We start from the raw sequence: 56,590 nt of genomic DNA on the forward strand, positions 1-56,590 counted from the left end.
CCACGCCTGGCCCAAGCTCTGGAAGCACCACGCCGCCCAGGACCAGGCCGACCGGATCAACGCCCTGGCGCACCGACGCGGTGAACCCTGGATCCGGCGGTACGGCGGCCGGATCTCCGCCGAGTGGCAGTACGCGAAGGCGCTCCAGGTCCTCGAAGAGGATCCGCTGGTGTACGCCGCCTGTGCCCGCTGGATCGAGGCGGCCGACTGGATCGTCTGGCAGCTGACCGGCGCCGAGTCGCGCAACACGTGCACCGCGGGCTACAAGGGCATCCACCAGGACGGCGCCTACCCCTCGCCCGACTACCTCGCCGGACTCCACCCGGACTTCGCGGACTTCCCCGCCACCCGGCTCGACCACCCGCTGCTCCCCCTCGGCTCCCGCGCCGGGACCGTGACCGCCGAAGCCGCCGCCCTGACCGGGCTCCGGCCGGGGACACCGGTCGCGGTGGGGAACGTCGACGCCCATGTCACGGCTCCGGCGGCCGGGGCGGTGGAGAACGGGCGTCTGCTCGCCATCATGGGCACCTCCACCTGCCACGTCGTCAACAGCGACGAACTGGCCGACGTCCCCGGTGTCTGCGGGGTGGTCGACGGAGGCATCGTGGCGGGCGCGTACGGCTACGAGGCCGGGCAGAGCGGGGTGGGCGACATCTTCGCCTGGTGGCTGCGCCAGGGCGTGCCCGACGACTACCGCGCCGCCGCGGAGGCCGCCGGTGAGGACCTGCACGAACATCTGTCCCGGCTCAGCGGCCGGCAACCGGTCGGAGCGCACGGACTGGTCGCGCTCGACTGGATGAACGGCAACCGCTCCACGCTCGTCGACCACCGTCTCTCCGGAGTGCTGGTCGGCCTCACGCTCGACACGCGCCCCGAGGACGTCTACCGCGCCCTGCTGGAGGCGACCGCCTTCGGCACCCGCGTCATCATCGAGGCCCTGGAGGAACACGGGGTGCCCGTCACGGAGTTCATCGCCGCGGGCGGGCTCAAGAAGAACCCGCTGCTCATGCGGATCTACGCCGACGTCCTGCGCCGGCCCGTGTCGCTCGCCACCTCCGACCAGGGCCCCGCGCTCGGTTCGGCGATCCACGCGGCGGTCGCGGCCGGGGCGTACCCGGACGTACGCGCGGCCGCCGCCCGCATGGGCGGCGTCGAGCGGAACGCCTGTCTCCCCGACCCGGACAACGCCGACGTCTACGACGAGCTGTACGCCGAATACCGCGCGCTGCACGACCACTTCGGCACCGGCGGCGATCTCCTGCTGCACCGGCTGCGCAGGCTCCGCAACCGCGCGAGGGCGCACGGGACCGCGCGCTGACCCCCCGCGCACCTCGCGCCACCCCACACACCGCCCCGCACCCCGACCAGGGAGTATCTTCATGCCCCTCGCCCCCACCGACAGCGAAGTCTGGTTCCTGACCGGCAGCCAGTCGCTCTACGGCGAGGACACACTCGCCCAAGTGGCCGCTCAGTCGCGGCAGATATGCGAGACGATCGCCGCCGACGCCCCTGCCGGGCCGACCGTGCGCATCGTGTGGAAGCCCGTTCTGACCGAGGCGGACGCGATCCGCCGGATGTGCCTGGACGCCGAGGCGGACGACCGCTGCATCGGTCTCATCGCCTGGATGCACACCTTCTCCCCCGCCAAGATGTGGATCACCGGGCTCGCCTCACTGCGGAAGCCCCTCCTTCACCTGCACACCCAGGCGAACCGCCGACTTCCCTGGTCCACGATCGACATGGACTTCATGAATCTCAACCAAGCAGCCCACGGGGACCGCGAGTTCGGCCACATCCAGTCGCGTATCGGCGTCGCCCGCAAGACCGTGACCGGGCACGTCGCATCGCCCGACGTGTCCCACCGCATCGGGGCCTGGACGCGGGCCGCCGTCGGACGCGCCGAGTTCGCCCGTCTGCGCCTCGCCCGCTTCGGGGACAACATGCGGGATGTCGCGGTCACCGAAGGCGACAAGGTCGAGGCCCAGTTCAGGTTCGGCACGTCCGTCAACACCTACGGCGTGAACGAGTTGGTGGCGGCCGTGGACGCCGTGGACGACAGCGCCGTCGCGGCGCTCACCGAGGAGTACGCCGACCGTTACACGCTGGCTGCCGAGCTGCTCCCCGGCAAGGAGCGCCACGCGTCCCTGCGGTACGCGGCCAGGATCGAGGCCGGACTGCGCGGCTTCCTCACCGACGGCGGCTTCAGCGCGTTCACCACCAACTTCGAGGACCTGGGCGGCCTGCGGCAGTTGCCCGGTCTCGCGGTCCAGCGGCTGATGGCCGACGGTTACGGCTTCGGGGGCGAGGGCGACTGGAAGACCTCGGCGCTGCTGCGGGCCACGAAGGCCATGGCGCACGGGCTGCCGGGCGGCACCTCCTTCATGGAGGACTACACCTACGACCTCGCTCCGGAGAGCGGTCTCGTCCTGGGGGCCCACATGCTGGAGGTGTGCCCGTCCCTCGCCGCCGCCACGCCCTCCTGCGAGATCCACCCGCTGAGCATCGGCGGGCGTGAGGACCCGGTCCGCCTGGTGTTCGACGCGGCGCCCGCCCCCGGAGTCGTGGTGGGACTGGCCGACATGGGCTCCCGGTTCCGGCTGGTGGCCAACCGGATCGACGTCGTGGGGCCGCCCGAACCACTGCCCCTGCTGCCCGTGGCCCGCGCGGTCTGGCGCCCGGAACCCGACCTGCGCACCTCCACGGAGGCGTGGCTGACCGCCGGGGCCCCGCACCACACCGTGCTCACCACGGCGCTGGGCCGCGAGGAGTTCGAGGACCTGGCCGACATGCTGGCCGTGGAACTCGCGTTCATCGACGCGGACACCACCGTACGCCGGTTCGCCCAGGAGCTCCGCTGGAACCAGGCCTACCACCGACTGGCCGACGCCCTGTGAGCGGCACCGCCCGAGCGACCGCTCCCCCACCCCAGCCAGGAGGCCCTGCCATGTCCCGCTCCGCTTTCGCGTCGCTGCGCGGCGAGGTCCTGGCCGCCAATCTGCGCATCCCAAGAGCAGGTCTGGCCACCCTGACCTGGGGCAATGTGAGCGGGGTCGACCGGGAGGCCGGCGTGTTCGCCATCAAGCCCTCGGGGGTGCCGTACGACCGGCTGAGCGAGGAGCATCTGGTCGTCGTCGCCCTGGACGACGGCCGGGTGGTCGAGGGGGAGCTGCGTCCCTCGACGGACACCGAGACGCACCGGAGCCTCTACCGGGCCTTCCCGTCGATCGGCGGGATCACGCACACCCACTCCCCGCACGCCGTGGCCTTCGCCCAGGCCCGCCGCCCGATCCCGGTGCTCGGCACGACGCACGCGGACACCTTCGACGGCCCGGTGCCGGTCACCGAGCCGCTCACCGCCGAACAGTGCGCCGCCGACTACGAGTTCAACACCGGGCAGGTCATCGTGGAACTGCTCCGAGGGGACGACGAACGGGCCCGGACGGTGCCCGCCGCCCTCGTCGCGCACCACGGCCCCTTCACCTGGGGTGTGGACGCCGACGCCTCGCTGGAGCACGCGGTGATCTGCGAGGCGGTCGCGGAGATGGCGCTGCACACGCTCTCCCTGGGGGCCGCACAGCCCCCTCAGCATCTGCTGGACCGCCACTTCACCCGTAAACACGGCGCGGGAGCCTATTACGGCAACCCCGGGGCCGTATGACCCGATGTGCAGGGAAATCGGGCGTACGTGGTCGGTGGAGGCTGAGGTGAACGGCGCGTCGCGGGGGGCGTGAGGGTGTCGGAGCAGTGCCCCGTTCGCCATCCCTCGCGCCCTGCCGGGGGTCGGGTGGCGCGGCGAGGATGAGCCGGACCTGATCGGCAGGGCACCCCCTGGGGGTGTCCGCGGTGGAAGGAATCCACGTTGCTGCTGCTCATCTCCCCGGACGGCGTCGAGGAAGCCCTCGCGTGCGCGAAGGCGGCGGACCACCTCGACATCGTCGATGTGAAGAAGCCCGACGAGGGCTCGCTCGGTGCGAACTTCCCCTGGGTCATCCGGGAGATCCGCGGGGCGGTCCCGGCGGACAAGCCGGTGTCGGCGACGGTCGGAGACGTCCCGTACAAGCCCGGCACGGTGGCGCAGGCCGCGCTCGGCGCGGCGGTCTCCGGAGCCACCTACATCAAGGTCGGCCTCTACGGGTGCACGACGCCCGACCAGGCCATCGAGGTGATGCGCGGAGTGGTACGGGCCGTCAAGGACTTCCGGCCGGACGCGTTCGTCGTCGCCTCGGGCTATGCCGACGCCCACCGGATCGGTTGTGTGAGCCCGCTCGCGCTGCCCGACATCGCCCGCCGCTCCGGCTCCGACGCGGCGATGCTCGACACCGCGATCAAGGACGGGACCCGGCTGTTCGACCATGTGCCGCCGGAAGCCTGCGGGGAGTTCGTCCGGCTGGCCCACGACGCCGGGCTGCTCGCCGCGCTCGCGGGCAGCGTGAAGCGGGAGGACCTCGCCCTGCTGACCCGGATCGGGACGGACATCGTGGGCGTACGCGGGGCTGTCTGCGAGGGCGGCGACCGCAACGCGGGGCGGATCCAGCCGCGGTTGGTGGCCGAGTTCCGGGCGGAGATGGACCGGCACGCCCGGGAACACGCGGCGACCCCGGCCGCGAGCTGACCGCCGGCGTGGCGCCGTATCAGCCCGGCCCCGCCCCCGCGGCCGCCGGTGAGCGCTTCAGCGTGCTCGACCCGGCGACGGGCGAGGTCTTCGACGAGGCTCCCGACCAGCGGGCGGAGGAGCTGGACGCGGCGGTCGGCCGGGCGCACGAGGCCTGGCGGAGCTGGCGGTCCGACCCCGCCGCCCGTGCCGCCGCCCTGCTCGCGTCCGCCGACGCCGTGGAGGCGGCCGGGCCGGAGCTCGCGCCCCTGCTCACCCGCGAGCAGGGCAAACCCCTGACCGAGTCGTACGCGGAGATCGCCCGCACGGCGGCCCGGCTGCGGTGGTTCGCCGGGTCGGCCCCCGAGCCCCGGACGATCACGGACGGCCGGGCCGTGCACAGCGAGATCCGCTGGCGGCCGCTCGGGCCCGTCGCCGCCATCGTCCCGTGGAACTTCCCGCTCCAGCTCGCCTCGGCGAAGTTCGCGCCCGCGCTCGCCGCGGGCAACACGGTGGTGCTCAAGCCCTCCCCCTTCACACCGCTGGCCACCCGGCTGCTGGGGTCCGTCCTGTCCGCCGCCCTGCCCGACGGCGTGCTGACGGTGATCACCGGCCGTGAACCCCTCGGCGCGCTCCTCGCCTCCCACCCGGGGATCCGCCATGTGACGTTCACGGGTTCGGTCCCCACCGGGCGGGCCGTCGCGGCGGGCGCGGCGTCCGGCCTCGCCCGGGTCACCCTGGAGCTGGGCGGCAACGACGCCGCGATCCTGCTGGACGACGTGGACGTGGAGCGGATCGCGGACCGGCTCTTCTGGGCGGCGTTCCGCAACTGCGGGCAGGTCTGCATGGCGGTCAAACGCGTCTACGTCCCGGCCCGGCTCCACGACCGGGTGGTGGAGGCCCTGGCGGCACGGGCGAAGGCGGTGGTCGTCGGGGCGGGCCTCGACCCGGGCACGGAGCTGGGGCCGCTCAACAACGCCGCCCAGCTGGCCCGGGTGGAGCGGTACACGGCGAGGGCCCTCGCGGACGGGGCCAGAGCCGTGGCCGGGGGCCACCGGCTGGACCGGCCGGGCTACTTCCACGCCCCGACGGTCCTGACGGACGTCCCATCCGACAGCCCGGTGGTGACGGAGGAGCAGTTCGGCCCGGTCCTGCCGGTGCTGGCGTACGGGAGCGTCGACGAGGCCGTCGACGCGGCCAACGCCACCCGCTTCGGGCTGGGCGGCTCGGTGTGGGGCGCCGACCTGGACCGGGCCGAGGCGGTGGCGGGGCGGCTGGAGTGCGGGACGGCGTGGATCAACCACCACGCCGAACTCTCCCTCGCCCAGCCCTTCGCCGGGGTCAAGGAGAGCGGCGTCGGCGTCGCGGGCGGGCCGTGGGGGCTGTACGGCAACCTCAGCCCCTTTGTCGTACACCGGCCCCAGGAGGACCGGCCGTGAGGTTCGACGCCGCGGTACTGCGTTCGTACGGGGATCCTTTCGCCGTCGAGGAGGTGATCCTGAACGCGGGTCCGGGCGACGGCGAGGTGCTGGTCCGTATCGCGGGGTGCGGGATGTGCCGGACCGATCTCGCCGTCCGGCGATCGGCGGGCCGCTCCCCGCTGCCCGCGGTGCTCGGCCACGAGGGGGCCGGAGTGGTGGTGGAAGCGGGCGGCCCGGCCACCGGGCTGAGCCCCGGCGACCATGTCGTGCTGAGCTTCGACTCCTGTGGACACTGCGGGAGTTGTCTCGGTGCGGCCCCCGCCTACTGCGACGGTTTCGCCGCGCTCAATCTCTTCGGGGGTAGGGCCGAGAACGCGGCGCGGTTCACCGACGCGGCCGGGCGCGCGCTGGCGCCCCGCTGGTTCGGCCAGTCCTCCTTCGCCGCGTACGCGATGGTCCCGGCCCGCAACGCCGTACGGGTCGACCCCTCGCTCCCGCTCGAACTGCTCGGGCCGCTCGGCTGCGGCTTCCTCACCGGCGCCGGGGCGGTCCTCAACTCCTTCGGTGCGGGCCCCGGAGACACGGTCGCGGTCTTCGGCGCCGGAGCGGTGGGCCTGGCGGCGGTCATGGCGGCCACCGCCGCCGGGGCCGTCGTCGTGGCGGTCGACCGGCACCCCGAACGGCTGGCCCTCGCCGAGAAGCTCAACGCGATCCCACTGCACGCCGCATCGGGCGATCTGCCCGGCCGCATCCGCCGGCTGACCGACGGCGGCGCGCGGTACGCCCTCGACACCACGGGCTCCGCTCCGCTGATCAACGACGCGCTCCGATCGCTGCGGCCAAGGGGCCACCTGGGCCTGGTGGCCCGCCTGCACGCCGACCTCCCGCTGGAATCCGGGACCTTGGACCGGGGCCGGAGGGTCTCCCACATCTGCGAGGGGGACGCGGTCCCGGCCCTGATGATCCCCCGGCTGACCGGGCTGTGGCAGGCCGGCCGGTTCCCCTTCGACCAGCTGATCCGTACATACCCGCTCGCCGACATCAACGAGGCCGAGGCCGACTGCGGGGCGGGCCGCGTGGTGAAGCCGGTGCTGCTTCCGTGAATCCCGCGAACTCCGCGTACCACGAGTCCCGCGCATCCCACCCGTATCACCTGCACGCGTCAAAGGAGTACACATGGTCGACACAGCACATCGGAACACCGATGGCACCGGTGTGGAGGGCGTGGCAGGAGGGGTCGGTGTGACCGCTCTCCTGGTCGCGGCGGCACGGGCGCTCGAAACCCACCGCCCCGGCAGCCTGGCCCAGGACGTCTACGCGGAGCACTTCGTGCGCGCGGCCCCGGCGTCCACCGACTGGCCGGTCCATCCTCGGGAGGTCCCGGGCGGGGAAGCGAACCCCCTGTGGGGCCGGTTCGCCCGGTACTTCGGGCTGCGGACACGCGTCCTCGACGACTTCCTCCTCCGGTCGGTACGCGCCGGGGGCGCCCGCCAAGTGGTCCTGGTCGGGGCGGGGTTGGACGCGCGGGCGTTCCGGCTCGACTGGCCTCCCGGCTGCGTGGTCTTCGAGATCGACCGGGAGGAGGTACTGGCCTTCAAACACCGGGTGCTCGGCGGTCTTTCGGCCACCCCGAAGGCGGCGCGCGTCCCGGTCCCGATGGATCTCCGCGCCGACTGGGCCGACGCGCTGCCCCGCGTCGGCTTCGACCCGACCGCGCCCAGCGTCTGGCTGGTCGAGGGGCTGCTGTTCTACCTGCCGCCGGCCGCCGAGACCTACCTCATCGACACGGTGGCGGGGCTGAGCGCCGGGGGAAGCGCGCTGGCCTTCGAGGTCAAGTTGGAGAAGGACCTGCTGGAGTACCGCGACAGCCCGCTGTACACGGCCACCAGGGACCAGATCGGCATCGACCTGCTGGACCTGTTCGACCTGGCGCCCCGCCCCGACTCGGCGGGCCGTCTTGCGGACCGGGGCTGGTCGGTCTCGGTCCACACCCCCTTCGACTTCACCCGCCTGCACGGGCGCGGCCCGCTGCCCGAGCCGAACGACGCACTGGCGGGAAATCGGTGGGTGTTCGCGGACAAACCGCGCCCGGCCGATGCCGGACACGAGGCGTGAGTTCCTGCATTCGGACGACTTCGCACCGCTCGAATCGATGTTTTCCAGCCGCAGGGATACGGTGATTATTGGCCATTTCAGTGCAGATCAGACGTCCCGGCGACCGGGTTTCCGGACAGCGGAAAACCATCGTCCCCGTGGTGTGATCCCAGGAGGAATGATGACCGAGCACGACGCGAGCGGAGCCGAGGGACCTGCGGACGGTGGAGCGGCCGGTACGCCCGGCGTCCACGACGGCGGAGCGGACGGCGCAGCCGAAGGACCCGCGGACGGCGGAGCGGCCGGCACCCCGGGTGTCCACGACGGCGGCGCTGATGGCGGCGCGGACGGCGGAGCCGACAGCGGAGCCGAGGGACCCGCGGACGGCGGAGCGGCCGGTAGGCCCGGCGTCCACGACGGCGGGGCCGACGGCGGAGCCGAAGGGCCCGCGGACGGCGGAGCGGCCGGAACGCCCGGCGTCCACGACGGCGGAGCCGACGGTGGCGCTGACGGCGGGGCCGGCAGCCGCTCTTGAGCCTGTCCCGCACCGAGGTCCGGGATTCCGGCGCGCGTGAAGGCGCCGGGATCCTGGAATCCCGTCTGACCGGGCTCAGCCGGGAGGAATTCGCCCGTGCCGTCTGGGGGCGGACAGCGTCGCTGACGCGTGGGGCGAGCGACTTCTCCGACGTCTTCTCCCCGTCCGCCGTGGACGAGCTGGTCTCCCGCCGCGGGCTGCGTACTCCGTTCCTCCGGGTCGCCAAGGACGGCGCCACGCTTCCGCCGTCATCCTTCACCGCACCCGCCGGAGTCGGGGCGACCGTCGCCGACCAACTCGACGACACGGCCCTGTGGCGTGCGTTCGCCGACGGCGCCACCCTCGTCCTGCAGGCGCTGCACCGCACCTGGGAGCCGGTGGCGGACCTGGTCTCCCGACTGAGTACGGAGCTGGGGCACCCCGTACAGGCGAACGCCTACGTCACCCCGCCGCAGAACCGGGGGTTCGACGCGCACTACGACGTCCACGATGTGTTCGTCCTCCAGATCGAGGGGGCTAAGCGGTGGGTGGTCCACGAGCCCGTACTGCCGGATCCGTTGCCCGATCAGCCGTGGACCGGTCACCGTGCGGCCGTCGCCGACCGGGCCGCGCACGGCACGCCCCATCTGGACACGATGCTCCGCCCCGGCGATGTGCTGTATCTGCCGCGCGGCTGGCTGCACTCGGCGCAGGCCCAGGGGGAGGTCTCGATCCATCTGACGCTGGGGATCCACGCCTGGACCCGCTACGCACTGGCCGAGCACCTGACCCGGGCCGCCCTCGCGGCGCTGGGCGACGACCCGTCCATGCGCCGGTCCCTCCCCCTGGCGGAACAGGCGACGAACGGGGCGCACGAACCAGGTGGCCCAGACGGCACGGACGGTGTCCTGGACCTGGTCCGCGAGCGCCTGATGGCCGCCGTCGCCGAGGCCGACCCCGCCCCGCTCTTCCACCGCACCCGACGGTCCCGGGCCCGCCCGGCGCCGCTGGGGCCGGTGGCGCAGCTCTCCGCGTTGAGCGGCCTTGCGACGACCTCACCGGTACGGCTGCGGAAGGCGCTGGAGCCCCGCCTGGAGGGAACGCGCCTGTTCACCCGCGTGGGGTACCTCGACTTCCCGGCACGTGACCTCGTACCCGTGGCCCGGCTGCTCGACGGCCGGGTGCACACCGCCGGCGACCTCGGCCTCGCACTCGCCGGACGGCTACTGCGGGCGGGCGTCCTGGTGCCCGCGGACCGGTGACCCCGCCGGACCGGTTCTTCTGCGCCGCCGCGGCCAGGGCCCGCCATGACCCGTTCGTCGGCACGGCCCCCTTCGGCTCCGTCTGGGTCCTCATCGAGTACCGGCGCGCCTGGCCCGCCGACGGTTTCGACGGCATCGACCTCGATCCGGAGACCAAGACCCTCGTGTTCGCCGCGGCCCGGGCCAACCGGGCCCGGATCCTCCTCGTCAGGCGGCACGGACGCCGCCGCTTCAAGGGGAGCGACCGGTGGGCGGTACTGCACCACCAGAGCTCCGGCGTGCTGCGCCAGCGGTGGGGCAGCTGGCACCGTGACCAGGACCTCGCGCAGATCGTGACCGCCCTCGACTCCCCCGGGGAGCCGGGCCTCGCCCCCGTCGTCCTCGTCTGCGCGCACGGCCTGCACGACGCCTGTTGCGCGGTGCGGGGCCGTCCCGTGGGCCAGGCCCTCAGTGCGCGCTGGCCCGACCTGGTGTGGGAGTGCACGCACGTGGGCGGTGACCGGTTCGCCGCCAACGTCGTCGTCGTGCCCGACGGCGTCTACTACGGCAATCTGGACCCCCGCTCGGCGCTCACCGTGGTCGAGGACCACCTCGCCGACCGGATCCGCGCCGACCACCTGCGGGGCTACACCACCCTCCGCCCGCCGCAGCAGGCAGCGGTGGCCGCGGTGCTCCGGCACTTCGGCCCGGCGGGCAGGCACGACTACGCGGTCACCGCGACGGTCGCCGCCGACGACGGCTGGCGCGTCAGCGTCAACGGCCGGGCGCCGCACCCGAGACTGCTCGACGTCGAGGTACGGGCCCGGCGCACGCCGGCCCGCCAACTGACCTGCCGCGGACCCGCGAACAGCTCGGCGCTCGTCTATGACGTGACGTCGGTCCGCGACCGCTGACCCCCTCCCCGAGGCCGGCCCCCGCTCTCAGGCGCAGCCCGGGCACAGCCCGCGGTAGGTGATCTCCACCGAGCCGACCGCGAAGCCGAACCGCTCCGTCTCGGGCAGATCACCGATGGCGTTGCCGACCGGGTGGACGTCACGGACCGTGCCGCAGCCGGAGCAGACCAGGTGCTGGTGGGGGTTGTGCGCGTTCGGGTCGTAGCGCTTGGCGCGGCCCACGGTGGAGACCTCCAGCACCTCGCCGAGCGCGACCAGCTCGCCCAGCGTGTTGTAGACGGTCGCGCGGGAGATCTCCGGCAGACGCGCGGCGGCACGCAGATGGACCTCGTCGGCCGTCAGGTGTACGTGGTCGCCGTCGAGGACCTCCGCGACGACGCGCCGCTGGGAGGTCATACGCCAGCCACGGCCCCGCAGCCGCCCCAGGAGGTCGCTCATCTCGTTTCACCTGCTCCGCTCGCCGGAGGGGGCGGGCGGCTCGCGCACGGAATGCGCCGACACCACGCCCCCTCATTATGGTTTTAGCTTGCTTCTTGACTTGGACGAAGTCCATCGTAGGATCGATCCCGGCGACATCCAAGAGACAGGAAGACTCCGGTACGGCAGCAGAGACACGCGACGGGACACCACCGGTCGACCGCGCAATGCCGCCCGTCGGCCCAGCGCCGTCGTCGTCGCACCGCCCGGGATCGCCGGGTGCGGTGGTCCGCGAGGCGCTCGGACGACCCGCGGCGGGACCCGACATCAGCGTGCCCCTTCTGTACGGCCCGAATCCTCCTCCCCCCGTTCAGCGCCCCCACGACCCTCCGGGGCCGGAAGGATCACCCATGACCGAGAACAACGAGTCGCACGTCTTCGACCCCGTCGTCCCGGATTCGCCCGAGACGGCCATCCCGGAGGTGCCCGAGGCGCAGGCGGGCGGCTGCCCCGTGGCGCACGGCCGCGCGCCGCACCCCACGCAGGGCGGCGGGAACCGCCAGTGGTGGCCGGACCGCCTCAACCTGAAGATCCTGGCCAAGAACCCCGCCGTGGCGAACCCGCTGGGTGAGGAGTTCGACTACGCGGCCGCGTTCGAGGCGCTGGACCTGCCCGCGGTGAAGCGGGACATCGCCGAGGTGCTCACCACCTCGCAGGACTGGTGGCCGGCCGACTTCGGCAACTACGGACCGCTGATGATCCGGATGGCCTGGCACAGCGCCGGCACGTACCGCATCAGCGACGGCCGCGGTGGCGCGGGCGCCGGCCAGCAGCGGTTCGCCCCGCTGAACAGCTGGCCGGACAACGGCAACCTGGACAAGGCCCGCCGACTGCTGTGGCCGGTCAAGAAGAAGTACGGCCAGGCGCTGTCCTGGGCCGACCTGCTGATCCTCACCGGCAACGTCGCCCTGGAGACCATGGGCCTGAAGACCTTCGGCTTCGCCGGCGGCCGCGAGGACGTCTGGGAGTCGGAGGAGGACGTCTACTGGGGCCCCGAGACCACCTGGCTCGACGACGAGCGCTACACCGGCGACCGCGAGCTGGAGAACCCGCTCGGCGCGGTCCAGATGGGTCTGATCTACGTCAACCCCGAGGGCCCCAACGGCAACCCGGACCCGGTCGCCGCCGCCCGCGACATCCGCGAGACCTTCCGCCGGATGGCGATGAACGACGAGGAGACCGTCGCTCTCATCGCCGGTGGCCACACCTTCGGCAAGACGCACGGCGCCGGCCCGGCCGAAAACGTCGGCGCGGACCCCGAGGGCGCCCCGCTGGAGGAGCAGGGTCTCGGCTGGCGCAGCTCGTACAAGTCGGGCAAGGGCGGGGACGCCATCACCAGCGGTCTGGAGGTGACCTGGACCAGCACGCCGACCCAGTGGGGCAATGAGTTCTTCCACAACCTCTTCGCCTACGAGTACGAGCTGACCAAGTCGCCGGCGGGCGCGCACCAGTGGATCGCCAAGGACGCGGAGGCGACCATCCCGCACGCGCACGACGCGTCGAAGAAGCAGAAGCCGCAGATGCTCACCACCGACCTGTCGCTGCGCTTCGACCCGGCGTACGAACAGATCTCGCGCCGCTTCTACGAGAACCCGGAGGAGTTCGCGGACGCCTTCGCCCGTGCCTGGTACAAGCTCACGCACCGCGACATGGGTCCGATCCAGCGTTACCTGGGTCCCGAGGTGCCCTCCGAGGTGCTGCTGTGGCAGGACCCGCTGCCCGCGCGCACGGGTGAGCTGCTGGACGCCGCGGAGATCGCCGCGCTCAAGGAGCAGGTGCTGGCCACGGACCTCACCGTGGCGCAGCTGGTCTCAGCCGCCTGGGCCTCGGCCGCGTCCTTCCGCGGCAGCGACAAGCGGGGCGGCGCCAACGGCGCCCGGGTCCGTCTGGAGCCGCAGCGCGGCTGGGAGGCGAACGACCCGGACGAGCTGGCCCAGGTCCTGCGGGCGCTGGAGGGGATCCAGGAGTCCTTCAACGCCAGGGGCGGCAAGCAGGTCTCGCTGGCCGACCTGATCGTGCTGGCGGGCAACGCGGCGGTCGAGCAGGCGGCCAAGGACGCCGGTGTCGAGGTGGAGGTGCCGTTCACCCCGGGCCGGGTGGACGCCACGCAGGAGCAGACGGACGTCGAGTCCTTCGCCGCTCTGGAGCCCGCGTACGACGGCTTCCGCAACTACGTCGGCAAGGCGGCCCGGCTGCCCGCCGAGTACCTGCTCCTGGACCGGGCGAATCTGCTGACACTGAGCGCCCCGGAGACGACCGTCCTGGTCGGCGGTCTGCGGGTGCTGGGCGCCAACACCGGCGGCTCGAAGCACGGCGTCCTCACCGACCGCCCGGGCACGCTGACCAATGACTTCTTCGTGAACCTGCTCGACCTGGGCATCACCTGGAAGTCGACGTCGTCGGCACAGGACGAGTTCGAGGCCCGCGACGCAGCGGGCGAGGTCAAGTGGACCGGCACCCGCGCCGATCTGGTCTTCGGCTCCAACTCCGAGCTCCGTGCCCTCGCCGAGGTCTACGCGAGCGACGACGCGCGGCAGAAGTTCGTGACGGACTTCGTCGCCGCCTGGGCCAAGGTCATGGAGCTCGACCGCTACGACCTGGCCTGACAGCCTCCGGCCACGTCTGCTCCGGGCGGCGTGGCCGGCATGCTCCAGAGGTGGGGCCGGTGCGTGCGCGCGCCGGCCCCACCGCGCGTCACCGGGCCGTCCGGCGCCGATCGGGACGTCGGCGGCTGTGTCAGTCCGCTGACGTATTCTTCCGGCCATCACTCACCGAGGCGGAGGATCACGAGCGTTGACCGGCCTGTCTGCTTTCCCGTTGCCCTTTCAGACCTCCCGCTCCATAGGGCTCGCGACACCCCGGACGCTGCGGGAACTCGAGATGATCCGGTGCAGCGCACACATCAGGGCGAAGCCCGGGTGGTTCGACAAGATGAACGATGCCGAGATCGTCGCCAGGTGGACGCGCGAAGCGGCCGCCCGGGGGCTCACCGAGGCGCAGGTCCGGTACGTGCTCGCCGAACTCGCGCACTACGCCGCGCTGCGGGACGCCGGGACGGGGATCGAGGTGTCCGCGGTCGACGGCGTGTGGCAGTCGGACACCCTGGTCGACGACGCGCTCAGGTCCCGGCTGCGCGAGGCGGTCCGGGTTCTGGAGGAGGTCCCCGCAGCGGAGCGGGACTGGCATCCCGGATCCGACGGGCAGGTGCTGGATCTGGTGCATCCCTCGCTGTTCTGTCTGGTGCGCGGGGTGAGCGACGCCCCCGAGCGGGCCTGGCAGAACGAGACCGACCGCTACGCGGCCTACGAATTCTCGGAGAAGTTCCAGTGGCTGCCCACGGATGTCGAGGTCACCGCCGACGGCGACACGGTCTTCCGTTCGTACGTCAACAACGTCCACCCCGAGACCCATCGCGAACTGGCCGCTGTCCTGCCTGACGTCTTCACCCGCCTGCGTCCTCTGCTGGAGAACGTGCTCACGGATCTGCGCCATCCACGGCCTCTGCGGATCGAAGCCGATCCCTTCGGGTGGTACGACTCGGAGCCGGAGTACCCGGACAAGGCGTCGTACGCCGACGACGAGTCCTACCAGGAGGCCCTGCGCGACTGGGAGGTGGACCAGGACGCGTGGTGGGAGAACCGCCGCCCGGTCATCCCGGACGCCCCGGACTTCACCCCGCCCCCGGCGCCCGACGCCTCGGCCCGGGTGGACCTGCGCGGCCACCGCCTCCAGGTCATCGTCAAGCTGGCCACGATTCACCTCACCCCGGACAAGCCGGAGTATGCCGGCGGCTCCTGGCATGTCGAGGGCATGCTGAACGAGCGGATCGTCTCGACCGGTATCTATTACTGGGACAGCGAGAACATCACGGAGAGCCGGCTGAGCTTCCGTACGGCCCTCGACTACCCCCGCTACGAACAGAACGACGACAACGGCCTGCGGGAGGTCTACGGCCTGGAGGACGAGGAGGCGCTGAACCAGACGCTGGGTTCGGCGGCCACCCCGGCGGGCCGGTGCCTGGCGTTCCCCAACATCCTGCAGCACCGCGTCGGCTCGTTCCGTCTCACGGACCCCGCCCGTCCGGGCCATCGCAAGATTCTCGCGTTCTTCCTGGTCGACCCGTCGAAGAAGATCGTCTCGACATCCGAGGTACCCCCTCAGCAGCCGGGGTTCACCACCTCGACCATGACGCGGGAGCAGGCCGAGAGCTATCGCGAAGAGCTCATGCGGGAACGCAAGTTCTTCGTCGACGAGCACAACGAGCAGCTCTACGAACGCGAGTTCTCCCTCTGCGAGCACTGAACCCCATGGGCCGATGAACCGGTGCCGCCGGGCGGCTCGATACTCTCGGCCACGGACATGGACGCCGGGGGCCGGGAGGCGTTGGTGGGAGTGCGGGACCGGATCGCGGCGGAGCTCACCGCTGCCCCGCACGGCGGGGATCTCAAGCTGGAGCGGTACGCGGCTCCGCCCGGCGATCCGGGGCTGTTCGGGATCACCCCGGCAGACCCGGTGTGGCGGGTGCACGGACAGGCCACCGGGATGCTCACCGGCGGGTTCGCCGCCCTCATGCTCCAGTCGCTGCATCCGCTGGCCATGGCCGGGGTCGGCCAGTACTCGGACTTCCGCGCCGATCCGGTCGGGCGGCTGAACAAAACCGTACGGTTCATCACCACGACCACGTTCGGCTCCTCGCCCGCCGCCCGCGAGGTGATCGGCCTCGTCCGGCGCATCCACACACGGGTGCACGGCACCGCCCCCGACGGGAGGCCGTACCGCGCGGACGACCCCGACCTGCTCACCTGGGTGCACACCGCCGAGGTACGCAGCTTCCTCGCCGGCCACCAGGCGTACGCGCCCCGGCCGCGCCGGCTCACCCCCGCCGAGTGCGACACGTACTACCGCCAGGCTGCCCCGGTGGCAGAGGAGTTGGGGGCGCGGAAAGGTGCCGCGTACCGCTTCCGGAACTCGGCATCCGCCGCCCGGCCCCCGTCCGCGTCTGCTGGGACCGGCCCCTGGCAACGGCCCTCGGACGCACCCCGGAATGGGGGCTCGGCCCCTCCCGGATCCAGGCGGCGGCACGGGAACGGCGGGCGGGGGCGCGGCAGGAATGACGAGGCCGCACGCCCCTTGCCGTGCGGAACCCGGCGGGCGGCGGGTCAGCGGAGTCCGGCGAAGAGATCCTTCTCGGGTAGGGCCGCGCCGGTGGCGTCCTCGACCCGGACGAAGGTCTCCATGCCCATCAGCTCGCCGAACCTCTCCTTGCCCATCCTGAGGAAGAAGATGTTCTCGCCCTGGCTGGCGTGCGCGGCCAGCGCGTCGAACTTCTGGCCGCTGAACGCGGTGGTGTCCACCCAGGTGGTGATCTCGTCGTCGGGGAGGCCGATCTCCGCCATCTCGGCGGCCTCGGCCGGATCCGGCTCCGGCGCGTCCTCCTGGAACTCGCGCATGATCTTCTCGAACGTACGCATCGCCGAGTGGGGCATCGTCGTCCAGTAGACCTTCGGTGTCAGCGTGGTCATCTTCAGCGCCGCCATCGTGATGCGGTGGGCCTGGATGTGGTCGGGGTGCCCGTAGAAGCCGTTCTCGTCGTAGGTGACGACCACGTCGGGCCGGTAGTGCCGCATGAGCTCCGCGAGCCGGGCGGCGCCCTCCTCCACGGGGGTCTGCCAGAAGGATCCGGGAGCGTCGTTGCTCGGCCAGCCGATCATCCCGGAGTCCGCGTAGTCCAGCGTCTCCAGATCGCTCACCCCCAGAACCTGACAGCTCGCCCCGAGTTCCTGACGGCGCATCGCGGCGACGGCCGCCGGATCGTGCCCGGGGTCGCCGGGCTTGACGCCTCCCGGCCCGTCACCGCAACCGCCGTCGGTACAGGTCACGAGGACCGTGCGGATGCCTTCCGCCGCATACCGCGCGAGCACTCCCCCGGTTCCCGTGGCCTCGTCGTCGGGGTGGGCGTGCACGGCCATGAGGGTCAGGGGCCGGTCGGTCATGAAGAGGTCCTTCCACGGAGTCGATCGGGGTCCGAGTTCGCGGCGGGCATACCGCAGCTCCGGAGCTCGGCCCCTCGGTGGAGGTAACCGTGCCGCCCGGGCTCGGTGTTCCCGGGGCCCGGCCTCGGCTTCGCCGCGTGTCGACAAACGGCAGGCGAACCGCCTGCTCCCTGCGGAGAAGGAGGAGCCGCGCGGACGGCCTGACCCCCGGCGCCCACCACGCGACGGCGGGGCCGCGGAGCTTCGGGAAGCTCCGCGGCCCCGCCGCACCGACCCGTTCTCGACGTCTCAGCTGTCGTGCAGGGCCTTCTTGAGGGCGTCGACGGCGAGGGTACGGGCGACGTTCGCGGCGCGGGTGTCGCGCAGGCTGTCCAGCAGGAGGAAGTCGTGGACCATTCCCGCCACGCGGACGGAGGTCACGTCCACGCCGGCCTCGCGCAGCCGGTTGGCGTACTTCTCGCCCTCGTCGCGCAGGACGTCGGCCTCGTCGGTGATGACGAGCGTGGTGGGCAGGCCCCGAAGCTGGTCCAGGGAGGCCCGGAGCGGCGCGGCGTACACCTCGGTGCGGTGGGCGGGATTGCCGATGTAGGCGTCCCAGAACCACTTCATGCCGTCGCGGGTGAGGTAGTAGCCCTCGGCGAACTGGAGGTACGAAGGGGTGTTGAAGTCGGCGTCGGCGACCGGGTACAGCAGGACCTGGGCCTTGAGGTCGATGCCTCCGCGCTCCTTGTTCATCAGCGCGAACACCGCCGACATGCAGCCGCCCACCGACTCGCCGGTGACCGCGATCCGCGAGGTGTCCAGTCCGTGCTCCGCCCCGTGCTCCAGGACCCACTGGCCCACGGCGTAGTTCTGCTCGACCTGGGTGGGGTACTTGGCCTCGGGCGCCCGGTCGTAGACGGGGAAGACACCCGCGGCCCCGGCCCCGACGGCGAGTTCGCGGAAGAGACGGTCGTGGGTACGGTCGTCGCCGAAGACCCAGCCTGCGCCGTGGATGTAGAACACCACCGGCAGCGGCCCTGTGGCCCCCTTGGGCCGGATGATCCGGGTGCGGACCGTGCCCCACTGGCCCGCGTCGACGTCGACCCACTCCTCCTCGACGTCCGGTCGGGGCACGCTCGCGTCGCTCTGCAGGCCGAGCAGGATGTCGCGGCCCTTCTCCGGGGGGACCTCGTAGATCCGCGGATGCGGGTCCGTGGCCTCGCACAGCTCCTTCGCCGCGGGTTCCAGGTAGGGGGTGATCGGAGGGGGTGGATCAGCCATGTCGACTCCCTGTGCACGCGGCCCGTCGGCCGCTGAAGCGTCGGCCGCCGACACGGCGCCCCGCCCAGAACGACACTGGGCCATGACGATACTTATCGCCCTATTCATCCCACCGCAACCGGCACATGTACACGGTGCTCACCTTGCGGATGGCCGGCCGCCGACACGACGAGCAGCAGCTTCGTCATGGCGCTACCCCGGGCGAGCCCGACTCGGTGGCCCGACGCTGCCGCAGTACCGCGGCGAGCATGGTGACGGCGACTCCGACGACGGCCCAGGCGGAGAGCACCAGCAGGGACGAGGTCATGCTGGTGCCGCCGAAGTAGGAGATCGAACGGGCCGCCCAGGTGCCCGCTCCCGGTGGCAGGGCCGGGCCGATCGCCTCCCAGAACGGTGGCAGCATCGGCGCGGGAAAGGCCCCGCCGGCGCTCGGGTTCCCCATGATCACGATGAGGAGGATCGCCAGCCCGATGCCGATGACGCCGAAGAGGCCCTGGAGGGCGAGCGTCGCGGCGCCGACGGCGAAGACGATCAGCGCCGCGAGCCCCCACAGCGCCCACACACTGCCCGGCAGAGCGCCCAGGATCGGTCCGACGATGATCGCGCCGCCGAGCCCTCCGGCCAGGGCGACCAGCACCATCGTGCCGAGACGGGTGGCCGCGCGGGTCGGGTTGGCCGGACGGGCCCCGGCGCTGATCGCGAGGATCGAGGCACACAGATACCCGCCGACGCAGAGACCGACGACCAGGTAGAACGAGGACAACCCGTTGAAGTCGTGCGAGGAGGCGGGAGCCACGTCAACCATGCGCGCGGTACGCCCCTGAGCCCCCAGCACGTCGCCGGTGAGCGAATTCAGGGCGACGGACAGGGTCCTGCCGCCGCCTGAGGCGACGAGGAGCGTGTCGGTGGTGCCGCCCGGGCGCACCACGAGCGCACCGTCGATGTCCCGGTTCTCGATCTGCTTCCGCGCCGCCGCCTCGTCGGGAAGGACGCGCGGGTCCAGCGGCGAGCCGGGCAGTTCGTCCAGGCGCTGCACCGTCTGCTCGACCGCGGCCGGCGGGGCCACCACTCCGAAGGCGACGTCCTTCAGCTTGGGCTCGTGCAACGCGCCCACATAGGAGACGACGAACAACAGTTGGAGGGCGACGACCCCGATCACCAGCAGTGTGGCCCGGGGGGTGACGGCGCTCTTCACCTCGGACAAGGTGCTCTGTTTCATGGTCTCCACAGTCCGGGACGGCCGGCGGCCCCGCAGGCGGGAAACACCCGAACGGCTGAGGGCCTCACCAGCGAGGAGCGCGTCGCCGCGACGGCGGCCGTCTCGGAACACGTCCGCACCATCGTCGCCGCGACCTTCCCCGATGGGACGCGGACGCCCTGTCGGCCACGGTGTGGGCCCTGGTCCACGGCCTCGCGTTCCTGCACCTCGACAGCAAGCTGGACTCCTCCACCCCCGAGACCGTCGCCGCCCAGGTCGCCTCCGCCGTCCACGCGCTGTTCAACGCCGCCCCGGCGATGTCCGGCCCGGCGGCGGCCGCTCAGCCCCCCGGCCGAACGGCCGCCGTCGGGCCGCCCACCACCGTGAGCAGGTCCACGACGAAGACCAGCGTCGAGCCCGCCGGGATCAGCGCCGAGGGCGACTGTTTGCCGTAACCGAGGCGCGGGGGAACGATGATCTCGCGTCGGCCGCCGACCCTCATTCCCCTGATCCCCCGGTCCCAGCCCTTGATGGCCCGGCCGCCGCCCACGGCGAACTTGAACGGCCGGTCCTCCTCCCAGGACGAGTCGAACTCCCGCCCGGACGCGAACGTCACCCCGACGTAGTGAACCCGGACGACCCGGCCCGGCAGCGCCTCGGGCCCGTCCCCCACCACGAGGTCCCGGATGGTCAGCTCGGTGGGCGCGGCCCCCTCCGGAACCTCGACCACCGGTTTCGTCAGTTCGCTCATCACGGTCCCCTCGCTCCCTCCGGAACGCCTCGCACGGGCCGACCGGACACATGGACCTTCCATGCGGAGAAGATCACGCTACGTCGAGCGGGGCCCGGGCGTGCTCGTCGGGGAAGAGGCCGTCCCGGGCGACGCGGGCGCGCAGCGGGCCTCCGACACGGCCGGCCGAGCCGCTCGGCGGGTCGGCCGGCCGTGTCGGAGCTCAGTGACGTTCGGGCAGGTCACGCTCGGCGGGCAGCGGCAGATGGGCAGCGGTGCCGGAGGGCGCCGTGGAGCGCGCGGCCGGGGCGGGTGCCGGCCTCTTGCCGCAGAAGGCGGCCTCCAGGGTGTTGCCCAGCGCGGTGTTCGCGGCGCCGTGGTTGGAGGTGTTGGCCAGTGCCGAAAGGCTGCGTCGGCCGTCGCGGGTGGAGAAGGCGTAGGTGTAGAAGCCCTGGACGGTGCCGGTGTGCCCGTACACCTGGGTGCCGCAGGACAGGTCGTAGCGGCGCAGACCGAGGCCGTAGAACCGGGTGTTGGTGCCGTCCGTCGGCGTGACCGTGGTCATCGCCTCCAACACCTCCGGGGCCAGCAGCCGACCGCGCATCAGAGCGCTGGTGAAGGTGTTGAGGTCGGCGGGGCTGGAGATGACGGCGCCTGCGGACTGCGCCCAGGACACGGTCTGCTCGGTGGAGTCGACGAGCGGCGCGCCGGCCTCGTCGGGGTGCAGATAGCCCCGCACGTGTGTGCCCTTGATGCGTGTGTCGGGGTGGACGTAGGCGGTGTCGCGCAGCCCCAGCGGCTTGATGATGCGCCGCTGGTAGGCGTCGGCCACCGGGCGTCCCGTCAGCTTCTCGATGAGCATGCCGACGACGACGAAGTTGGCGTTCGAGTACGCGTACGCGGCACCGGGCTCGGTGGTCCGGGGTTCGGCGAGGGAGAGGCCGACCAGTTCCTGGTAGCTGAAGACCCGGTTGCGCACCGCCTCGAAGCCCGGCACGGTCTGTTCGAACATGGCGTTGGTGTAGTCGGCCAGGCCACTGCGATGGGTCAGGAGATGACGGACCGTGATCCGGTCGTCGGGCAGGAGCTCTTCGAGATACGTGTTGACGGGCGCGTCCAGCTTCAGCCGTCCTTCTTCGACCAGTTGGAGCAGCACGACGCTGGAGAACGTCTTGCTGACGCTGCCGATCCGGAACCGCGCCCGGGTGTCCATGGCGGCACCCGACTCCCGGTCGCGGACGCCGACCGCTCTTCCTCTGACCCCCTCCGGACCGGCGTATCGGGCCATCGCACCTGGTGCACCGTTGGCCATCGCGGACTCGAGTGCGGCAACGACGCCGGCCATGTCGGGTGCGGGCGCCTGGGGCCGGATGGCGGCGGGGGTTGCGGAGACGCTGGTGGCGGGAGCCAGCGCACCGGCGAGAGCGGCGATCAAAGCCGCGCTCGCGGGCAGACGTCGGTGTGACAACAGGGGCACGGTCATCCTCGGTTCTTCGGGAAGGGGCTGGGTACGGCGGCACCGCGGCGATCGGCCGCGGGCAGGACAGGCGCGGGCACGGAACCTGGTTCTCGGGAAAGCTCGGACGGCGATGCCGTCCGCCACGGCGGGCGGCGTCGAGCCGCGCCAAGGGTATGCGTGAGGGGCAGTGTCATGAGTCGTCCGGAGACACGCGAGCACCGGATGTCACGTGCGGCCTGAGGGCCGATGGGCCGGGGCGCGGTCGGTCGCCGGTGCGTGGACCGGATCTCAGGCGTACCGGCGGGTCACCACCAGTCGACGCCGTTCTTGGTCGCGCAGCGGACGACGCCGTTGGTGGCGAGCGAACCACAGACCCGGAACTGGTAGTCGGGGTCGGTGCTGGTGCGTTTGAAAGGAGTCGTCAGGCTCTGGCCGTGGCTCTGTACGGAGAACGGTCCGCACTGGAGCCAGGGGCGGATCGGCCATTCGGGCCTGCCCCCGTCGTCCCATCCGGCGGCACGCCAGTCCATCCACACCTTGTCACCCGGGCGGGTGGGCCCGCTGATCTTCCCGAAGGCGATCTGCTGGCCCCCGTACACCCCCTTCTCCAAGGTGATGACGACCCCGCCGCCGAGGTCCAGGCTGCGAGGCTTGTCGGTGTCGCCGGAGGCGTTGTCCGGGTGGTCGCGGAAGCCCCGGGCGCCGTCCGTGCAGTCCGACGCGGCGGCCTGGACCGGGGCGACGGGCCCGGCGACGGCCAGACCGGCCGCGAGGGCGCATACCGCGGCGAGCGAGGTGAGTACGGAACGCAGTTGACGCATGGTGGAGATGCCCTTTCGGTGGTTCGGCGGTCGCGGCGTCCGCCGCGCCAGACCTTCCCGTACGTGACAGCGCCTTGAGGGTGTCGCCGACGTACGGGACCTGCCCGGTGAACGAGCCACTGCCGCGCACGGAGCCGATGGTGGCGGGGGCGCCTTGTGCCGCACCATGGGGAGAACTGCGTATGGACAACGGCGGGTTACGGTAAAGCGGGACATTCACGGGGACGCCGGGGGAAGTCGTCATGCCGGACCGGTACGCACGCATGCTGGACCTGGCGGTCGAGGTGATGAGCGCCGAGGCCGCTGAGTTCGTCTGGCCGCTGCTCACCGAGGAACTGCTCACGGCGCTCGACGGGGAGCTGATCGTGGTCAAGGAGGTGCCCTGGACACCTGAGCGGGGCAGCGTGGTGATCCGCTCCCCGCGACCTCTGCCGGAAGCCGGCGTCGATGACGACTCGGTGCAGGCTCACATCCGCTCCGGGTACCCCTTCATCGACCGCTACGGCGCCAGCTCCGACTGGACGCCGCAGAGCGCCGCACGTGTGGTGGGAACGCGGACCTGGCAGAACAGTCCGACCGCCGACGCTCTGCGCCAGGCGTTCGGGACACGGCACGTGTTCGGCCTGCCGCTGCCGGGGAGGGGCCCGCACGTGAGCGGATTCCTGGTGCACCGCTCCGGCGGCGACTTCTCCCGGCACGATGAGCGCTACGCCGCGCGCGTCCAGCCACTCCTCAAGGCCGCGACGGCCCACCGGGCCCTCCTGACGGCACTGCGCAAGTCCTCAGGCAGCGATCACAGGCGGCAGGCCAACCACGCCCTGGCAGCCCCGCTGACCCCGCGCGAGACGAACGTGCTGCACCTGCTGGCCACGGGGCTGACCGCCGAGGTGATCGGACGCAGGCTGGGCATTTCTCCGCGCACCGTCCACAAGCACCTGAACGCGCTGTACCGGAAGCTCGGGGCCGCGGACAGGCTCAGCGCGGTGCTGCGCGCCCAGGACGCGGGCCTGCTTCCCGGGTCGGCCGGCGGGCATCGCAGCCCGGGTTCGGCCGACGGGCCTTCCCGGTAGGCGGCAACCGGCCCCTCGTACCCCGCGCCCTCCCTGGCTCAGCTGAACATGTCGAGGTAGTGCCGTGTGTGGACCGGGTGGTAGTCGCCGAAATCGACGGATGCCGGGTCACCGCCTGTCTCGGCGGCGACGAGCCGGTCGAGGTAGTAGTCCCAGCCGGGGCCCACTCCCCCTGCCGTCGACGGGTCGTCACCGACGGACTGGGTGAAGGTGAGGGTGGTGGCGCCCTCGTGCTCGACGAGCGTGAGAGTCATGTGCCAGACGAGTTCCTCGCCGGGCACCTGCGACATGAGGACCAGACGGCGGGGGGCCTGGCACTCCTGGATGGTGAGGACCTCGGCCTGGTGCTCGTCGCTCTCGTAGAGCATCCGGAAGTCGACCGAGCCGGTCGACGGATCGCCGGTCCATTCGCCGATCCACCGGGCCAGACGGTCCGGCTCGGTGACCGCCGCCCAGACGTCCTCGATGCCGGCCCGGAAGGTCCGGTCGAAGGCGATGCTGTCCAGGCCGTCGACGGTCACGCGACGCCCGGTGGGGTTGCTGGTCATGCGGATTCCTCCTGAGGTCTTCCGGTACCGGGAACGGCGTCGGTGCCGGCCCGGCGGTCGTGGACGGTTCTGCGGACCTCCAGGTCGAGGGCGTCGAAGGCGCTCCCGGGGATCGGGGGGCGGCGCCCGGCGAGCTCGTCCAGCAGGGCACGGACCGGGGTGAGACCCGCGCGGGCGAGCGCGTAGTGGCGCTCGCGACCGCGGTCCTCGACCGTGACCAGCCCCGCCTCGGTGAGCAGTCGCAGATGCTTGCTCACCGCGGGCCGGCTGATCGGATGCCGCGCCGCGAGGTCGACCACCCGGGCAGGGCCGGAGGCGAGTGCGCGCAGCAGATCACGGCGTACGGGGTCGGCCAGGGCGCTGAACGGATCCACCCCTCATTGGTAACCCATGCGTTACCCATGGGCAAGCGTGCCTGGCGGTCCGGGTTGGCCCAGAAAGTCTCGGCTCTGTCGTCTGCCTCCACCGGCTGCTCCACGCCGACCGCGCCACCGGGGTGGAAGGGAAGATTCTCGACCTCCGCGGTGAACTCGCGGAACGGACGAGGACCTCGCAGCCGGACGTGCCACCGGCCGCGAGCTGATGACCCGGCTCAGCCGCTGACCTGCTCCAGCTCACGGGCGTCGCGCCGCGGTCCGCCGAACCACTGGTGCAGCGCGGCTCGCAGACCGTCGACGTCGCTCGGCCCGTGTCCGGTCCACACCATGTGGCAGTCGGGGCGCAGCAGCAGGCCGGTCGCGCTCGCGCCCTCCGCCTTGCCGCTCACGACAGTGACCCGGTCGCGCCAGGGTTTCGCGGCCTCGGCGAAGTCGCCGCACAGGTCCAGCAGCAGGGGCCGGGCGGTGGTGGTCAAGTCGGCCAGCCGACGGGTGCCCGTGCCGGTGTGGACCACCAGGTCGGGCGCGAAGCCGTCGGTGGTTCCAGCGAGCAGGTGGGCGATGCGTTCCGTGCCGCCGGGGGAGGCGAGCAGGTCACCGAAGACGGTCCGCAGGGCACTGACTTCCGGTCCGGGGCGCATCAGTGCCGACTGGGACAGGGTCGAGGCCACGACGCGTTCCGCGACAGGCCGGCGTTCCTCGTCGTAGGTGTCGAGCAGACCTTCGGGGGCCCACCCTCGCACTGTGGCGGCCAGCTTCCAACCGAGGTTGACCGCGTCCTGCAGGCCGAGGTTGAGTCCCGGGCCGCCGATCGCCGAGTGCACGTGGGCCGCGTCGCCCAGCAGCAGTACCCGCCTGTCCCGGTAGCGCTCTGCCAGTCGGGTGTTCCCGCCGACAAGACGTCGAAGCAGGTGCGGCCCCTCTCCCCGGGGCGGCCCCAGGGGGACGGGCGCACCCAGCACGCGTTCGGCGCTCGCCATCATCTCTTCGAAGGTCATCGGGGTGGTGTGCTCGTCCGGCCCGCCGGTTTCGGTGGTGTTGAGGACAGGCACCCGGCCAGGCAGCAGACCCCACGCGATCGTGCCGCGCTCCGTGCGCACGTACAGCAGGGGTGGCAGGTTCCCGTAACCGGGAACCTGAAGGCTGCCGTCCGGACCCAGGTACTCGTCCTCCACGGACACGTGCGCGGACCGGGTGACGAAGTCGTCGGTGGTCACGCCGGGGAAGCCGATGCCGGACAGGCGTCGCACCAGGCTGTGCCCCCCGTCAGCCCCTACCAGGTAACGGGCGGTGAGAGCCTCACCGTCGGCAAGGGTGATCCGGACGAAGCCGTCGTCCTGGTGCAGATCGGCCACCTCCTGCCCCCTGCGGAGGTCGACACCGAGTTCCACGGCGCGTTCTGCGAGGACCTTTTCGATCTGCTCCTGCGGAGCCGGGAGCAGGCTCACGGGGTTGTCGTCGAGTCCGGTGAGGTCCAGCGTGAATGCGCCGAACATGTAGCGGGGTGCGGGTCGGGGCGGCTCACTGGAGCCGCTGATGCGTGCGTAGAGACCACGTCGGTCGAGCGTGCGCACCACCTGACCGACCAGACCGTTCGCCCGGGGCTCGGTCTTCGGGCCGGCGAGACGCTCCAGCACAACCGGGCGCACCCCAGCCAGTGCCAGCTCGCAGGCGAGCATCAATCCGTTCGGGCCGCCACCGACAATTACTACTTCAATCATGATAATTCTCCTTTTTGGGGAATGACGGCGTAGAGGCCGCAAGCAGCAGCCCCTGTTCAGGATGGAAAGGCGGGACTACGGCGTGGGAAGCCCGGTGGCCACCATGCGCAGAGCCCGGGGCAGCAGAACCTCCATCGGCTCGCCCGTGCCGCCTTGCACGAACAGTTCGAGGGCGACATTGTTCGCGGCCATCACGCTCGCGGCCACCAGGCGGGGGTAGAGATCGGACTCGGGATCCGTGCCCGTGCGGTCAGCGATCGCTGCGGCCAGCTCCTTCTCCGCAATCTTGCTCGCCCGCAGCATCTCGGCCTCCAGCGCTGGTTCGGCCAACATCACCCGCAGACCGGCCGCCCACTCATCGGGCTCCTGAGGCGGCATGTGCTCCACCTCGGGGCCAGGCTCCAGCTGCCGTAGCGCCGCCCGGGTGATCGCCTCCCACAAGGGCTCGCCGGGCGGTCCGTGACGCAGCTCGGCCGCGAGCCGCAGGGAGCGCTCGAGGTAGCGAAACGCGATCGCCTCGGCCTTGCTGGAGAAGTAGTTGTTGTAGGTGCGCGGAGACACCCCGACCGCCGCGGCGATGTCCTCCACCTTGACCGCACTCAACCCGCGCTCGACGGTGAGCCGGACTGCGGCCCAGCTCAGCGCTGCGCGCGTGGCTTCCTTCTTGCGCTCCCGAAGACCACTCATGCCTTCACATTAACAGAACCTGCGTGGCGCGCAATTATTCGTGGCACGCACTTTTCTGGACGAGGACGCGGTGGCCGCCCCCGTAGGCCGGCCTGAGGGTCTTCCCCCAACTCCGGTTGTGGCAACCGCCAGGCGCTCGGGTTCCTCCACAGGTGTCGCCCGCCGCCTCGCGGTGGTCCCGCTATCGGCGCCTACGGTGGAGTTGGCTGGCGCCTCGTCCTGACGTCGAGCAGCGTGCGGTCCAGATCGATCAGGTGGTCTCCGAAGCCTCCCCGCGCGCGGGGGGTCCGGCGGGCCGACGTGCTGACGGGGCAGTCGGGGGTGCGCAGGAGGTGTGCGCCTGTCCGTTCCAATGCCTCGACCAGGCCCCGGTCCTCGTCGAGCGGGGTCGGCGGGAAGCCACCCGCGACCGCGTAGGCGTGACTGCTGACGCCGAGATTCGCGCCGTGCACGTGCGGGTGGTGCCACGGGCGGTGCGCCGGTGGGCGTGACCTCTCGTACAGCCGGCGGTAACGGTCGGCCAGCTCGGCCTTGTCAGCCGGCCATCGGTCCACGGTCACGGTGCCGATGACAGCGTCCCAGCCCTCGGCGGCACGAGCCGCCTGGAAGGCGAGCCAGTCCGGCCGTACCGTGCTGTCGGCGTCGGTGGAAGCGATCCACACGCCGCCCGGGGCACCGCCGATCGCACCGAGCGCGGCTCGCACACCGGCAGCCCGGGCCCGGCCGACGTTGCGGAAACGGACCGGTACGACGAGAGCGCCCGCCTCTCGGGAGACCGCGGCGGTGGCATCCGTGCAGCAATCCGCCACCACCACCGTGAGGACGCGTACCGACTCGATGCCGGGGTGCGCGGCCGCCGCGCGCACGGACTCCAGTGCGGCTGGAAGAAGGTTCTCCTCGTCGCGGGCCGGGATGACGACAGCGATGTTCTCGATGCTTGCCTCTGGGGTCATACGAGGCCCTCGCGGGCGGCGGGCGAGGGTGCTGCCGTCCCGTCAGGACTGGTGCGCTCGTAGACCTGGAGTACGAAGTCGCTCTCCCTGTGGTCGGCCGTCAGTGTCAGCCCCGGGAGGGAGCCGACGGTCCGGGCCAGCGTGCTGCCGGTGCCGTGGTGATCGGGTACAGGGTGGTTCCAGTGCGCGGTGACCAGGGTTCCGCCCGGTTCCAGTGCGTCGACCGAACGGTGCAGGACCGTCCGGAGGGTGGGGGCGTCGAAGTAGTAGAGAAGTTCGGACAGGACGACGAGGTCGAAGCGGCCATGCGGCCATTGGCCGGGAATGGTCAGGGCGTGCACTTCCACCTGAGGAAGAGCGGAGGTGCGCCGGCGTGCGGTGGCGACTGCGGATTCCACCCGGTCGCAGGCCACGACCTGGTCACACCGTTCGGCCAGACGTACGGTCAGCTCGCCGACGGAGCAGGCAGGTTCGAAGGCGCGGCGATAGCGGGGCAAGGGCAGGCTCGCCACGGTGAGGTCGTACTTGCGGCGCTCGTACCAGCGTTCGGCGAGGTGCCAGGGGTCGGGAGCGCCGCGGTACATCTTCTCGAAGTACGCCCCAGGCGTGCCACCCGCGCCGGGGATGTCGGGGGTGTCCTGCGCGCCGCTCACCGGAACACCACCTCCCGGTCGCGCAGATGGTGCGCCAGCTCCTCCGGGGGGAGGATCGCCGCGTCGCCCGGCCCCGGGCCCAAGGGCTCGGTCTGACTGACGAACCGCCCCACAGCCCTCCTCTTTCGTTCCAGCACCGTTGGGGGCAGGACGATGCGCGCCGCGCTCCGCCACGGCACCCGGAGATCCCCCGGTACCGCCCAGTGCCACATCCACACCGGGTAGAGCCAGCAGGCGGCACCCACCGAGTCCGCCGCGCGCACGGCCGCCCGTCCCGCTGCCTCGTGGTCGCCGTGCACATCGCCGGTCCACGGTGCGACCACCAGGTCAGCGCCGTGTGCCAGGCGCGCGATGCGGGCCGCGACCTCATCCTCGTACGCCCCCGCCTTCGTGTCGGGAATCCGCAGCCTCACGACGTCCGAGTCCGCCGCCCCGAGCTCGGCCAGCGCCGCCCGTGTCTCGGCGGCACGCACCTTCACGAGGTCGCACGCGCTGACCACGTCGCTGTCGGGGTGGGACCCCTCGCCATCGGTGACGGCGACCACGGTCACTTCCGCACCCGAGGCCGAGAGCAGCGCGATCCCGCCGCCGAAACCGAGCACCTCGTCGTCAGGATGGGCGGCGACCACCACCACTCGGCCGAACGGTCCCAGGGAGACTTCCGGAAGGCTGGTCCAGCCCGGCCATGCCTGCCAGTCCGCCTCGGGGGTGCCCGGGGCCTGGATCGGATCGGCGAAGCTGCCGCCGTCGGCGACCGTCATCGGCTGCCCTCCGGCCTGGCCAGGTAGGCGCCGAGTCCGGCAAGCTCACGTTCGGCGTGGTGCTGGCGGATGTAGACGGTCAGGTCGGCGACTGTGCGGGCGTGCGAGGCGTCGTGGCACAGCGGGCCCGCTCCGGTCGCCCTGCCCACGTGGTCCAGCACCGTGCGGCAGACCGATTCGATGAACGCGCGTGCCCGCATTGCCCGCAGTTGGGCGCCGCCCCTCTCGTCGGTGGGATCCCCGTCGATCTCGGCGGCCGCCTGCTCCAGGAGCGCTTCGGCTGCGTGCAACTGGACGTCCACCGCCCCCAGGTGGGCGTCGGTGTGCGGCTCGGCCCGACCCGCGGCCGCGTCGCGCAGCACGCGGGAAGCCGCCACCGCGCCGCCGTACCAGCACGCGGCCACCCCGATGCCTCCGTGCCAGAACCCGGGCCTGCGCACATATGCCTCGGGCTCACCGACCGCGGTCGCCGGCACGTTCGTGAACCGTACGTCCGGGGTGTCGCTGCCCGCCATGCCGACGGCCTGCCAGCTGCCCTCCACCGGTCGGCAACCGCCTGCGTCCACCTCGACCGCGAAGAGCCGCCGCGACTCCCCTGCCCGGGCTGTGACCAGGGCGCGGGTGCAGCTGTGCGCGCCCGAGCAGTACTGCTTGAGCCCGTTCAGCACCCACCCCTGCCCCGCCCGGGAGGCGACAAGCCCCTCACCCGGCGGCTCGGCCGCCCACACGCCCCACAGTTCGCCCGCCAGCGGCGGCGGCTCCCCCAGCTCCGCAAGGATGGCTGTGGCGTCGACATGTCCCTCGACCAGGCGCGCGGTGCACAGACCGGCCTCGGCGACGCCCCGCAGAGCCGCGAACCGCTCAGCCGTACGCCCGGAACCCGGCAAAGGGAAAGCCAGCTCTCCCTTCTCGATGCGCCTGACCGCGTCGACGAAACCGTCTGCGGCCTGCGCGGCATCGACGGGCAGAGCAGGATCTGCTGGCATGACTCGGACTCCTTCAGGACTGACGGGCAGCTCCGACGAAGCCGGACGCCTCTCCACGATGGATCGACACCCGAATTCGCGCGACCGCGCCCAGGCGGGCGGCCCTCCTCTGTGCCCCTCTCACCAGGAACGAAACACCTGCGGTCCACAGGCCGGGGCATATGTGGCTCACTCCACGAGAGGAGACAGAGCACTGCATGACCGGACCGGGAGACGTGCGGCCACCGAAAAGGTCTCCCGTTCCGGCCGACGGCCCGCCGCAGCCGGCCACGTCTTCGCTGCCTGCACAGCGGTGACGTCGTACACGCGCGAATCGGCGGAGAGGTGCTTCTGCGCCTCTCCGTACGCAACCAGACTCAGCCCGCCGCCAGCCCGGCGGAACGCGCCTGCAAGATCCCTTCGACGCCTTCCAGGAACGTCTCGGTGATGTGTCCGGGATCGGAGAGGCATCCCGCAGCCATGGCCCCGTCCCGGAGCATGACGAAATGCCGTGCCGCCGCCTCGGCGGGCGTCTCACCGACGTGCGCCAACAGCTCCGTGACGGTCTTGAGGAACCAGTCCCGGTGCACGAGAACAGCCTGGTGGATCGGGTGTACCGGATCGGGGTACTCCGCCACGGCGTTGAGGAAGGCGCAACCGCGGAAGCCCTCCGACCGGATCCCCTCGGCAATCGCGCGACCGACCGCGCGCACCTTGTCACCGGGCGTCCGGGCGTCTTTCTGCGCGGCCGTCAGCTGCGCCCTGATGCCCTGGTCCGCCTGCTCGAGGTAGGCGAGGACGAGTGCTTCCTTGCCGGAGAAGTGGCGGTAGAGGGTGGCCCGGGTCACCTGCGATTCCTCGATGATCCGGTCGACGCCCACGGAGTGGATCCCCTCCGCGTAGAAGATCCTGACCGCGGTCGCGAGCAGTCGCGCTCGGGCCTCGGATGTGCTGGCTGTCTGGGTCTTGCGGCTCATGCCCCCACCCTACCTTCGAGGGAGAACGTTCGGTCTTGACAGGCCCCGTAGAGCCGCTGATGATGAACGAGACCGAACGTTCTCCCTCACTCGAAGGGCCGACTCACCATGGGCACCGTCGTCGACCACCCCGCTCCCACCGCACCGACCGGGCTCGCGGTGATTCTGCGCAGGCTGTATCTCCTGCGTTTCGCGTTCGCCGCCCTCTGGGCGGCCCTGCTGTTCACGAAGGCCGACACGCTGGGCCCGCTCAGCGGGACGTTGCTGGTGCTCTATCCCCTCTTTGACGCGGCCTGCGCCGTGGCCGACCTGAGGTCGACGCGGGCGGAGGGCGGGGCGGGCACGAGGTTGTGGGTGAACATCACGCTCAGCGTCCTCACCGGCATCGCTCTGGCTCTCGCACTCACTTCCGGCATCCCGGCCGTCCTCCGGGTGTGGGGTGTCTGGGCCGTCACGGCGGGCATCACGCAGCTCACCGTGGGAGTCGCGCGGCGACGGATGGGCGGGCAGTGGCCGATGATCGCGAGCGGAGCCATTTCGACCCTGGCCGGAGCGAGCTTCTTCCTCCAAGCCGGCGAAGAAGGCGCCACACTCACGAATCTCGCCGGGTACGCCTTCCTCGGCGGCGTCTTCTTCCTCGTCTCGGCACTGCGCCTGAAGTCTGCGAACCGGAACGACTGAACGTCCGGCGACGCGCTTTCTCCATAGGGGCGGCGGACTTCAGGATGCGTCGGACATTCTTCGCGCCACATGCGACAACTGTCGCTCGTTCGTCGCCTCGGGCAGTCCCGACATTCGGCCGAGGCCCGGTGAAGCCTGCCCCTGCGGAGCAAGAGGCTGCCTGTTAAACCATCGCCCGTGGCACAGCCATCACGCAGCACGCGCTTGACCTCGGGTGGCAACCACCGCGGAAGGCGGACGCGGCAACAGTAGCGGCGGCGGCCCGTGCCGGGGAGGCTGCCGCCACCGCCGCGTTCGCCCGGGCGGCCCGCGCGCTGGCAGCGGGCACGGCCGCCACGGCGGCGCTGATCGAGGTCGACATCGCCGTTGCCGCGGGCGGTATCGCTCAGTCCGGCGAGGTGTTCTCCGAGTTGCTCGCTCGTCACCTTCGGCGCTACGCGGCGCTGCCGTTCCTCAGGGAGCTACGCGCCCTGCCCGCCGAACTGGGGCCCGACGCCGGGTTGGTCGGCGCCGCGGTGCTGGCGTCGGCGGGGATCGCACCCGTTGCGACCGCGCATGGCTCCCTGCCGCTGGTGCCGCCGGACATGGCTCGTACGTTCAGGCCGTGGCGACGCCGCCCAGGAACGACAACCTGACCTGACGTTCCGCATTGTCGCGATTTGTGTCCACCAGGCAGACCGACTGCCAGGTCCCCAGCTCCAGCCGGCCGCCGATCACCGGCAGCGTGGCGTGGGGCGGGACCAGGGCGGGGAGTACGTGGTCGCGGCCGTGGCCGGGGCTGCCGTGGCGGTGTTGCCAGCGGTCGTCGGCGGGGAGCAGGTGGTGGAGGGCGGCCAGGAGGTCGTCGTCGCTGCCCGCGCCCGTCTCCAGTACGGCGATGCCGGCCGTGGCGTGGGGGACGAACACGTTGAGCAGGCCGTCGCGGCCGGGGGCGGTGCGGGTGAGGAACTCCTCGCAGGCGCGCGTCAGGTCCGTGACCGTCTCGGCCGTACCCGTGGTGATGTTCAGGACCGTGGTGGTGAAGGAATCGGACATGCCTCCATCATCACCTCACCGGGGTGAGATGAGGCGTCCACGCTCCGAGACACCATTGACCGGGTCCCAACCGGATGACTACGTTCAGCGCCATGTTCCGATCAGCTCTGCTCACTTCGCGCGGTCACATCGACCTGCTGCGAGTGGCTTCCGCCGCGTGTTGTCGCGGCTGCTGACGTTCCCTCAGCGACTTCCGGGCCGTTTCCGGCGGCATGGCTTCCGGCCGCACGGCCGTGCCGGTGCCGGCTGCGCCGCCTGCCGTATTCCGTCGCTCGTTCTGCCGTAGTCGCGTCCAGCTCCGTGCCGCTGCGCAACCGTATGCGCATTCGCCTCCGCTGAGCCTCCCCTCCCCGTACCCTTTCGCGTCCTTTCGCCGCCGGTCGGCCGTGCGTGCGTGGTGACGGCATTGCTCCGGCATGTCCGTGCCCCCCCTCCCCTGCCTTCCCCTCTGCGCGCATCCGTGCGTCCCTTCCCTGGAGCCGTCATGACCGTCAGCCATGCACCGCCGTCGGCGATACCCGTACCCCTCGACAAACCCTCCGCGCCGACGCGTACGCCGCCCGAGCTGGAGGCCGTCGTCCCGGCCTCCGTCCGGCGGTCACGGTTGCGGGCCGCTCCGCGGTGGGTGCGGCGTGCGGTGGGACCGTTGCTGTTGCTGGTGCTGTGGCAGGTGTTCAGTGCCACGGGGGTGCTCGATCCCGATGTGCTCGCCTCGCCCGGGACCATCGCGCGTGCCGGTGCCGATCTGATGGCCGACGGGACGCTGTCCGCCGCGATGGGGGTCTCGCTTCAGCGGGTGGTCGTGGGGCTCCTGCTCGGCGGGGTGATCGGGACGTCGCTCGCACTCGTGTCGGGGCTCTCGCGGCTCGGGGAGGATCTGGTCGACGCGACCGTGCAGATGCTGCGCACCGTGCCCTGGGTGGGGCTCATCCCGCTGTTCATCATCTGGCTCGGGATCGGCGAGGCGCCCAAGGTGGCCCTCATCGCCCTCGGAGTGGCGTTCCACCTGTATCTGAACGTGTACGCCGGAATCCGCGGCGTGGACGCCCAACTCATCGAAGCCGGTACGTCGTTGGGGCTCGGCCGGTGGGGCCTGGTGCGCCATGTCGTGCTCCCCGGTGCGTTGCCGGGAGCCATGACCGGTCTGCGCTACTCGCTGGCCACGGCCTGGCTCGCCCTCGTCTTCGGTGAGTCGATCAACGCCGACGCCGGGATCGGGTTCCTGATGAACCAGGCCCGGGAGTTCTTCCGGACCGATGTGATCGTCGTCTGTCTCGTCGTGTACGCCTTCCTCGGCCTCACCGCCGACGTCATCGTCCGGATCCTCGAAAGGCTGCTGCTGCAATGGCGACCGACCTTCACCGGCCAGTGAAGTCCCCCCTCGAACCCGGCTCCACCGCCAGTGCTTCGACGTCCCACGAGGACGCCGAAGCCGCCGTACGAGTCGCAGGGCTCACCCGCTCCTTCGACGGGCGTGCCGTCATCGACGAGCTCGATCTCGCCCTCAAAGCGGGCGGGTTCACCGTGCTGCTCGGGCGTAGCGGCTGCGGCAAGTCGACCCTGCTGCGGGTGCTGGCCGGGCTCGACCGGGAGATCTCCGGCACCGTCCTGGTGCCCCGCCGCCGCGCGGTCGCGTTCCAGGCCCCGCGCCTGATGCCCTGGAAGCGGGTCTGGCGCAATGTACTGCTCGGGCTGCCTGGCAAGCCCGAACGTGCCTTCGCCGAGCGGGCGTTGGCGGAGGTCGGGCTTGCGGAGCGGTCCGGGGCGTGGCCGAAGACGCTGTCCGGTGGCGAAGCGCAGCGGGCTTCGCTGGCCCGGGCCCTGGTGCGCGAGCCCGATCTGCTGCTGCTCGACGAACCCTTCGGCGCACTGGACGCGCTGACCCGGATCAAGGCCCAGCAGCTCGTGGCCGAACTCTGGCAGCGGCGCGGCTGCGCGGTACTCCTGGTCACCCATGACGTGGACGAGGCCCTGCTGCTGGCCGACCGGGTGCTGGTGATGCGGGACGGGCGGATCGCGTACGACACGTCCGTCGCGCTGGACCGGCCGCGCGAGATCGGCTCCCCCCGCTTCACCGACCTGCGCTCCCGGCTGCTGACCGAACTGGGCGTCGAGGGCGCGGGCCGCGCCCAGGCCCGTACGGAGAGCACGGAGAGCCCCGAGGCATCGCCCGCACATCCCCACCCCTGCCCCCGTCATGGAGACCCGTCATGAAACGTCGCACTCTGCCCGCCCTGCTCCTCCCCTTCGCCCTGCTCCTCTCCGCGTGCGGCGGCGCCTCGTCCGCCGACCCGGGCGGCAACACCGACGGCAAGGGCAGCCTCACGCTCAACGTCGGTGACCAGAAGGGAGGTTACGAGGCGATCCTGCGGGCCTCCGGAGAGCTCGACGACCTCGCCTACCGCATCAAGTGGTCCACCTTCACCTCAGGGCCACCCCTGCTGGAGGCCGTGAGCGCCGGGGCCGTCGATATCGGCGGCGTCGGCAACACCCCGCCCGTCTTCGCCGCCGGGGCCGACTCGAACATCGCCGTCGTCGGCGCCACGCACGGCTCGCCGGCCGGTGAGGTCATCGTCGTGCCCGAGGACTCCCCGCTGAAGAAGCCCACCCAGCTCAAGGGCAAGTCCATCGCCGTCGCCCAGGGCAGTTCGGCCCACTTCCAGCTGGTCGCCTCGCTCAAGAAGGCCGGGCTCGGGATCGGGGACGTCGAACTGAACCACCTCCAGCCCGCCGACGCGCTCGCCGCGTTCAGCCGGGGCAAGGTCGACGCCTGGGCGATCTGGGATCCGTACACCTCGCAGGTCCTGCGCACGGCGCACGCCCGGGTGCTCACGACCGGCGAAGGCGTCGTCAACGGGCTCGGTTTCCAGGTGGCTTCGCCCGCCTCGCTCAACGACGCGAAGAAGTCCAAGGCCATCGGCGATCTGCTCGTCCGGCTGGAGCGGGCCCAGAAGTGGGTCTTCGAGCACCCGGAGGAGTGGGCGAAGGTCTGGGCGCGGGAGACCGGGCTTCCGTACGCAGTGGCTTTGGACGCCGTGAAGCTCAGCTACGGCACGCGCGTCCCGGTCGCGATCGACGCGGCGGCCATCGCCTCCGAGCAGGAGATCGCCGACACCTTCGCCGAACTCAGGCTGATTCCGCGGCGGTTCGACTTCGAGGACTACGTCGACACCCGGTTCAACCGCGACCTTCCCCCGTCCTCCACCGCGCCGCGCTCCTACGGAAAGGCCTCGTCATGAACGTCCGTCTGCACTGGTTCCTGCCCACCGGCGGTGACGGCCGGACGCTCGTGGACCGGCACGCGTACACCGACGGCGGCATCGAACGCGACCGGATCACACCGGTGAGCGGGGTGCGCGCGCCGGACATCGAGTATCTGGCCCAGATCGCGAAGGCTGCCGAGCAGTTGGGCTTCGAGGCCGTGCTGACGCCCACCGGCACCTGGTGCGAGGACGCCTGGCTGACCACGGTGGCGCTCGCCCAGCACACCGAGCGGCTGAAGTTCCTGGTGGCGTTCCGGCCGGGGGTCATCTCGCCCGTGCTGGCCGCGCAGATGGCCGCCACCTATCAGCGGATCACCCGGGGGCGGCTGCTGCTCAACGTCGTCACCGGCGGCGACTCGACCGAACAGCGGCGTTTCGGGGACCACTTGGACCATGACCGACGGTACGAGCGCACCGCGGAGTTCCTGTCGGTGGTGCGGGGCGCCTGGAGCGGGCAGCCGTACGACTTCGACGGGGAGCACTACCAGGTGGAGGGCGGGGTGACCGCGCTGCCGCCGGACCCGCTGCCGGAGATCTTCTTCGGCGGGTCGTCGGCGGCGGCCGGGCCGGTCGCCGCCGCGCACGCCGATGTCTATCTCACCTGGGGTGAGCCGCCGGCCGCCGTGCAGGAGAAGATCGACTGGATTCGCGGTCTGGCGGAGGAGCGGGGGCGCACGGTCCGGTTCGGCATCCGGCTGCACACCATCTCGCGGGATTCTTCGCGGGAGGCGTGGGCGACCGCCGACCGGCTGCTGGGCGACCTCGATCCGGAGACGATCGCGACGGCGCAGCAGGCGCTGGGGAAGAGCGAGTCGGTCGGGCAGCAGCGGATGCTGGCGCTGCACGGCGGTTCGCGGGACGACCTGGAGATCGCGCCGAACCTCTGGGCGGGCGTCGGTCTGGTACGCGGCGGGGCCGGGACCGCGTTGGTGGGCAGCCATGCGGAGGTCGCGGACCGGATCGAGGAGTACCACGCGCTGGGTGTGGAGCACTTCGTGCTCTCCGGATATCCGCATCTGGAGGAGGCGTACTGGTTCGGCGAGGGCGTCACCCCCGAGCTGTCCCGCCGCGGGCTGCTGTCGACCGTGCCCGCGTCTCCGCTGCTGGGCGTGAACGGCGCCGGGAGCCGGACCGCCACGGCGCCGGGCGGGGCTCCCCTGCTGCTCGCCGGGGGTCGCTGAACCGTGCGGTGATGCTCGTCGGGCGTTCGGGAAGATCCCGGGCGTCCGTCGAGTTAGTAGAAGCGTGAACATTTCTGGGGCGCGCGAGCTGGACGTGGTCGTCATCGGCGCGGGTCAGGCGGGGCTGTCCGCCGCCTACCACCTGCGCCGCGTCGGGCTGGAGCCGGACGGTGACTTCGTCGTGCTGGACCACGCGCCCCGGCCGGGCGGCGCGTGGCAGTTCCGCTGGCCCTCGCTGACGTACGGCAAGGTCCACGGGATGCACGCGCTGCCGGGCATGGAGCTGACCGGGGCCGACCCCGACCGGCCCTCCTCGGAGGTGATCGGCGCGTACTTCGCCGCGTACGAGGACCGCTTCGGCCTGCGGGTCCACCGGCCCGTCGAGGTGAGCGCCGTACGGGAGGGAAGCGGCGGGCGGCTGCTGGTGGAGACGTCCGAGGGGACGTACGCCGCGCGGGCGCTGATCAACGCGACCGGCACCTGGGACCGGCCGTTCTGGCCTCGCTATCCGGGTCAGGAGACTTTCCGCGGGCGGCAGTTGCACACGGCGAACTACCCGGGCCCCGAGGAGTTCGCCGGCCAGCGCGTCCTCGTGGTCGGGGGTGGGGCTTCCGGTACGCAGCACCTGATGGAGATCGCCGAGCACGCGGCCGACACCTTCTGGGTGACCCGCGGTGAACCGGTCTTCCGGGAGGGACCGTTCACCGAGGAGTGGGGGCGGGCCGCCGTGGCGATGGTGGAGGAGCGGGTCCGCAACGGGCTGCCGCCGAAGAGCGTGGTCAGCGTGACCGGGCTGCCGATGACCGACGCGGTGCGGCGGGCCCGGGAGCAGGGGGTGCTGGACCGGCTGCCGATGTTCGACCGGATCACGCCGACCGGTGTGGCCTGGGACGACGGCCGGGTCGTCGAAACCGATGTGATCCTCTGGGCGACCGGGTTCCGGCCCGCCGTGGACCACCTCGCCCCGCTGAAGCTGCGCGAGCCGGGTGGCGGCATCCGGGCCGAGGACACCCGTGCCGTACGGGACGGGCGGGTCCACCTCGTCGGGTACGGCCCCTCCGCCAGCACCATCGGCGCGAACCGTGCGGGCCGCGCGGCGGTCCGGTCGGTCATGCGGCTGCTGAAGGAGACGGGCGGCGCGCGGGCCGGCGGGGAAGCGGCGGCGATGGAGGCGGCCGTCACCGTGTCCGTCCCGGGGGCGTGAACTCCTGGCCGGTCGCGTGGGTGCCGTCGCTCCCGTCCGCCTCGTCGGCGGAGCCGGTCAGCTCGCAGTCGCGGAGCCGCGGCTGCGGTTGAACTCCTCGACGTTCCTCTGCTGCTCGTCATAGCTGTCGGTGAACCGGGTGTCGCCGGGGCCGACCGTGACGAAGTAGAGCCAGGGGCCGGGCGTGGGCCTGACGGCCGCGCGCAGCGCCTCCTCCCCCGGGTTGCCGATGGGCGTCGGCGGCAGGCCCTTGATCCGGTAGCTGTTGTACGGGCTGGCCAAGTGGGTGTCGGCGGTCGTCGTGTCCAGGGTGGAGCGCTTCAGGGCGTAGTTGATGGTGGAGTCCATCTGCAGCGGCATGTCCTTGAGCAGCCGGTTGTAGACGACCCGGGCGACCTTGCCCATGTCCGCCGGGGTGTCGGCCTCGGCCTGCACGATGCTGGCGATCGTGACCGTGTCGTAGAGGGAGACGTTGTTGCGCTGCGCCCCCGCCGTGACATGGTCCGCGGCGAAGTGCTTGCGGGCGGTGTCGGCCATGTAGCGCAGCAGGCCCGCGGGCTCGGTCGCTCCGTCGATCGGATACGTGGCCGGGAAGAGGTACCCCTCGGGGTTGCCCTCGGCCTGGGCGGGGAGCTTCAGGTCCACCGTCGACGCGGCCTTCAGCGTGCTGCCGGGCTTCAGGCGGAGCGCCTTGTCGACCGCTTCGTACACCTGCGAGACGCGGCGTCCTTCGGGGATCGTCAGCGTGCTCCGCGGGGTCTCCTGCTGCTTCGGCGGCTCGTCCGATCCGGTCAGGGACAGCGGAATCAGGACGGCGGCCGACACGACGAGCAGTGCGCCGACGACCAGGACGACCTTTCCGCGGCGGGTCGGGCGGAGTCTGCGACGGGGGCGGGCGTCCGGGGACTCGTTCACCATGCGGGCACGGTAACCCGGTGTGCGAGCCACGGCCGGTAGCCCGACCACGGCGTCGGCACGGGCGACACGAACGCCGTACGGCGCGACCGGAACACCCGCAGCCGGAACACGCGAACAAGGGATCGGGTGTTCGCTGGAACGCGTGATCGTCAGGGGATTCGTTGCTCTTCACTCGTCCGAGGCGTGATGATTGCAGAGCGCAGTCAACGGGCTGCAGACCGCTACTGCGCAGTCCCACAGATGCACCACGTACAAGGAGAAAGACCAGATGAACTTCCTGACCAACCTGCTTGCCGGCGTCGTCCACTTCGTGGGTTGGCTCGTCTGACGACCATTGCTCCGCCCGGCGCCGTCGCTCCCCGTCCCACGGGAGCGGCGGCGCCGCCGTGTGTGCCTGTGCACGCGGCCGGCCGGCTCAGCCGTTCGCCGCGGCCGGTCCGGTGAAGGGCGGCAGCGCGGCGAACTCGGGCGCTACCGTCACCGCCGCCGCGAGCGTGTCGAGCGTCCGGCGGACCCGGGTGAGCGGGTGGTCCGAGAACTCCGTGTCCCACTGGGCGTGGTCCGCCGCATGGAAGGGCAGCCCGCCCTGGACCTCGGGGGCGTAGGGGTGGGGCCGGAAGTACTGGTCGGGCCCGACCTTGGCCATCACGACGGCTTCCCGCACGCCCGTCATACCGCGCTCCGCCGCCTGGACCTTCACCACGGTGCTGCACCCGGCGCGCGGCACGGTGAAGCTGCCGATGAACGCCTGGCCGCTGGGCTGGTTCGGCAGCGGCAGTTTGAGTATCTGCCGCAGGGCGGGCAGCTCGCCCAGCCGCTTCACCGATGCCTCGATGAGGCCGCCGCCCGCTCGGGCGGTGAAGTGGGTCAAGCCGTGCCGCAGGGTCGGGCCGTCGTCCAGCGCGGCCGGCAGGTCGGGCGGCAGGTCGAAGAAGTGCAGCGACAGCACATCGCCGTGGTCGTTCAGCCAGGTGTCGGTGTCGACGGTGCGGTAGCCGGGAAGTTCCACCCCGAGGAGAGCTCTCATGCGCGGCGATCATGCCCTATGCCCGCCCCGCCGGTGACGTCAGGGGGCGGGGGCCGGGACCGGGTGGAAGTCGCGGCGGATCAGGGCGGCGTAACAGCCGTCGAGGGCGAGCAGTTCCTCGTGCGTCCCGCGCTCGGCGACCCGGCCGTCCTCCAGGACGATGATCTGGTCCGCGTCGCGGACGGTGGAGAGCCGATGCGCGATGGTCAGCGTGGTCCGCCCGGCGGACAGGGCGTCGATCGCTTCCTGCACGGCCTGTTCCGTACGGGTGTCGAGCGCGCTGGTCGCCTCGTCGAGGATCAGCACCGGAGGGTCGCGCAGGATGGTGCGGGCGATGGCGAGACGCTGCTTCTCGCCGCCCGAGAATCGGTGGCCGCGCTCGCCGACCATCGTGTCGTAGCCGTCGGGCAGGGAGGCTATGTGGTCGTGGATCTGCGCGGCGCGGGCCGCGGCCTCGATCTCCTCGTCGGTGGCCTCCGGCTTCGCGAAGCGCAGGTTCTCTGCGACCGAGGCGTGGAAGAGGTACGTCTCCTGGGAGACGACGCCGACGGCCCGGGCGAGGGTGTCGAAGTCCAGGTCGCGGACATCGATCCCGTCGAGCGTGACCCGGCCGCCGGTGACGTCGTACAGCCGGGGCACCAGGTAGCTGAGCGTGGACTTGCCGGAGCCGGTGGATCCGACGACCGCGAGGCCTGCGCCCGCGGGCACGGACACGTCGATGCCGGTCAGCGTCGGACCGTTCTTCTCGTCGTAGCTGAAGTCGACGTCCTCGAAGGCGATCTCACCGCGGATCTTCTCCAGCCGGACCGGATGCTCCGGTTCGGTGATGTCCACCGTGAGGTCGAGGTATTCGAAGATGCGCTGGAAGAGGGCGAGGGAGGTCTGCATCTGGACGCCGGTGGAGAGCAGGCTGACCGCCGGGCGGAACAGCCCCTGCTGGAGCGTGACGAAGGCGACGAGCGTGCCGATGGAGACGGCGGCGGCGCCGGAGGCGAAGGTCAGTCCGGCCGCCCAGTAGATGACGGCGGGCATGGCGGCCATGACGATGCCGATCGTGGACATCCGCCAGCGGCCGGCCATGTTGGAGCGCACTTCGAGGTCGACCAGGCGCTCGGACTCCTCGGCGAAGCCCTGGGTGAGGGAGTCGGAGCGGCCCATCGTGCGGCCGAGGAGGATGCCGCTGACCGAGAGGGACTCGGTGACGGTGGCGGCCATCGCGGCCATCTGCTTCTGGCGCTGGGTGGTGATCTTCTTGCGTTCCCGGCCGACGCGGCGGCTGATCGCGACGAAGACCGGCAGCAGGAGGAGCGAGACGACGGTGAGCCGCCAGTCGAGGGCGAGCATGGCGACGACGGTCGCGATGACGGCCGTGAGGTTGGAGACCAGCGAGGTCGCGGTGGAAGTGACCGTCGCCTGCATACCCCCGATGTCGTTGGCGATGCGGGACTGGACCTCGCCCGTGCGGGTCCGGGTGAAGAAGGCGAGCGGCATCCGCTGGAGCTGGGCGTAGACGGCGGTGCGCAGGTCGTGCATGACGCGCTGGCCGACGGTGGTCGAGATGAGGGTCTGAAGCACGCCGAAGACGCTGGTCATCACGGCGGTGAGGATCATGCCGAGCGCCAGCAGGGTCAGCAGGCCCGTGCGTCCCTGCGGGATGGCGGTGTCGAGGATCTCGCGCAGCAGGAACGGGGAGGCGACCCCGACCAGGGAGGATGCGCCGACCAGCAGGCCGACGACGGCCAGGCGGCCGCGGTAGGGGCGGAAGAGGCGGAGGATGCGGCGCACCTCGGCGGGCGGCCGGTCGGCGGCGGGGCGGGCATCGGGCGGGGGCGTCCACGTGGGTTCGTCGGGTTTCATGGGCTCCTTCGTCGGGCGTGAGGCGAGGCCGGGCGGTCCCGGCCCCACACGGTGAGAGCCTAGCTCATTGTTACCTGTACTCACAATGAACAAGGTCCTGATATTGTTCCCGTATGGACGCCCCGGATTCCCCCGACTCCCCTGATTCCCGTGATTCCCGTGACGGCCTGCTCGCCGAGCAGCTGCTGCGGCTCACCCGGCGGCTGCACCGCATCCAGCGCCGGCAGCTGGATCCGATCGACATCACTCCGGCCCAGTTCCGGCTGTTGCGGACGGTCGCGAGTTACGACGCGGCCCCCCGGATGGCGGATCTCGCCCGCCGGCTCGACGTCGTTCCGCGTGCCGTGACCACGCTGGTCGACGCCCTGGAGGCGAGCGGCCGAGTGCGCCGCGCCCCGGATCCCGACAGCCGCCGGGTGGTCCGCATCGAGATCACCGACGAGGGGCGCGCCACGCTGCGGTCCCTGCGCAGCGCGCGCCGGGCCGCCGCAGAGGAGATCCTGGCTCCATTGACCGCCGAGCAGCGCGAGGTGTTCGGTGAGCTGCTGTCCGCTCTGGTCGACGGAATGCCGGAGCGCCACTGCTGAGCGCCGTTGCCGTGCCACCGCTGAGCGCCGAGCCGAGGGGAAGGCCGACATGCCGCTGCTGGAGCCCGACCCGGAAGCCCTGCGCCCCGGAACGGCGCGGGAACCCGCCCCCGACCGGGTGACCGACCGCAGTGCGGGCGGCACCCCCGAGCCGCTGCGGAGCGAGCTGACCGCCCTGCTCGGCGCGGACAAGGTCCTCTGGAAGATCTCCGACCTCGTGCGGTACGCCTCCGACGCCAGCCCCTACCGCTTCCTCCCCCGGGTCGTGCTGGTCCCCGAGGACCTCGACGACGTGTCCGCGATCCTGTCGTACGCCCACGGCAGAGGCCGTTCCGTGGTCTTCCGGGCCGCGGGCACCAGCCTCAACGGCCAGGCGCAGGGCGAGGACATCCTCGTCGACGTACGCCGTCACTGGACCGGTGTGGAGGTGCTGGACGGCGGGGCGCGGGCCCGGATCCTGCCGGGCACCACCGTCATGCGGGCCAACGCCACCCTCGCCCGGTACGGCAGGCTGCTCGGCCCCGATCCGGCCAGCGCCATCGCCTGCACCCTCGGCGGGGTCGTCGCCAACAACGCCTCGGGCATGACGGCGGGCACCACCCGCAACTCCTACCGGACGCTTGCCTCGCTCACCTTCGTCCTGCCGAGCGGCACCGTCGTCGACACCGCGGACCCCGCCGCCGACGAGGAGCTGGCCCACGCCGAACCGGAGCTGTGCGCGGGGCTGATGGGGCTCAAGGAGGAGATCGAGGCGGACGCGGAACTGACGGCCCGGATCCGCGCCAAGTACACGATCAAGAACACCAACGGCTATCGCCTGGACGCTTTCCTCGACGGGGCGACGCCGGTGCAGATCCTGCGGGGGCTGATGGTCGGCTCCGAGGGGACGTTCGGCTTCATCTCCGAGGTCGTGTTCGACACCCTCCCGCTCGACCGGCACGTCTCCAGCGCCCTGCTGTTCTTCCCCTCCCTCACCGCTGCCGCTGCCGCCGTGCCCCGCTTCAACGAGGCGGGGGCGATCGCCGTGGAGCTGATGGACGGCAACACCCTGCGCGCCTCCGTCAGCGTGCCCGGCGTCCCGGCGGACTGGTCGGCGCTGCCCCGCGAGACGACCGCGCTACTGGTGGAGTTCCGGGCGGCCGACGAGGCGGGGCAGGCGGCGTTCGAGCGGGCGGCGGAGGCGGTCGTGGCCGGTCTGGACCTCGTCCGTCCGGCGGCGTCCGTGACCAACGCGTTCACCCGGGACGCCGGGACGATCGCCGGGTACTGGAAGGCCCGCAAGGCGTTCGTCACGGCCGTCGGCGGCTCCCGGCCCTCGGGCACCACTCTGATCACGGAGGATTTCGCGGTGCCGCCCGCCCGTCTGGCGGACGCCTGCGCCGCGCTGCTGGAGCTCCAGTCGCGCCACGGCTTCGACGCCGCCGTGGCGGGGCACGCGGCGCACGGCAATCTGCACTTCCTGCTCGCGTTCGATGCGGCGAAGCCGGCCGACGTGGCCCGGTACGACGCGTTCATGCAGGAGTTCTGCGCGCTGGTGGTGGGCCGGTTCGACGGGTCGCTCAAGGCGGAGCACGCCACCGGCCGCAATATCGCGCCCTTCCTCGAGCGCGAGTGGGGGCCGCGTGCCACGGAGCTGATGTGGCGGACCAAGCAGGTCATCGACCCCGCAGGGGTGCTCGCCCCGCGTATCGTGCTGGACCGGGATCCGCGGGCCCATCTGCGGGGCCTGAAGACCATTCCGAAGGTGGAGGCGGTCGCCGATCCGTGCATCGAGTGCGGCTTCTGCGAACCGACCTGTCCCAGCGAGGATCTGACGACCACTCCGCGCCAGCGGATCGTGCTGCGCCGGGAGATGATGCGCCAGAGTGACGGCTCACCGGTGGAGTCCGGCCTTCTGGAGGCGTACGGCTACGACGCCGTTGACACCTGCGCCGGGGATTCCACCTGCAAACTGGCCTGCCCGGTGGGTATCGACACAGGGGCGATGATGAAGGGCTTCCGGCACCGTCGGCACACCCCGCGCGAGGAGCGGATCGCGGCCCTCACCGCGAAGAACTTCCGGGCGGTGGAGGCCGCGGCGCGGCTGGCTGTGGCCGCGGCCGACACGGTCGGGGACCGGGTGGGCGACGCGCCCCTGCAGGCCGTGACGCGGCTCGCCCGCAAGGCCGTGCGCCCCGATCTCGTCCCGGAGTGGCTGCCGCAGATCCCCGGTGCGGCGGCCCGGCGGCTGCCGGACACCGCACGTGTCGGGGCGAGCGCGGTGTACTACCCGGCCTGCGTCAACCGCATCTTCGCCGGGCCCGACGGCGACGACGGCCCCGGCCTCTCGCTGGCCGAAGCGGTGGTCGCCGTGTCCGGGCGGGCCGGAAAGCGGGTGTGGATCCCCGAGGACGTCAGGGGCACGTGCTGTGCGACGATCTGGCACTCCAAGGGGTACGACGCGGGCAACAGGATCATGGCGAACCGGATCGTGGAGGCCGCCTGGGGCTGGACGGCGGGCGGAACGCTGCCGCTGGTCGTGGACGCCTCCTCGTGCACACTCGGCATCGCCGAGGAGGTGGTGCCCTACCTCACCGAGGACAACCGGGCGCTCCACCGCGAACTGGCCGTCGTGGACTCCCTGGTGTGGGCGGTCGAGGAGCTGCTGCCGCGTCTGACCGTGTTCCGGACGGCCGGTTCGGCGGTCCTGCATCCGACCTGCTCGATGGAGCATCTGGGTGATGTGGGGCAGTTGCGGGCGCTGGCCGAGGCCTGTGCGAAGGAGGTCGTGGTCCCGGACGACGCGGGGTGCTGCGCGTTCGCGGGCGACCGGGGCATGCTCCACAAGGAGTTGACCGACTCGGCGACGGCCAAGGAGGCGGCCGAGGTCGACCGCCTCCCCTACGACGCCTATCTGTCGGCGAACCGGATGTGCGAGATCGGCATGGAACGCGCCACCGGGCACCCGTACCGCTCGGCGCTGATCGAACTGGAACACGCCACCCGGCCGACTCTCCCCTGAGTCGGTGGCGGCGGGCGCCAACACCCGCGTCGACCTGCTCAGATGAGCGTTTCGCGGCCCCGATTGGTTGCACCGGTCGGGGCTTCGGCGTGCCGTGAGAAAAGTCCAAGGTTTGAGGACAAGAGTCCAAATACTTCCCTTGCGCACCATCAGCCTCAGCCTCCAGGGTCCTTACCGAGCCCCGGTCCCGCCGCCCGTATCCGTACGGCGGGACCGGGCGCGCTCGCGCACCGTCTGAACCCCCAAACCCCACCTGGAGGCTCGATGAACGACGACGCCCGGCCCGCACCGGAACCGCAGGACATACCCCCGCACAGCGGCGCGGCCGACGAGGTGAACCGGCAGGATCCCAGCCGCCGTTCGGTGCTGTGGACCACGGCGGGCGTGGCCGGGGCCGGACTCGGCCTCGGCGCACTGGGCGGAGGCACCGCGTCCGCGGCCGGGGCGAGCGCCCCCGAAGCCGTCGCCGCCGCGGAAGCCGTGGCCGCCGCCCCTCCCCGGCAGGGCCGCACCATGGCGGGCGTGACCTTCGAGCGGCGTTCCACGGTCCGGGTCGGCATCATCGGTCTCGGCAACCGCGGCGACAGCATGATCGACCTCTTCCTCGCCGTCCCGGGCGTCCAGGTCAAGGCGGTGTGCGACACGGTCCGGGACAAGGCGGAGAAGGCCGCCAAGAAGGTGACGGCCGCCGGTCAGCCCGCCCCCGCGGTCTACGCCAAGGACGAGCACGACTACGAGAACCTCTGCAAGCGCGGGGACATCGACTTCGTCTACGTGGCGACGCCGTGGGAGCTGCACTTCCCGATGGCGAAGACGGCGATGCTGAACGGCAAGCACGTCGGGGTGGAGTGCCCGATCGCGATGCGCCTGGACGAGCTGTGGCAGCTCGTGGATCTCTCCGAGCGCACCCGGCGGCACTGCATGCAGCTGGAGAACTGTTGTTACGGCAAGAACGAGATGCGGGTGCTGCGGATGGCGCACGCGGGTCTCTTCGGCGAACTGCAGCACGGCGCGGGGGCCTACAACCACGATCTGCGTGAGCTGATGTTCGACCCCGACTACTACGAGGGTCCGTGGCGGCGGCTGTGGCACACCCGGCTGCGCGGCGACCTCTACCCCAACCACGGGTTCGGCCCGGTCGCCAACTACATGGACGTCAACCGGGGCGACCGGGTCGTCAGCATCAGCAGTTTCGGCACCACGCCCCTGGGGCTCGCCGCCTATCGCAAGGAGCACATGGAGCCGGGCGACCCGAGCTGGAAGGAGTCGTACATCGGGGCCGACCGGACGATCAGCCTCGTGCAGACAGCCAAGGGCCGGGTGATCCGGCTGGAGCACGATGTGTCGTCGCCGCACCCGTACTCGCGGATCAACAGCCTCGGCGGGACCCGGGGCGTGTTCGAGGACTACCCGGAGCGGATCTACCTGGAGCCCACGAACACGAACCACCAGTGGGACGACTTCAAGAAGTACGCCGAGTGGGACCACTGGCTGTGGAAGGAGCACGCCAATCCTCCGGGCGGCCACGGCGGGATGGACTACATCATGGTCTTCCGCCTGATGCAGTGCATGCGGCTCGGCCTGGTGCCCGACTTCGACGTGTACGACGCGGCGGTCTGGACGGCCCCCGTGCCGCTGAGCCATCTGTCCATCAAGGCCAAGGGCGCTCCCCTGCCGATCCCGGACTTCACCCGGGGCGAGTGGAAGAAGGCCCGGTCCGGCATGGACTCGGAGAAGCCCGCGGAGTGACGTTTCCGGGGTCCCGGGCCTGCTCGGCCCGGGGCCCCGCAGGGCGGGGTGACCGGAAAAACCGGTTGCCCCGGAACGGGACGAACAGGGAACCTTGCACGTCACCCCGTCTTCGAGGTCCGTCCGGATCTCCGTTTCACGAGCCCTGGGACGTCATGCAGATTCGCGACCTTCCGTATTCGGATCCCGGCGACCCCGATGTCCGGTCGGGCCCTCGCTTCCTGTTCTGGCTCGGCCGCAATCAGCTCGGCGGGCAGCTGAAGTCCCTTTCCTGGGGGCTGCTGCACCAACTGGGCATCGCCGGTCTGCCGGTCACCGTCGGGCTCGCCGTCCAGGCCGTCATCGACCGCTCCGGTGGACGGCTCGCCCTGGCGGGCGGCCTCATCGGTGCCCTCGGCGTGCTGATCGCCGTCGGCGACACCATGCTCCACCGGACCGCCGTGACCAACTGGATCACCGCCGCCGCGCGGGTCCAGCAGCTGCTCGCCCGCAAGACCGCCGAGCTGGGCTCCGCGCTGACCCGCCGGGTCGCGGCCGGTGAGGTCGTGGCCGTGTCGACCGGCGACGTGGAGAAGATCGGCTGGTTCGTCGAGGCACTCTCCAGGTTCGCCGCCGCGGCCACCGCCCTCGTGGTGATCTGCGTCGGCCTGGCGATCTACCTCCCGTCCCTCGGACTGATGGTGGCCCTCGCCATGCCGGTGCTGGCCCTGGCCGTGCTGCCGTTGCTGCCGCGCGCCACCCGCCGCGCCGACGAGCAGCGCGAGAAAGCGGGCAAGGCCACCGAGCTGGCCTCGGACACCGTCGCCGGGCTGCGGGTGCTGCGCGGTATCGGCGGCGAGGAGCTGTTCCTCGGCCGCTACCGCCGCGCCTCGCAGGAGGTCCGCCGCGCGGCCGTGCGCAGCGCCAGGATGTGGGCGCTGATCTCGGCGGTGCAGGTGCTGCTGCCGGGGATCCTGCTGATCTCCCTGGTCTGGTACGGGGCGACGCTCGCCCGGGACGGCCGCATCGACGTCGGCCAGCTCGTCACGGTCTACAGCGCGGCCACCCTGATGCTCTTCCCCTTGCGTCACTTCGAGGAGATCGCGATGGCGTACTCCTTCTCGCGGCCGTCCGCCCAGCGCGCGGTACGGGTGCTGTCGCTGCACCGCAGTGCGCGGGAGGCCACCGTCGAGGGTGTGACGCCCACCGGAGATCTGTACGACCCGGCGAGCGGGCTGATGGCCCCGCGGGGCCGGTTCACCGCCGTCGTCTGCGGCGACCCGGACGAGGCGGGCCGGCTGGCCGAACGGCTGGGCGGGCACGCGGAGACCGGCGAGGAGGACGAGAAGGCTGTCGCGGTGGCCCCGTCGGTGCTGCTCGGCGGGGTCGCCCTGGACGAGATCCCGCTGGACGCCGCACGGGCCGCGGTCCTGGTCCAGGACAAGGACCCGGTGCTGCTGTCCGGCACGCTCCGGGAGCTGCTGGACGTCCCGTCCTCGGGTCTGGTCACCGCGGACGCGGCGCTGGAGGCGGCCCGGTGCGGCGATGTGCTGAGCGCCCTGGCCCAGGCGTCCGCCGACAACGACGGGGATCCGATGCGGACCCGGATCACCGAGCGCGGCCGGTCCCTGTCCGGCGGTCAGCGCCAGCGCCTCGCGCTGGCCCGGTCCCTGGTCACCGACCCGGAGGTGCTGGTGCTGGACGAGCCGACCTCCGCGGTCGACTCGCACACCGAGGCACGGGTCGCCGCCGGGATCGCGAAGCTGCGCCAGGGGCGTACGACGGTGGCGTTCGCCTCGTCGCCGCTGCTGCTCGACGCCGCCGACCGGGTGGCCCTCGTCCACCAGGGCACGGTCGTCGCCGTGGGGAACCACCGCGACCTGCTGCGCACCGAACCGCGCTACCGGGCGGTCGTCACCCGCGAGACCGACGAGGAGGCGGCTGCCACGAACGCGTCGAACGGCGTCGGCGGCGTCCCCGCCCTGAAGAGCGATGACGTCCCCGCCATGAAGAACATCGAGGAAGTCGAGGAGAGGGCATGATCGGCGTCGCACCCCCGGCGTACGACCCCGCGGCGCCGGAGTCGGCGACGACGCTGCCCGTGGGCACACCGACGACCGTGCGGAGTTACGTACGGAGTCTGCTGCGCCGGCACCGCAGGGCGTTCACCGTCCTGATCGCCGTCAACGCGGTGGCGGTGGTCGCCTCGATCACCGGACCGTATCTGCTGGGCGGTCTTGTCGAGGACCTCTCAAACGGGGTCACCGACCTGCATCTGGAGCGTACGGCCGCGATCTTCGCGGTGGCGCTGGCCGTCCAGGTCCTGTTCACCCGCTCCATGCGGCTGCGCGGCGCGATGCTGGGTGAGGAGATGCTCGCGGATCTGCGCGAGGACTTCCTCGTCCGGTCCGTGGGGCTGCCGCCCGGTGTGCTGGAGCGGGCCGGGACGGGCGACCTGCTGTCCCGGATCACCACGGACATCGACCGGCTGGCGAACGCGATGCGCGAGGCCGTGCCGCAGCTGGCGATCGGCGTCGTGTGGGCGGGTCTGCTGCTCGGCGCGCTGACGGTGACCGCTCCCCCGCTGGCGCTGGCCGTGCTGATCGCGCTGCCGGTGCTGATCGTCGGCTGCCGCTGGTACTTCCGCCGCGCCCCCTCCGCGTACCGCTCGGAGGCCGCCGGTTACGCAGCCGTCGCCGCGATGCTCGCGGAGACCGTGGACGCCGGGCGGACCGTGGAGGCGCACCGCCTCGGCGACCGCCGGGTGGCGCTGTCGGACCGGCGGATCGAGGAGTGGACCGCGTGGGAGCGGTACACGTTGTTCCTGCGCTCGGTGCTGTTCCCCGTCATCAACGCGACGTACGTGACGATCCTCGGCGCGGTCCTGCTGCTCGGCGGCTGGTTCGTTCTGGAGGGCTGGCTGACGGTCGGGCAGCTGACGACGGGGGCGCTGCTGGCCCAGATGATGGTCGACCCGATCGGTCTGATCCTGCGCTGGTACGACGAGCTCCAGGTGGCCCAGGTGTCCTTGGCGCGGCTGGTCGGCGTCCGGGAGATCGAGCCGGACGCGGGCGATACCGAGGTCGGCCCCGACGGCCGGGACGTACGCGCGGACGAGGTCCGTTTCGGGTACCGGGAGGGCGTCGACGTCCTGCACAAGGTGTCGCTCGACGTGGCTCCGGGCACCCGGCTCGCCCTGGTCGGCCCGTCCGGAGCGGGCAAGTCCACGCTGGGCCGGCTGCTGGCGGGGATCTACGCACCGCGCGCCGGTGAGGTGACGCTCGGCGGGGCCGAGTTGTCGCGGATGACGGCGGAGCGGGTCCGTGAGCATGTGGCGCTGGTCAACCAGGAGCACCATGTCTTCGTCGGTTCGCTCCGGGACAATCTGCGCCTGGCCCGTGAGGGGGCACAGGACGCGGAGCTGTGGGCGTCGCTGGCCGCGGTCGACGCGGACGGCTGGGCGAAGGCGCTGGGGAAGGGGCTGGACACCGAGGTCGGTTCGGGCGGGTTCGCGCTGACCCCGGCGCAGGCGCAGCAGATCGCGCTGGCCCGGCTGGTGCTCGCCGATCCGCACACACTGGTGCTGGACGAGGCCACCTCGCTGCTGGACCCGCGGGCCGCGCGCCATCTGGAGCGTTCTCTGGCCCGGGTGTTGGAGGGCCGCACCGTGGTGGCGATCGCGCACCGGCTGCACACCGCGCACGACGCTGATGTGATCGCGGTCGTGGAGGACGGCCGGATCAGCGAACTGGGCAGCCATGACGAGCTGGTGGCGGCGGGTGGCGCGTACGCGTCGCTGTGGCGCTCCTGGCACGGGTGAGGCAACTCGTCCGACGGCCCGGGGTCACCGGGCCGTCCGTGCCTCGCCCGGCCGTGCGGGTGTCACCGGGCCGTCGGGACGGGGTGGGGCTGGAGGAGCTGGTCGACGGGCGCGTGGTCGTCGGTGAGCACCCGGGCGTTCCCGGTCCAGGTGGTGAGGGTGTCGCCGGTGGCGATCCTCCAGCCGACGTCCCGGGCGTCCAGGGCCTCCTGGAGGGCGGGGACGTCGAGCGGCCGGGCGGAGGCGACGACCACCATGTTGCCGCCGATGCTCGAAGCGGTGGGGTCCAGGCCGATGTCCGCGGGCTTCCCGACCAGCGCGACATGCGGGAAGGTCGCGGCGAGGGTGGCGACCTCGGCGCGGGCGAAGGCGAGCCGGCCGTGGTCGATGAGGTTGGCGACGTACAGACCCTCCGCGTCGAGCGCCCGGCGTACGTCCTTCAGCGCCTGGGACGTCGTGAGGTGCCAGGGCGCGCTGACGCCTCCGAAGGCGTCGCCGACGACCAGGTCGTGGCTGCCGGCGGCCAGCCGCCGCAGGCCGAGACGTCCGTCCTCCACGCGTACGTCGATGCCGGTCGTGGCCGCGGGGCCGAGGCCGAGCCGGTCGCGGTCGATACGGACGACCCCGGGGTCGATCTCGGAGACGAGACTGCGGGTGCCGGGGCGGGCGGCCGCGAGGTAGCGGGGGAAGGTGAGGCCGCCGCCCCCGATGTGGTGGGCGGTCAGCGGTGCGCCCTCGGGGAAGGCGGTGTCGACCACGGAGGCGAAGGCGCGCACGTAGGCGAACTTCAGGTACGCCGGGTCCTCCACGTCGACGTAGGAATGGCGCAGGCCGTCCAGGACGAGGGTGCGGCCGCTGTCCCGGTCGGGGTCCGCGACGACGCGGGCGCAGTGGTAGCGGGTCTCCGCGTCGCAGCCGCCGGGGGCGAACCCGGTGGCGAGAGTGCCCGCGACGACGGTGGCGAGGGCCACGGCCGTGGCGCGCCGCCACCGCCGGGCCTGCCATCCGACGAGAGCCGCCCCGAGCACCAGCAGCGTGCCGAGGCCGATCAGGATGGAGCTGACGGGGAGCCTGGTGACCAGGACGAACCCGGTGAGTACGGTGCCGACGATGGCTCCGAAGGTGCCGACGCCCGACAGCCGCCCGACGACCGTCCCGGTCTCGGCGAGGCTGGTGAGCCGCAGCTTCGTCACGAACGGGGTCACCGCGGAGAGCAGCGCGCCCGGCACCAGGAGGGTCGCCGACGCGACCAGCAGGAGCAGCGCGGGAGACCACTCCGCGGTGGTACGGAGCAGGAGCGGTGTGAGCGCGACGACCACGCCCGAGACCCCGAGCGCGGGGGCGATGAGCCGGTGCGGATCGACCTGGTCCGCGATGCGCCCGCCGAGCCAGGAGCCCAGGGCGATGGCGGTCAGCGCGATGCCGATCACCATCGTGCTGGTCTCCAGGGTGAGGCCGAGGTACGGGGCCAGCAGCCGCAGGACGACGATCTCGACCACGAGGACCGCGGCCGAGGAGCCGAACACGAGGGCCGCCGCGGCCCGGGAGCCCAGCCCCTGGCCGGGGGGCGGGGCGCCGCCCGCGGGAGAGTCGTCGGCCACGGGCGAGGAGGGCGAGGTGGTCACCGCAGCATCCTCGCACGGGGCGGGCGGCCGAACTCCCGCTGTTCCAGGGGGCGGAGGGAAGGGCCCGCCGATCCGGGCCGGACGGGAACGGGTGTTTTCGGAAATTGCGGTGCGCCCGCGCCGGGGCCGGTGGTCCCATGATCAGGTGCACAGAGACGAAAAGCTCGGACCCGACGCGGCCGCGGACTCCGTAACCACGACCGCCGTGACCGGAACCGGCACGGCCACGACCGACGCGACCCCGAGCGTGGATCGGGGGCGCTTCCCGGACGCCGTGACGCCCTGGGAGGACCCGGTCTGGCGCGCGGAGGCCCTCGCCTGGGTGACCGAGGGCCTCGCCGCTCACGGGCTGGCGGAGACGGGCCCCCGGGCGGTGCGGCTGCGCCCCTGGTCGGTGCTGGTGCGGCTGACCGTCGCCGGGCCCGCGCCCGTCTGGTTCAAGGCCGTCCCGCCCGCCGCGGCCTTCGAGGCGGGCCTCAGCGGGGCGCTGGCGCGCTGGGTCCCGGCACAGGTGCTGCATCCGCTCGCCGTCGAGGCGGAACGGGGCTGGGCGCTGACCCCGGACGGCGGTCCGGTGCTGTCGGAGGTCCTCGACGGGCGCCCCGGCGGCCCTGATCCCGGGTACTGGGAGGAGCCGCTGCGCCAGTACGCCGCGATGCAGCGGGAGCTGACCCCGTACGCGGGGGCGATCGAGGCGCTGGGGGTTCCGGCGGCCCGGCCGCGCGATCTGCCCGCGCTGTTCGACCGGCTGGTCGCGGGGAACGCCACGCTGACCCGGGAGGACCGGGTGGCGCTGGAGGCGCTGCGGCCCCGGGTGGCCGACTGGTGCGGGGAGCTGGCGTCGTCGGGGGTGGCGGACACACTGGACCACGCCGATCTGCACGAGAAGCAGCTGTTCGCACCCGTGTCCGGGCGGTACGCCTTCTTCGACTGGGGCGACGCGCTGGTGGGGCACCCGTTCTGCAGCCTGCTGGTGCCCGCGCGGGCGGCCCGGGAGCGCTGCGGCCCCGAGGTGCTGCCCCGGCTGCGGGACGCCTATCTGGAACCGTGGACCGGCGGGGGCGTCACGACGGCCGGGCTGCGCCGTGCGGTGAGCCTGGCGTGGCGGCTGGCGGCGCTCGGCCGGGCCGCCTCGTGGGGGCGGATGTTTCCCGTACCGCCGGGTGGTCCGGGCGTGTCCGGGGATGCCGAGGGGGCCTACTGGCTGCGGGAGCTGGCGGCCTCCCCGCCCCTGTGACCGGGCCCCGTTTCACCCCTGTCAGGAGGCGGATGCCGGAGCATCCGGTGAGGATGAGAGGTGAATCACCCGGTAAACGGGGCAGGCGAGCGCAGAACCACGCAAGCCCGAGAAGGGACGCAGACCGTGGCACCACCCAGGATTCTCGTCGTCGGCGCCGGCTTCGCAGGCGTCGAGTGCGTACGCCGTCTGGAGCGCAGGCTCGCTCCGGGCGAGGCCCGGATCACGCTCGTCACGCCGTTCTCCTACCAGCTCTATCTGCCGCTGCTCCCCCAGGTGGCCTCCGGGGTGCTCACGCCGCAGTCCGTGGCGGTCTCGTTGCGCCGCAGCCGCCGCCACCGGACCAGGATCGTGCCGGGCGGTGCGATCGGCGTGGACACGCAGGCGAAGGTCTGCGTGATCCGGAAGATCACGGACGAGATCGTGAACGAGCCGTACGACTACCTCGTACTGGCGGCCGGCAGCGTCACCCGCACCTTCGACATTCCCGGGCTGCTGGACAACGCCCGGGGGATGAAGACGCTGGCCGAGGCCGCGTACGTACGGGACCACGTCATCGCCCAGCTGGACCTGGCGGACGCCAGCCACGACGAGGCCGAGCGGGCCTCCCGGCTCCAGTTCGTGGTGGTCGGCGGCGGTTACGCGGGCACGGAGACCGCCGCCTGCCTCCAGCGCCTGACCACCAACGCGGTGAAGCACTATCCGCGGCTGGACCCGCGCCTGATCAAGTGGCATCTGATCGACATCGCGCCCAAGCTGATGCCGGAACTCGGCGACAAGCTCGGGCAGGCCGCCCTGGAAGTGCTCCGCAAGCGGGACATCGACGTGTCACTCGGGGTCTCGGTCGCCGAGGCGGGGCCGGAGGAGGTCACCTTCACCGACGGCCGGGTGCTGCCCTGCCGGACGCTCATCTGGACCGCCGGGGTGGCCGCGAGCCCGCTGGTCGCCACGCTCGACGCGGAGACGGTACGCGGGCGGCTCGCCGTGACCCCGCAGATGAAACTGCCGGGCGCGGACGGGGTGTTCTCGCTCGGCGACGCGGCCGCCGTGCCCGACCTGGCGAAGGGCGACGGGGCGGTCTGCCCGCCCACCGCCCAGCACGCGATGCGCCAGGGCCGGGTGCTGGCGGACAATCTGATCGCCTCGGTACGCCACGAGCCGCTCAAGGACTACGTGCACAAGGACCTGGGGCTCGTCGTGGACCTCGGTGGCAAGGACGCCGTGTCCAAGCCGCTGGGCATCGAGCTGCGCGGGTTGCCCGCGCAGGCGGTGGCCCGGGGTTACCACTGGTCGGCGCTGCGGACGAACGTGGCGAAGACCCGGGTCATGACGAACTGGATGCTGAACGCGGTCGCCGGTGACGACTTCGTACGGACCGGGTTCCAGTCCCGCAAGCCGGCGACCCTGCGGGACTTCGAGTACACGGACGTGTATCTGACGCCCGAGCAGATCAAGGAGCACACGGCGTCGACGGTCATCAAGCACTGAGCCGCCCATCGGCGTGAGCGCGTCCCGGATGCCCGGGGCGCGCTCACGGCTGCCGGGACAGCACCGTCTCGACGGTGTCCGCCTCCTGGGCGGTCTTGTCGTCGCGGTAGCGCAGGACGCGGGCGAACCGCAGGGTGACTCCGGCGGGGTAGCGGGTGGAGCGCTGGAGTCCGTCGTAGGCGATCTCCACGACGAGTTCGGGGCGTACGGTGACGACGTGGCCGTCGTCGTCGGTGGCCAGCTCCCCCAGTTTCTCGGTCTGCCACTCCAGCAGGGCGTCCGTGAGCCCCTTGAAGGTCTTCCCGAGCATCGCGAACGTACCGTCGGGGCGGCGTGCGCCCAGGTGCAGGTTGGAGAGCTTGCCGGTGCGCCGGCCGCTGCCCCGCTCGACGGCCAGCACCACCAGGTCCAGGGTGTGCACGGGCTTCACCTTCAGCCAGGACGCGCCCCGGCGGCCCGCGCTGTAGGCGGCGGCGAGGTCCTTGACGACGACGCCCTCGTGGCCGCGTT

General features: G+C 71.9%; 50 protein-coding genes and 2 pseudogenes (2 of these 52 running past the window's edge). 30 read left to right on the forward strand and 22 right to left on the reverse strand.

Annotation, left to right across the window (positions count from 1 at the left end; genetic code table 11):
* From araB to RNL97_RS03305, 10 genes are all read left to right on the forward strand, one after another.
* Positions 1-1,318: the 3' portion of a ribulokinase gene (gene araB, locus RNL97_RS03260; protein WP_030580784.1), read on the forward strand. 395 nt of this gene lie to the left of the window's left edge; 1,318 of the gene's 1,713 nt are visible here — the last part of the coding sequence; its start codon lies off the left edge, out of view; it ends in the stop codon at positions 1,316-1,318.
* Positions 1,319-1,379: 61 nt separating this feature from the next.
* On the forward strand, positions 1,380-2,894 hold the full coding sequence (gene araA / locus RNL97_RS03265) for an L-arabinose isomerase (RefSeq protein WP_030580781.1): 1,515 nt from the start codon (positions 1,380-1,382) through the stop codon (positions 2,892-2,894).
* A gap of 50 nt (positions 2,895-2,944) precedes the next feature.
* On the forward strand, positions 2,945-3,658 hold the full coding sequence (gene araD, locus RNL97_RS03270; RefSeq protein ID WP_030580778.1) for an L-ribulose-5-phosphate 4-epimerase AraD: 714 nt from the start codon (positions 2,945-2,947) through the stop codon (positions 3,656-3,658).
* Between the two features lie 201 nt (positions 3,659-3,859).
* The gene (locus RNL97_RS03275; RefSeq protein ID WP_030580776.1) at positions 3,860-4,612 is read left to right on the forward strand and encodes a (5-formylfuran-3-yl)methyl phosphate synthase; all 753 of its coding nucleotides are present in this window, start codon (positions 3,860-3,862) and stop codon (positions 4,610-4,612) included.
* 8 nt (positions 4,613-4,620) lie between these two features.
* On the forward strand, positions 4,621-6,030 hold the full coding sequence (locus tag RNL97_RS03280) for an aldehyde dehydrogenase family protein (protein ID WP_313750344.1): 1,410 nt from the start codon (positions 4,621-4,623) through the stop codon (positions 6,028-6,030).
* The gene (locus tag RNL97_RS03285) at positions 6,027-7,115 is read left to right on the forward strand and encodes an NAD(P)-dependent alcohol dehydrogenase (RefSeq protein ID WP_030580772.1); all 1,089 of its coding nucleotides are present in this window, start codon (positions 6,027-6,029) and stop codon (positions 7,113-7,115) included. The genes RNL97_RS03280 and RNL97_RS03285 overlap by 4 nt, the downstream gene beginning before the upstream one ends.
* Positions 7,116-7,188: 73 nt before the next feature.
* Positions 7,189-8,127, forward strand: a complete 939-nt coding sequence (locus RNL97_RS03290; protein ID WP_313750345.1) for a class I SAM-dependent methyltransferase — start codon at positions 7,189-7,191, stop codon at positions 8,125-8,127.
* Positions 8,128-8,284: 157 nt separating this feature from the next.
* Positions 8,285-8,641 (forward strand): BatC protein, encoded by a 357-nt coding sequence (locus RNL97_RS03295; RefSeq protein ID WP_106978409.1) that lies wholly within the window; start codon positions 8,285-8,287, stop codon positions 8,639-8,641.
* Positions 8,638-9,882 carry a cupin domain-containing protein gene (locus RNL97_RS03300; protein WP_030580764.1) on the forward strand — a complete coding sequence of 415 codons (1,245 nt, stop codon included), beginning with the start codon at positions 8,638-8,640 and terminating at the stop codon, positions 9,880-9,882. Before RNL97_RS03295 ends, RNL97_RS03300 begins: the two co-directional genes overlap by 4 nt.
* Positions 9,879-10,775 carry a sucrase ferredoxin gene (locus tag RNL97_RS03305; RefSeq protein WP_243313260.1) on the forward strand — a complete coding sequence of 299 codons (897 nt, stop codon included), beginning with the start codon at positions 9,879-9,881 and terminating at the stop codon, positions 10,773-10,775. The genes RNL97_RS03300 and RNL97_RS03305 overlap by 4 nt, the downstream gene beginning before the upstream one ends.
* 27 nt (positions 10,776-10,802) lie before the next feature.
* Here RNL97_RS03305 and RNL97_RS03310 read toward each other — a convergent pair whose 3' ends face one another.
* Entirely contained in the window at positions 10,803-11,213 is a 411-nt protein-coding gene (locus RNL97_RS03310) for a Fur family transcriptional regulator (RefSeq protein WP_030580758.1), read from the reverse strand.
* 389 nt (positions 11,214-11,602) lie between these two features.
* On the opposite strand from RNL97_RS03310, the gene katG reads away from it, so the two are divergent.
* From katG to RNL97_RS03325, 3 genes and pseudogenes are all read left to right on the forward strand, one after another.
* Positions 11,603-13,858, forward strand: coding sequence for a catalase/peroxidase HPI (gene katG / locus RNL97_RS03315; protein ID WP_313750346.1), 2,256 nt, complete (start codon positions 11,603-11,605; stop codon positions 13,856-13,858).
* 187 nt (positions 13,859-14,045) lie between these two features.
* Positions 14,046-15,554, forward strand: coding sequence for a DUF4246 domain-containing protein (locus tag RNL97_RS03320; protein ID WP_030580751.1), 1,509 nt, complete (start codon positions 14,046-14,048; stop codon positions 15,552-15,554).
* A gap of 267 nt (positions 15,555-15,821) precedes the next feature.
* Positions 15,822-16,139 (forward strand): annotated as a pseudogene (locus RNL97_RS03325) (oxygenase MpaB family protein); the annotation flags it as partial.
* A gap of 272 nt (positions 16,140-16,411) precedes the next feature.
* Here the strand turns inward: RNL97_RS03325 and RNL97_RS03330 are convergent.
* The 3 genes from RNL97_RS03330 to RNL97_RS03340 all read right to left on the reverse strand — a co-directional run bounded on the left by RNL97_RS03330 (position 16,412) and on the right by RNL97_RS03340 (position 19,727).
* Positions 16,412-17,245: a PIG-L family deacetylase gene (locus RNL97_RS03330; protein WP_030580749.1), complete on the reverse strand. Its 834-nt coding sequence runs from the start codon at positions 17,243-17,245 to the stop codon at positions 16,412-16,414.
* Positions 17,246-17,533: 288 nt separating this feature from the next.
* Positions 17,534-18,508, reverse strand: coding sequence for an alpha/beta hydrolase (locus RNL97_RS03335; protein WP_243313266.1), 975 nt, complete (start codon positions 18,506-18,508; stop codon positions 17,534-17,536).
* A 184-nt stretch (positions 18,509-18,692) separates the two neighbouring features.
* The gene (locus RNL97_RS03340) at positions 18,693-19,727 is read right to left on the reverse strand and encodes an ABC-2 transporter permease (RefSeq protein WP_030580743.1); all 1,035 of its coding nucleotides are present in this window, start codon (positions 19,725-19,727) and stop codon (positions 18,693-18,695) included.
* 69 nt (positions 19,728-19,796) lie between these two features.
* Between RNL97_RS03340 and RNL97_RS03345 the strand changes: the two are divergent.
* A pseudogene (locus RNL97_RS03345) lies at positions 19,797-20,044 on the forward strand (TetR family transcriptional regulator); the annotation flags it as partial.
* A 2-nt stretch (positions 20,045-20,046) separates the two neighbouring features.
* Here the strand turns inward: RNL97_RS03345 and RNL97_RS03350 are convergent.
* From RNL97_RS03350 to RNL97_RS03360, 3 genes are all read right to left on the reverse strand, one after another.
* The gene (locus tag RNL97_RS03350) at positions 20,047-20,457 is read right to left on the reverse strand and encodes an FKBP-type peptidyl-prolyl cis-trans isomerase (RefSeq protein WP_050500012.1); all 411 of its coding nucleotides are present in this window, start codon (positions 20,455-20,457) and stop codon (positions 20,047-20,049) included.
* A 202-nt stretch (positions 20,458-20,659) separates the two neighbouring features.
* Positions 20,660-21,919, reverse strand: a complete 1,260-nt coding sequence (locus RNL97_RS03355) for a serine hydrolase domain-containing protein (protein ID WP_279343816.1) — start codon at positions 21,917-21,919, stop codon at positions 20,660-20,662.
* A gap of 281 nt (positions 21,920-22,200) precedes the next feature.
* Positions 22,201-22,716 carry a hypothetical protein gene (locus RNL97_RS03360; protein ID WP_030580735.1) on the reverse strand — a complete coding sequence of 172 codons (516 nt, stop codon included), beginning with the start codon at positions 22,714-22,716 and terminating at the stop codon, positions 22,201-22,203.
* A 242-nt stretch (positions 22,717-22,958) separates the two neighbouring features.
* Between RNL97_RS03360 and RNL97_RS03365 the strand changes: the two genes are divergently transcribed.
* The gene (locus RNL97_RS03365) at positions 22,959-23,786 is read left to right on the forward strand and encodes a helix-turn-helix transcriptional regulator (RefSeq protein WP_030580732.1); all 828 of its coding nucleotides are present in this window, start codon (positions 22,959-22,961) and stop codon (positions 23,784-23,786) included.
* Positions 23,787-23,824: 38 nt separating this feature from the next.
* Here RNL97_RS03365 and RNL97_RS03370 read toward each other — a convergent pair whose 3' ends face one another.
* From RNL97_RS03370 to RNL97_RS03410, 9 genes are all read right to left on the reverse strand, one after another.
* A complete protein-coding gene (locus RNL97_RS03370; protein WP_313750347.1) occupies positions 23,825-24,334 on the reverse strand; it encodes an SRPBCC family protein in 510 nt (169 codons plus the stop codon).
* Positions 24,331-24,708: an ArsR/SmtB family transcription factor gene (locus RNL97_RS03375; protein WP_030580726.1), complete on the reverse strand. Its 378-nt coding sequence runs from the start codon at positions 24,706-24,708 to the stop codon at positions 24,331-24,333. Before RNL97_RS03375 ends, RNL97_RS03370 begins: the two co-directional genes overlap by 4 nt.
* Positions 24,709-24,926: 218 nt before the next feature.
* Complete coding sequence (locus tag RNL97_RS03380; protein ID WP_032765303.1) at positions 24,927-26,432, reverse strand: FAD-dependent monooxygenase; 1,506 nt, start codon at positions 26,430-26,432, stop codon at positions 24,927-24,929.
* 75 nt (positions 26,433-26,507) lie between these two features.
* A complete protein-coding gene (locus RNL97_RS03385; RefSeq protein ID WP_030580720.1) occupies positions 26,508-27,119 on the reverse strand; it encodes an acyl-CoA-like ligand-binding transcription factor in 612 nt (203 codons plus the stop codon).
* A 191-nt stretch (positions 27,120-27,310) separates the two neighbouring features.
* Positions 27,311-28,072, reverse strand: a complete 762-nt coding sequence (locus RNL97_RS03390; RefSeq protein ID WP_032765301.1) for a glycosyltransferase family 2 protein — start codon at positions 28,070-28,072, stop codon at positions 27,311-27,313.
* A complete protein-coding gene (locus tag RNL97_RS03395; protein WP_030580715.1) occupies positions 28,069-28,656 on the reverse strand; it encodes a class I SAM-dependent methyltransferase in 588 nt (195 codons plus the stop codon). Before RNL97_RS03395 ends, RNL97_RS03390 begins: the two co-directional genes overlap by 4 nt.
* 65 nt (positions 28,657-28,721) lie before the next feature.
* Positions 28,722-29,486, reverse strand: coding sequence for a PIG-L deacetylase family protein (locus tag RNL97_RS03400; protein ID WP_313750348.1), 765 nt, complete (start codon positions 29,484-29,486; stop codon positions 28,722-28,724).
* Positions 29,483-30,472 (reverse strand): acyl-CoA dehydrogenase family protein, encoded by a 990-nt coding sequence (locus tag RNL97_RS03405; protein WP_078651995.1) that lies wholly within the window; start codon positions 30,470-30,472, stop codon positions 29,483-29,485. The genes RNL97_RS03400 and RNL97_RS03405 overlap by 4 nt, the downstream gene beginning before the upstream one ends.
* A gap of 356 nt (positions 30,473-30,828) precedes the next feature.
* Positions 30,829-31,428, reverse strand: coding sequence for a TetR/AcrR family transcriptional regulator (locus RNL97_RS03410; protein ID WP_313750349.1), 600 nt, complete (start codon positions 31,426-31,428; stop codon positions 30,829-30,831).
* A 108-nt stretch (positions 31,429-31,536) separates the two neighbouring features.
* Here RNL97_RS03410 and RNL97_RS03415 point away from each other — a divergent pair, with 108 nt between their 5' ends.
* The gene (locus RNL97_RS03415; RefSeq protein WP_243313275.1) at positions 31,537-32,109 is read left to right on the forward strand and encodes a DUF308 domain-containing protein; all 573 of its coding nucleotides are present in this window, start codon (positions 31,537-31,539) and stop codon (positions 32,107-32,109) included.
* A 188-nt stretch (positions 32,110-32,297) separates the two neighbouring features.
* Positions 32,298-32,744 carry an ROK family protein gene (locus tag RNL97_RS03420; protein WP_313751602.1) on the forward strand — a complete coding sequence of 149 codons (447 nt, stop codon included), beginning with the start codon at positions 32,298-32,300 and terminating at the stop codon, positions 32,742-32,744.
* On the opposite strand, the gene RNL97_RS03425 is transcribed toward RNL97_RS03420, so the two are convergent.
* The gene (locus RNL97_RS03425) at positions 32,707-33,144 is read right to left on the reverse strand and encodes a YjbQ family protein (RefSeq protein WP_313750350.1); all 438 of its coding nucleotides are present in this window, start codon (positions 33,142-33,144) and stop codon (positions 32,707-32,709) included. The two genes, RNL97_RS03420 and RNL97_RS03425, sit on opposite strands and share 38 nt — an antisense overlap.
* Before the next feature lie 92 nt (positions 33,145-33,236).
* Here RNL97_RS03425 and RNL97_RS33030 point away from each other — a divergent pair, with 92 nt between their 5' ends.
* The 6 genes from RNL97_RS33030 to RNL97_RS03450 all read left to right on the forward strand — a co-directional run bounded on the left by RNL97_RS33030 (position 33,237) and on the right by RNL97_RS03450 (position 38,792).
* Positions 33,237-33,320, forward strand: coding sequence for a putative leader peptide (locus RNL97_RS33030; RefSeq protein ID WP_311307964.1), 84 nt, complete (start codon positions 33,237-33,239; stop codon positions 33,318-33,320).
* 308 nt (positions 33,321-33,628) lie between these two features.
* Positions 33,629-34,516 carry an ABC transporter permease gene (locus RNL97_RS03430; protein WP_030580593.1) on the forward strand — a complete coding sequence of 296 codons (888 nt, stop codon included), beginning with the start codon at positions 33,629-33,631 and terminating at the stop codon, positions 34,514-34,516.
* Positions 34,489-35,358, forward strand: coding sequence for an ABC transporter ATP-binding protein (locus RNL97_RS03435; RefSeq protein WP_313750351.1), 870 nt, complete (start codon positions 34,489-34,491; stop codon positions 35,356-35,358). Before RNL97_RS03430 ends, RNL97_RS03435 begins: the two co-directional genes overlap by 28 nt.
* Positions 35,355-36,383, forward strand: a complete 1,029-nt coding sequence (locus RNL97_RS03440) for an ABC transporter substrate-binding protein (RefSeq protein WP_313750352.1) — start codon at positions 35,355-35,357, stop codon at positions 36,381-36,383. The genes RNL97_RS03435 and RNL97_RS03440 overlap by 4 nt, the downstream gene beginning before the upstream one ends.
* Positions 36,380-37,588, forward strand: coding sequence for an LLM class flavin-dependent oxidoreductase (locus RNL97_RS03445; RefSeq protein ID WP_313750353.1), 1,209 nt, complete (start codon positions 36,380-36,382; stop codon positions 37,586-37,588). The genes RNL97_RS03440 and RNL97_RS03445 overlap by 4 nt, the downstream gene beginning before the upstream one ends.
* A gap of 64 nt (positions 37,589-37,652) precedes the next feature.
* Complete coding sequence (locus tag RNL97_RS03450) at positions 37,653-38,792, forward strand: NAD(P)-binding domain-containing protein (protein ID WP_313750354.1); 1,140 nt, start codon at positions 37,653-37,655, stop codon at positions 38,790-38,792.
* 57 nt (positions 38,793-38,849) lie between these two features.
* On the opposite strand, the gene mltG is transcribed toward RNL97_RS03450, so the two are convergent.
* The 3 genes from mltG to RNL97_RS03465 all read right to left on the reverse strand — a co-directional run bounded on the left by mltG (position 38,850) and on the right by RNL97_RS03465 (position 42,594).
* A complete protein-coding gene (gene mltG, locus RNL97_RS03455) occupies positions 38,850-39,710 on the reverse strand; it encodes an endolytic transglycosylase MltG (protein WP_313750355.1) in 861 nt (286 codons plus the stop codon).
* A gap of 415 nt (positions 39,711-40,125) precedes the next feature.
* Positions 40,126-40,737, reverse strand: a complete 612-nt coding sequence (locus RNL97_RS03460; protein ID WP_313750356.1) for a hypothetical protein — start codon at positions 40,735-40,737, stop codon at positions 40,126-40,128.
* 39 nt (positions 40,738-40,776) lie between these two features.
* Positions 40,777-42,594, reverse strand: coding sequence for an ABC transporter ATP-binding protein (locus RNL97_RS03465; RefSeq protein WP_313750357.1), 1,818 nt, complete (start codon positions 42,592-42,594; stop codon positions 40,777-40,779).
* Positions 42,595-42,707: 113 nt separating this feature from the next.
* Here RNL97_RS03465 and RNL97_RS03470 point away from each other — a divergent pair, with 113 nt between their 5' ends.
* The 5 genes from RNL97_RS03470 (at position 42,708) to RNL97_RS03490 (ending at position 51,730) form a co-directional block, all read left to right on the forward strand.
* Positions 42,708-43,181, forward strand: a complete 474-nt coding sequence (locus tag RNL97_RS03470; protein WP_030580568.1) for a MarR family winged helix-turn-helix transcriptional regulator — start codon at positions 42,708-42,710, stop codon at positions 43,179-43,181.
* Between the two features lie 49 nt (positions 43,182-43,230).
* Entirely contained in the window at positions 43,231-46,182 is a 2,952-nt protein-coding gene (locus RNL97_RS03475) for an FAD-binding and (Fe-S)-binding domain-containing protein (protein ID WP_313750358.1), read from the forward strand.
* 264 nt (positions 46,183-46,446) lie between these two features.
* Entirely contained in the window at positions 46,447-47,931 is a 1,485-nt protein-coding gene (locus tag RNL97_RS03480; protein WP_030580562.1) for a Gfo/Idh/MocA family protein, read from the forward strand.
* A gap of 155 nt (positions 47,932-48,086) precedes the next feature.
* Positions 48,087-49,952, forward strand: coding sequence for an ABC transporter transmembrane domain-containing protein (locus tag RNL97_RS03485; RefSeq protein ID WP_030580560.1), 1,866 nt, complete (start codon positions 48,087-48,089; stop codon positions 49,950-49,952).
* Entirely contained in the window at positions 49,949-51,730 is a 1,782-nt protein-coding gene (locus RNL97_RS03490; RefSeq protein WP_030580557.1) for an ABC transporter ATP-binding protein, read from the forward strand. Before RNL97_RS03485 ends, RNL97_RS03490 begins: the two co-directional genes overlap by 4 nt.
* Positions 51,731-51,792: 62 nt before the next feature.
* On the opposite strand, the gene RNL97_RS03495 is transcribed toward RNL97_RS03490, so the two are convergent.
* Positions 51,793-53,355: a fused MFS/spermidine synthase gene (locus RNL97_RS03495; protein ID WP_313750359.1), complete on the reverse strand. Its 1,563-nt coding sequence runs from the start codon at positions 53,353-53,355 to the stop codon at positions 51,793-51,795.
* Positions 53,356-53,560: 205 nt separating this feature from the next.
* On the opposite strand from RNL97_RS03495, the gene RNL97_RS03500 reads away from it, so the two are divergent.
* Both RNL97_RS03500 and RNL97_RS03505 read left to right on the forward strand, forming a co-directional pair.
* Positions 53,561-54,592, forward strand: a complete 1,032-nt coding sequence (locus tag RNL97_RS03500) for an aminoglycoside phosphotransferase family protein (RefSeq protein WP_243316277.1) — start codon at positions 53,561-53,563, stop codon at positions 54,590-54,592.
* A 126-nt stretch (positions 54,593-54,718) separates the two neighbouring features.
* Positions 54,719-56,080, forward strand: a complete 1,362-nt coding sequence (locus RNL97_RS03505; RefSeq protein ID WP_030580537.1) for an NAD(P)/FAD-dependent oxidoreductase — start codon at positions 54,719-54,721, stop codon at positions 56,078-56,080.
* Between the two features lie 43 nt (positions 56,081-56,123).
* Here RNL97_RS03505 and RNL97_RS03510 read toward each other — a convergent pair whose 3' ends face one another.
* On the reverse strand, positions 56,124-56,590 hold the 3' end of the coding sequence (locus RNL97_RS03510) for an ATP-dependent DNA ligase (protein WP_030580534.1). It continues 1,069 nt past the right edge of the window; only the last 467 of its 1,536 coding nucleotides appear in the window; the start codon falls outside the window, past its right edge; its stop codon occupies positions 56,124-56,126.

It is taken from the genome of Streptomyces parvus (assembly GCF_032121415.1).
Taxonomy (GTDB): Bacteria; Actinomycetota; Actinomycetes; order Streptomycetales; family Streptomycetaceae; genus Streptomyces; species Streptomyces globisporus_A.

Excerpts from the sequence above, each read along its gene's own strand:
- araA (WP_030580781.1), top strand. The coding sequence starts at position 1,380 with ATGCCCCTCGCCCCCACCGACAGCGAAGTCTGGTTCCTGACCGGCAGC.
- araD (WP_030580778.1), top strand. The coding sequence starts at position 2,945 with ATGTCCCGCTCCGCTTTCGCGTCGCTGCGCGGCGAGGTCCTGGCCGCC.
- RNL97_RS03290 (WP_313750345.1), top strand. The coding sequence starts at position 7,189 with ATGGTCGACACAGCACATCGGAACACCGATGGCACCGGTGTGGAGGGC.
- RNL97_RS03295 (WP_106978409.1), top strand. The coding sequence starts at position 8,285 with ATGATGACCGAGCACGACGCGAGCGGAGCCGAGGGACCTGCGGACGGT.
- RNL97_RS03310 (WP_030580758.1), bottom strand. The coding sequence starts at position 11,213 with ATGAGCGACCTCCTGGGGCGGCTGCGGGGCCGTGGCTGGCGTATGACC.
- katG (WP_313750346.1), top strand. The coding sequence starts at position 11,603 with ATGACCGAGAACAACGAGTCGCACGTCTTCGACCCCGTCGTCCCGGAT.
- RNL97_RS03330 (WP_030580749.1), bottom strand. The coding sequence starts at position 17,245 with ATGACCGACCGGCCCCTGACCCTCATGGCCGTGCACGCCCACCCCGAC.
- RNL97_RS03335 (WP_243313266.1), bottom strand. The coding sequence starts at position 18,508 with ATGGCTGATCCACCCCCTCCGATCACCCCCTACCTGGAACCCGCGGCG.
- RNL97_RS03340 (WP_030580743.1), bottom strand. The coding sequence starts at position 19,727 with ATGAAACAGAGCACCTTGTCCGAGGTGAAGAGCGCCGTCACCCCCCGG.
- RNL97_RS03350 (WP_050500012.1), bottom strand. The coding sequence starts at position 20,457 with ATGAGCGAACTGACGAAACCGGTGGTCGAGGTTCCGGAGGGGGCCGCG.
- RNL97_RS03355 (WP_279343816.1), bottom strand. The coding sequence starts at position 21,919 with ATGACCGTGCCCCTGTTGTCACACCGACGTCTGCCCGCGAGCGCGGCT.
- RNL97_RS03360 (WP_030580735.1), bottom strand. The coding sequence starts at position 22,716 with ATGCGTCAACTGCGTTCCGTACTCACCTCGCTCGCCGCGGTATGCGCC.
- RNL97_RS03365 (WP_030580732.1), top strand. The coding sequence starts at position 22,959 with ATGCCGGACCGGTACGCACGCATGCTGGACCTGGCGGTCGAGGTGATG.
- RNL97_RS03370 (WP_313750347.1), bottom strand. The coding sequence starts at position 24,334 with ATGACCAGCAACCCCACCGGGCGTCGCGTGACCGTCGACGGCCTGGAC.
- RNL97_RS03380 (WP_032765303.1), bottom strand. The coding sequence starts at position 26,432 with ATGATTGAAGTAGTAATTGTCGGTGGCGGCCCGAACGGATTGATGCTC.
- RNL97_RS03385 (WP_030580720.1), bottom strand. The coding sequence starts at position 27,119 with ATGAGTGGTCTTCGGGAGCGCAAGAAGGAAGCCACGCGCGCAGCGCTG.
- RNL97_RS03390 (WP_032765301.1), bottom strand. The coding sequence starts at position 28,072 with ATGACCCCAGAGGCAAGCATCGAGAACATCGCTGTCGTCATCCCGGCC.
- RNL97_RS03395 (WP_030580715.1), bottom strand. The coding sequence starts at position 28,656 with ATGTACCGCGGCGCTCCCGACCCCTGGCACCTCGCCGAACGCTGGTAC.
- RNL97_RS03400 (WP_313750348.1), bottom strand. The coding sequence starts at position 29,486 with ATGACGGTCGCCGACGGCGGCAGCTTCGCCGATCCGATCCAGGCCCCG.
- RNL97_RS03405 (WP_078651995.1), bottom strand. The coding sequence starts at position 30,472 with ATGCCAGCAGATCCTGCTCTGCCCGTCGATGCCGCGCAGGCCGCAGAC.
- RNL97_RS03410 (WP_313750349.1), bottom strand. The coding sequence starts at position 31,428 with ATGAGCCGCAAGACCCAGACAGCCAGCACATCCGAGGCCCGAGCGCGA.
- RNL97_RS03415 (WP_243313275.1), top strand. The coding sequence starts at position 31,537 with ATGGGCACCGTCGTCGACCACCCCGCTCCCACCGCACCGACCGGGCTC.
- RNL97_RS03425 (WP_313750350.1), bottom strand. The coding sequence starts at position 33,144 with ATGTCCGATTCCTTCACCACCACGGTCCTGAACATCACCACGGGTACG.
- RNL97_RS33030 (WP_311307964.1), top strand. The coding sequence starts at position 33,237 with ATGTTCCGATCAGCTCTGCTCACTTCGCGCGGTCACATCGACCTGCTG.
- RNL97_RS03430 (WP_030580593.1), top strand. The coding sequence starts at position 33,629 with ATGACCGTCAGCCATGCACCGCCGTCGGCGATACCCGTACCCCTCGAC.
- RNL97_RS03435 (WP_313750351.1), top strand. The coding sequence starts at position 34,489 with ATGGCGACCGACCTTCACCGGCCAGTGAAGTCCCCCCTCGAACCCGGC.
- RNL97_RS03440 (WP_313750352.1), top strand. The coding sequence starts at position 35,355 with ATGAAACGTCGCACTCTGCCCGCCCTGCTCCTCCCCTTCGCCCTGCTC.
- RNL97_RS03445 (WP_313750353.1), top strand. The coding sequence starts at position 36,380 with ATGAACGTCCGTCTGCACTGGTTCCTGCCCACCGGCGGTGACGGCCGG.
- mltG (WP_313750355.1), bottom strand. The coding sequence starts at position 39,710 with ATGGTGAACGAGTCCCCGGACGCCCGCCCCCGTCGCAGACTCCGCCCG.
- RNL97_RS03460 (WP_313750356.1), bottom strand. The coding sequence starts at position 40,737 with ATGAGAGCTCTCCTCGGGGTGGAACTTCCCGGCTACCGCACCGTCGAC.
- RNL97_RS03465 (WP_313750357.1), bottom strand. The coding sequence starts at position 42,594 with ATGAAACCCGACGAACCCACGTGGACGCCCCCGCCCGATGCCCGCCCC.
- RNL97_RS03470 (WP_030580568.1), top strand. The coding sequence starts at position 42,708 with ATGGACGCCCCGGATTCCCCCGACTCCCCTGATTCCCGTGATTCCCGT.
- RNL97_RS03475 (WP_313750358.1), top strand. The coding sequence starts at position 43,231 with ATGCCGCTGCTGGAGCCCGACCCGGAAGCCCTGCGCCCCGGAACGGCG.
- RNL97_RS03480 (WP_030580562.1), top strand. The coding sequence starts at position 46,447 with ATGAACGACGACGCCCGGCCCGCACCGGAACCGCAGGACATACCCCCG.
- RNL97_RS03485 (WP_030580560.1), top strand. The coding sequence starts at position 48,087 with ATGCAGATTCGCGACCTTCCGTATTCGGATCCCGGCGACCCCGATGTC.
- RNL97_RS03490 (WP_030580557.1), top strand. The coding sequence starts at position 49,949 with ATGATCGGCGTCGCACCCCCGGCGTACGACCCCGCGGCGCCGGAGTCG.